We start from the raw sequence: 57,671 nt of genomic DNA, 5'->3' as shown, positions 1-57,671 counted from the left end.
TCGGCCGTTGCGGTCAAAGCAATCCGCGGGACATGGGCAAAGCGCGTCGGAAGCAAATCAAGACGGCGATATTCCGGGCGGAAATCATGCCCCCATTGTGAAACGCAGTGGGCTTCATCAATCGCAAACAGTGAAATGCTGATCCGGTCCAAAAGGTTTAAGAACCGATCGGTCGCAAACCGTTCCGGTGCGACATATAAAAGATCGATATCGCCATCAATTGCGCGGGCTTCAATTTCACGGGCTGCATCTGGCGCCAGCGTTGAGTTGATAAAGGCTGCTTTCACACCAAGCTGATTAAGCGCGTCGACCTGATCTTTCATCAATGCGATCAGTGGCGATACGACAACTGCCGTTCCTGGTCGGCACAGGGCAGGGACCTGATAACATAATGACTTACCACCACCCGTAGGCATCAGGACAAGTGCATCATTGCCTGCAATCACATGATCAATGATTTCAGCCTGTTGACCGCGAAAGCTGTCATAGCCAAACACGTCACGCAGGACGTCTATCGGCAGACGAAGTGGCGGTCGGTCGAGCAAATCGTTCATAGGGGGTGTATCGGGCAAATTAACCGTCCAGATGTGCGCGGATGTCGGCAAAGACGTTTTCAAACATCTCTGGCGTCAGGCGATAGGTCTGGGTGTTGTAGCGCGAACAGTGATAGCTATCAAACAATGTGATGCCATTTTCCATTTTATGTGACGCGCGATGGCCAAATTTAAGCGATGAAAGCTTAAGCCCATAGGTGCGCAGCATGGCTTGATGGGCAACCTGACCAAGGCACAAAATCGCCGACAGGTTTTTCATCGCATCAAATTCACTGATCAGAAACGGTCGACAGGCATTGGCTTCTGGGCCGGTTGGCTTGTTTTCCGGCGGAACACACTTGACTGCATTGGTAATGCGACAATCAAGCAGCTCCAACCCGTCATCCGGGTGTTTGGCATAGGTGCCTTTGGCAAAACCGAATTTTTTAAGCGTATCGTACAAAAGATCGCCGGCATAATCGCCGGTGAAGGGGCGGCCCGTGGCATTTGCCCCCTTTAGACCCGGTGCAAGCCCGACAATCAGCAACCGTGCATCCAGTGGTCCAAATGGACGAACCGGCCCGTTGTGAAAGTGTGGGAATTTTTCCTGATTGGCCCGCCGAAATTCGGCAAGTCGCGGGCAAAGCTGACAATCAAGATCGGGTTGCTGATAGGCGTTCATGGCATGTCTGACATTTTGCCGGTTACGGTGCGGGCCGTAACCGGTCGTGATCAGGATGGGGCGGGGGCAGTGTTCAATCAGGTGTAATCGAACTCATCAAGTTCAGGATGTTCGGGATGATCATCGATATCAGGATGGTCATCATCACGACGCTGCTGGACTTTGCGTGCGATGGTGCCTTCAAGGTCAGTAAGCTCGATAAAGTGATCGGCCTGACGACGTAATTCATCCGCAACCATCGGCGGGTTTGATTTAACGGTTGAAACCACCGTCACCCGAACGCCTTTGCGCTGGATCGCGTCTACCAGACGGCGGAAATCCCCGTCACCTGAGAAAATAACAACATGATCAAGGTGTTGCGCCATTTCCATGACGTCAATTGCCAACTCGATATCCATGTTGCCCTTGATCTTGCGACGACCGGTGGCATCGGTGAATTCCTTGGTCGGCTTTGTGACCATGGTATAGCCGTTGTAATCAAGCCAATCGACCAGCGGGCGAATAGGGGAATATTCCTGATCTTCGATGAGGGCCGTGTAGTAGAATGCGCGGATCAATTGGCCTTTTTGCGAGAACAGTTCCAAAAGGCGTTTGTAATCAATGTCAAAACCAAGTGCGCGTGCGGCCGCATACAGGTTGGAGCCGTCAATGAACAGCCCGATGCGTTCCTGCGGGTAAAAAATCATTTTAAAATTCCTCAAACATCAAATTTAATTATGCCGTTCCAAAAATACGGAACCCTCAATCTTTACCGTGGCTAGAAGGACAAAGAAAGGCGAAAATATCGTAGACAGAGTATCATGGCTTCCTTAGATATGCGCTCTTTCCTGCTGCGTGATACGTGCCACTCATCGTCAAACTGCCTGTATCCATCGAACTGAAAGTCTGCTTTGTGAGTAAACCGTCACCATCGACCACCAGTACATCGTCAAATGATGTCATTTTGATTGCGTTTGGTGCCAACCTGCCTACAGAGGAATATGGTGCGCCAGCCCAAACATTGAAGGCCGCATTGCAACGTTTGGCCAAGGATGGCGATATTTCGATTGATCTTGTGTCATCGTTTTATGAAACGGCCCCTGTGCCGATTTCCGATCAGCCTTGGTATGTCAATGGTGTCGCACGGGTTTCAACCAGCCTTTCAGCCCACGATTTGCTGGAACGGTTGCATGAGGTCGAAGCTGAATTTGGCCGTGTGCGGCGTGAACGCAATGCCGCGCGCGTCATTGATCTTGATCTGATTGCCTATGGTCGGGAATTGCTGCGTGAGGATGCTGGCATTCAGGTGCCCCATCCACGTATGACAGAGCGTGCCTTTGTCTTGTTGCCTTTGCGTGACGTCGCAGTCGGCTGGGTTCATCCCGTTTTGGGGCGCACTGTTGAAGACCTGATTTCTGATCTTCCGGCAGATCAGCAAATTCGAAAGCAGGCGGAAAGCTGAAAACAGCAGAGAAAACCTTTCGTAAAGTGAGGTTTCGCTGTTGCAACACAAATGATCCGGCGCTATAAAGCTCGGTCTGGACACCCCAAAAGTATTTCTGGAGACATTTATGGCGCGCGTTACCGTCGAAGATTGCGTTGACAAGATCCCTAACCGCTTTGAGCTGGTCATGGTTGCTGCTCAGCGTGCACGCAACATTTCGGCTGGCGCTGAACTGACCATTGATCGTGACAACGATAAAAACCCTGTCGTTGCGCTGCGTGAAATCGCTGAAGTGAAAGTCGATTTCGACGAATTGCGCAATGGTTTGGTTTCGGGTCTGCAGCGGCATGTTGAATCCGATGATCCGGAAGAATCAGAAGATGATTTCGGTCCGAAACTGGTTGCAGAAGCAGTTCAAGACGCATCAGTTGGCGTCGTTGCTCCGTCGGAAGAAGAATAAGGACAGATTGATTTTGATCTGATCCAATTTCAAAAGAAAAGCCACGGTATTATCTTCCGTGGCTTTTTTTTGTCTAAATCGTACTATCTTATGAAGGGGGTCACTCGATACCCTTGACGGAATTTGCGGAGACGCCCCTGAATGATGCGCCAATACGAACTTGTTGAACGGGTAAAGGCCTATGACCCTGATGCGTGCGAAACCACGCTGAACCGGGCATATGTTTATGCTACCCAAAAACACGGTTCGCAAAAGCGCGCATCGGGCGACCCGTATTTTTCCCATCCGATCGAAGTCGCGGGCATTTTGACCAATTACAAGCTCGACTGCGATACGATCATCACAGCTTTGCTGCACGACACCATCGAAGACACCGATGCAACGCCAGAAGAGATCACCAAGCTTTTTGGCACCAACATCATGAAGCTGGTCGATGGTGTGACCAAGCTGACCCAGATTGAACTGAAATCAGCTGATTCCAAGCAGGCCGAGAACTTCCGCAAGCTTCTTTTGGCGATGTCCGAAGACATCCGTGTTCTGTTGGTCAAGTTGGCGGATCGTCTGCACAACATGCGGACCCTGCATTATATCTCCAAGCCAGAGAAGCGCGTTCGGATCGCAGCTGAGACGTTGGAGATTTATGCACCGCTTGCCGAACGCATCGGTATGCATGACATCAAGGAAGAGCTTGAAGACCTTGCCTTCCAGCATATCAACCCCGAAGCCCGCGAATCCATTCTCGCACGTCTCGAATTCCTGCGTGAGAAGGATGACAATGTCGTAAGCCGCATTGTGAGCGAGCTTACCGATGTCATTTCGCGCCAAGGGCTTAAAATCGACATTTATGGCCGTGAAAAGCGCCCATATTCGATTTGGCAAAAAATGCAGCGCAAGAACATCACCTTTGGTGAGCTTTCGGACATTATGGCTTTTCGCGTTCTGGTCGAAGATATGCCGCAATGTTACGAAGTTCTTGGCTATATGCATGCCAATTACAAAGTCGTTCCGGGTCGGTTTAAAGATTACATCTCAACACCAAAACCAAACGGCTACCGTTCTATTCATACGACCGTGCTGGGGCCGGAAAATCATCGGATCGAAGTGCAGATCCGAACCCGGCATATGCATGAGGTTAATGAAAACGGTGTGGCGGCACACTGGGCCTACAAGGAAGACAAGCCAAGCGGGGAGCAAAAAGAAGGCGTTCAGTACCGTTGGCTGCGTGATTTGCTTGATATTCTTGAACACGCGTCCGAGCCCGAAGAATTCCTGGAACATACCAAACTGGCCATGTTCCAGGATCAGGTGTTCTGTTTTAGCCCGAAGGGCGATGTTATTGCGCTTCCAGCCCGCGCTACACCTGTCGACTTTGCCTATATGATCCACACCCATATCGGGGATACCTGTGTCGGGGCAAAGGTCAACGGGGCGATGGTGCCGTTGCGGACCGTGCTTAACAATGGCGACCAGATCGAAATTGTAACGTCCAAGGCGCAAACACCGAATCCGACGTGGGAGAGGTTTGTTGTTACGGGTAAGGCGCGTGCGGGTATCCGCCGCTTCATCCGTCAGCAGCAAGAAGATCAGTATCGGGATCTTGGCAAGGCGATCCTGCAAAAGGCGTTTCGTCAGGAAGGGTATGATTATTCCGATAAGGCAATTGATGGCGTTCTGAAAATCTTCAAACTGCCATCGGTTGATGCCGTTCTGACATCGGTTGGGGCAGGGCACCATACCGGGCGTGAAGTGGTTCACGCGGTCTTTCCCGGAACCAAGGATAAGGATGCGGGCCGCAAGATCGTGCCGATTGATAAGGCACGGGAACGCAAACATGATCATGCGATCCCGCTTAAAGGGCTTATTCCGGGCATGGCCGTGCATTATGCAGGTTGTTGCCATCCGCTGCCCGGGGACCGGATTGTCGGGATCGTGACAACGGGCAAAGGTGTGACAATCCATACGATTGATTGCGATACGCTAGAGACCTTTACCGAGCAACCTGAACGCTGGCTTGATGTTGGCTGGGATAATGATGGTGAGCCGGAGCACTTTGTCGGTCGACTTAGCTTGACCGTCGGCCATGAGCAGGGGGCATTGAGTTCAATTACCAGTGTTATTGCCAAAAACCACGGGAACATTACCAATCTGCGCTTTACCAACAGGACCGCAGACTTCTTTGAAATGCTGATTGATGTTGATGTTGTCGATGTCAAACATCTGACCAATATCATTGCCGCGTTGCGCGCGACACCTGTGGTCAATACAGTCGAACGTGCGCGCGGGTAATGATAGATCGTAACCCCATTCATCTTTTAGGTGATATCGACGTAAAAGCCTTGCCAAGTGCGCGGTCAGCACTTACGCATAAGCCTCGTGTTTTTATCGCGTTACCTGATTTTTTCCAGAACTGACTTGCATGTTTCGGCGCCGTATCAAACCATCATCATTTGAAAGAGTTCGCAGCGTGGTCTGGCCGCGCGGCGGCTGGCGTCGTTCATCTCAATATTTTGCCCATCGTGTCGCACGTTTGCCCGGAACACCCTATAGCATTGCTTCGGGTTTTGCCGTCGGGGCGGCTGTTTCATTTACGCCGTTTATCGGGTTCCATTTTGTCCTTTCAGCACTGATCGGTTTGCTGATCCGCAGCAATATGGTTGCATCGCTGCTTGGCACTGTTGTCGGTAATCCGTGGACATTCCCGTTTATCTGGTTGTGGCTCTATACCTGTGGCAACTGGATACTTGGTATTGATGATACTGCCGTGGCCGTGCATTTCGATATGGCGGTTCTGTGGGACTTTGTTGTTCTTGGCGTAAACTATATCGGTGGCGGGGTGATCTTTGGCCGCTGGGATGTTGCTGATCATACGACGCTGGTGCAACTTTGGCACAGTATGGTTGATATCATCTGGCCAATGCTTGTGGGCTGTGTGCCGACCACAATCGTGATCTGGATGTTGTTTTATTTCCCGGTTTATCGGGCGGTCGTTATTTATCGCCATAACCGTATTTTGCGCCGGATGAAGAAAACAGAACGGCACGGTCTGGGCCCGATGCTTGAAAGTGCCAAAGAAAAGATCGGCAGTGCTGCAAAGAGTGCCACCAGAAAGCAGGATGAAACCCAATGAGTTCGAAACTTCGGCTTGGGGTCAATATTGACCATGTTGCGACCATCCGTAATGCCCGCGGCGGGGATTTGCCTGATCCGGTGCGTGCGGCGGCATTGGCAAAGCTTGCTGGTGCGGATGGCATAACGGCGCATTTGCGCGAAGATCGTCGTCATATCCTTGATGCGGATATGAAAAGACTGCGCGAAGATATTGATTTGCCATTGAATTTCGAAATGGCAGCCACGGACGAGATGTTGAAGATTGCGCTTGAAACAAAGCCGCATGCCGTATGCCTTGTCCCGGAAAAACGCGAAGAACGCACGACTGAGGGCGGACTTGATGTGGTCGGTGGCCATAATCATTTACAACGCTTTGTGTCTGATCTTGGGAATGCGGGCATTCGTGTATCGCTGTTTATCGAGGCGTCCAAGGAACAGCTTGATGGTGCCAAACGCCTTGGTGCACCCGTGGTCGAAATTCATACCGGTGCTTATTGTGATGCTAAGATGCAAGAAGACCGGGACCGCGAACTTGAACGTATTCGCACGGCTGTGAAATACGGGGCAGGGATCGGACTTGAAATTCATGCCGGTCATGGTCTGAATTTTGAAACGGTCAAACCGATTGCCGCCATTCCGGAAGTTGCCGAACTGAATATCGGGCACTTTTTGATCGGCGAGGCGGTGTTTATCGGACTTGAAGCCGCAATTGTTGAAATGCGTCGTTTGATGGACGAAGCACGTACGCAAACAGATGGTGCTAAATGATCATTGGGATTGGCACGGACTTATGTGATATCCGTCGGATTGAAGCTGCTTTGGAGCGCCATGGCGAGCGTTTTATGAAGCGCGTCTTTACCGATGTCGAGATCGCGCGTGCGACCCGGAAACCGCATAGAACGGCATCGTCACTGGCGATGGCGTTTGCCGCCAAAGAAGCCTGTTCAAAGGCGCTTGGAACCGGGTTCCGGCGGGGTGTTCATCACAACACGATGGGTGTGGTACATCAAGCCAGCGGCAAACCAGATATGGTTTTGAGTGAAGGCGCGCTTAAAAGACTTGAAGAATTAACCCCGGATGGGAAAACCCCATCCGTGTATGTGACCCTGACGGACGAATACCCACTGGCAAATGCTGTCGTGGTGATTTCGGCTGATTGACAGATAAAGTGATTGGTTAAACACGGAATGGAAAAGTTTGTGCAGAAAAAGAAAGCGGGTGGTTTGCTCGACACCTTGAAAACCGTTTTCTGGGCCATTGTTATTGCACTTATGGTTCGGACATTTGCCTATGAACCGTTCAATATTCCGTCTGGATCGATGATCCCGACCTTGTTGGTGGGCGATTATCTGTTTGTTTCGAAATTTTCCTATGGCTATTCGAAGCATAGCCTGCCGTTCAGCCTGCCGATTATTCCGGGCCGGGTTTTTGAATCTGAACCGGACCGTGGCGATGTGGTTGTGTTCAAGCTGCCTGCAGATACCTCGCAAGATTACATCAAACGTGTGATTGGTCTTCCCGGGGATACTGTTCAGGTGACCGATGGCCGTCTTTACATCAATAATAAACAGATCGAACGCGAACGGATCGAAGATTACATCCTGACCGATGGAAGTGGCCGTTCAGCCGCCGTGCCGCAATATATCGAAACGCTTCCGAATGGTAAGGTTCACCGTATTCTTGAGCTGTTTGGCGATCAGGGACCAAGTGACAATACCGAAGCATTCACCGTTCCTGAAGGTCACTACTTCATGATGGGTGATAACCGCGATAATTCGGCCGATAGCCGCGCATTCCCGGCGCGCTTCCGGTTTGTTCCGATTGAAAATCTTGTCGGCCGCGCTGAATTCCTGTTCTATTCCAAGGACAGTTCGCAGCCGGTCTATGATTTTGGCAGCATCCGGTATGATCGTCTGTTTCAGGGGGTTAACTGATGAGTGACGGCATACCGGTGATCGTTGAAATTGATCACGGTTTTTCAGATCCCGATTTGCTGCGCATTGCGCTGACGCATCGAAGTGCCGCAAAAGGCAAGGATGCGTTAAGTGGCGGTAACGAGCGCCTTGAATTTCTGGGCGATCGCGTGTTGGGTCTGGTCGTTGCTGAGATGCTTTACACCCGATTTGGCCGGGAACGCGAAGGGGCAATGGCAAAACGTTTTGTCGCACTTGTCCGTCGTGAAACCCTTGCGCGGGTTGCCGTTCAGATTAATCTTGGCGATCACATTCAGATGGCCAAAGGTGAACGTGCGGCTGGTGCGGACACAAATCCGGCAATTTTATCTGATTGCATGGAAGCCGTGATTGCAGCACTCTATCTTGATGGTGGACTTGAGCCAGCGCGAAGCTTTATCGAAAAGCTGTGGACGCCGCTTCTCGATGAGGCTAACAAGCCGCCACAAGATGCAAAAACGCAATTGCAGGAATGGCTGCAAGGGCGGGGTAAACCGTTACCGAAATACGAAATGGTCGGCCGTGAAGGCCCGGCGCATGCGCCGATGTTTACCATCGAACTGACCACCAGCGATGGTGAACGCGTCAGTGCCGAAGGAAAATCTAAACGCGAGGCGGAACAACTGGCCGCCCAATTGATGTTGGATAAACTAAGTGATGAATGATGTTCCCACTCCGGTGAACGAAGAAAGATTACCTTATCAGCAACGTTGCGGCTTCGTCGCACTTGTCGGTGCCCCGAATGCGGGGAAATCGACGTTGCTGAACCAGCTTGTCGGAACGAAAGTATCGATCGTCTCGCCAAAGGTTCAGACGACGCGTACGCGTGTGCGTGGCATTGTCATGACCGAAGATGCGCAGATTGTTTTCATCGATACACCGGGTATCTTTGCGCCAAAACGCCGCCTGGATCGGGCGATGGTCAAGGCCGCATGGAACGGTGCGGATGATGCCGATCTGGTTGTGCTTGTCATTGATGCCGGCACCGGTGTTACCGAAGAAGACCAGGCAATTATCAAGCAGCTTAAAGACCAGCATCGCAAGGCGATCCTTGCGCTAAACAAGGTTGATAAGGTTGCCGATAAGGAAAAACTCCTGCGCCTGTCGCAGGACCTGTTTGCCAATGAAGTCTTTACCGACGTCTTCATGATTTCGGCCAAAAAAGGTGCCGGTACGCAGGATTTGGTCAATTTCCTTGCTGCCAAAATGCCTGATGGCCCGTGGATGTTCCCTGAAGATGATGTTTCGGATATGCCGCTTCGTCTGTTGGCCGCCGAGATTACCCGCGAAAAGCTGTATTATCAGTTGCAGCAGGAATTGCCATATTCGGCAACGGTTGAAACCGAGCTTTGGGAAGAGCGCAAAGACGGCTCGGTCAAGCTTGAGCAAACCATTTTTGTCGAACGTGAAGGCCAAAAAGCCATCATTCTTGGCAAGGGTGGCAAGCGTATCAAGTCACTTGGCAGTGATGCCCGTAAGGAACTTGAATCTATATTTGAACGTCGGGTCCATTTGTTCTTGTTCGTCAAAGTGCGCGAAAATTGGGGCGATGATCCCAATCGCTTTGCCATGTGGGGACTGGATCCCAACGCTTAAATCTATGCGTCACGCTGATGGACCATCAATAGCTGGATAAGTAATGGAAATCGGATCTGTTTGGGGTATCGTCTTGATCGTTGTTGGCGCTGCTGCCGCAATGATTGTTGCCCGTGTTGCCAGACGTCCTTTCCGTAACCGGTCTGCCCGTCCATCAGCGGAACGTGACAAGTCTTTCTTGCAAAAACCCCTTAATCTGCTTGCGCTTCTTTTTGCGCTCAGCGTCTTTTTTCTGGGTCTGTTTTGGCGGATAACGGGCGGAGGTCCCAACGGATGACCCACCATTCTACCGACCCGATTGATCATGCCATTGATGACAACGAAAAACGTTCATGGACCCGTAAGGCAGTATTTGCTATCGCGCTGATCTGTCTTGCTTCCTGCCTTCTTGGGATGTTTTTTCTTGTTACCCGTCTGATTGTGCCCAGCGGATTTTTCTAAGGGGCATGTATGGACTGGCGTGATGATGGCATTGTTCTTTCGACACGCAAGCTGGGTGAAAATTCGGTCCGCCTGTCTGTTCTGACCCGTGATTATGGCCGACATACAGGCATGGTACGCGGTGCCACCAGCAAATCCATGCGTGGCACACTGGAACCGGGCAATGAAGTGCGGGTAGGGTGGTCTGCAAGGCTTGCCGAACATCTCGGGCAATTCCGCTGTGAGTTAACCGGGGCGCATGCCGCGGATATTTTGCTGCAACCCGGCCCCTTGATGGCGATGAGTTCGGCTTGTGCCATGTTGGATGTGACCCTTCCTGAACGGGAAGCACACCCTGATTTGTATCATGGTACGATTGCATTGCTTGGCGCCCTTAAGGCTGAGCAATGGTTGCCATCCTATATCCGTTGGGAAGTCGGTCTTCTTGAAGAATTGGGATATGGATTGGCACTTGATCGGTGTGCCGCGACGAACGAAGTGACCGATCTGGCTTATGTCTCGCCCAAAAGCGGTCGGGCCGTTAGTGAACCTGCCGGCAATGCCTATCGCGACCGTCTTTTGACTTTACCGGCGTTTCTGGCATCGGGTCGAGCATCACAGGCGCGTGAAACTACCGGTTTTGGCGATCAGTTGCGTGATGGGTTGAAATTGACCGGGTTTTTCATTCACCGCGATATTTTTGAGGCAAAAGGCATCAAGCCGGTTGCCGCCCGCGACCGTCTTGTCAGTCATGTCTGGCGTTTAAACGCCGATGATGAAAAATAAATTGATCAAATTGTTCGGCATATGTTGACCGCGCCCATGCCCGGCGTAGTATGTTGCCAATAACGTAAGACATTCGGAACACGAATGGACTTGCACCTGTCCATTCTGCCAAACAACAAGAAAAATCGTTCATGAGCACAAAGACTTCCGATCCGGCCAGTGCCGGTCAAATCAGGGAAACCCGCCTTGCAGATGCGCTAAGCGAACGGTATCTCGCCTATGCGATGTCGACAATTATGTCGCGTTCTCTGCCTGATGTGCGCGATGGCTTAAAGCCAGTGCATCGTCGTCTTCTCTATGCCATGCGCCAGCTTAAACTGAACCCGGAACACGGGTTCAAGAAATGCGCGCGTGTTGTCGGTGACGTGATTGGTAAATATCACCCGCATGGTGATCAGTCGGTCTATGACGCGCTTGTGCGTTTGGCGCAGGACTTTGCCGTGCGTTATCCACTTGTCGACGGGCAGGGCAACTTCGGTAATATTGATGGCGATAATGCAGCAGCCATGCGTTACACCGAAGCCCGCATGACCGCGGTTGCCGCGGCGTTGATGGATGGTCTGGACGAAGATGCTGTTGATTTCCGCTCGACCTATGATGGCGAGGAACAGGAACCGGTTGTTATGCCGGCGGCCTTTCCGAACCTTCTGGCCAATGGGGCGTCCGGTATTGCTGTTGGTATGGCGACCAATATCCCGCCCCATAATGCAGGTGAACTTTGTGCAGGCTTGATCAAGCTTATTGATAAGCCAGATACATCAATTGCCGAACTTGTGCGCTGTGTGCCGGGACCAGATTTCCCGACCGGCGGGGTTTTGGTCGAACCACCTGAAAACATTCTTGAAGCTTATGCGACGGGGCGTGGATCTTTCCGCCTGCGGGCAAAGTGGGAAGTCGAAAAACTGAGCCATGGTCTGTATCAGATTGTTGTTACAGAGGTTCCCTATCAGGTCCAGAAGGCCAAGCTGGTTGAGCGTATCGCCGATCTGATGATGCTCAAGAAATTGCCGCTTCTGAACGATGTGCGCGATGAATCAACTGATATCATTCGCCTTGTTCTTGAACCGCGGACCCGTGCGGTCGAACCAGAACATCTGATGGAAATGCTGTTCAAAAACACCGAACTGGAAATCCGGTTCGGTTTGAACATGAACGTTCTTGATGGTGATAACACGCCACGCGTGATGAATTTGCGCGAAGTTCTGCGTGCGTTTCTGGCGCATCGTCAGGAAGTTTTGATCCGTCGTTCCAACCATCGACTGGCCAAGATCAATCATCGTCTTGAAGTGTTGGAAGGTTATCTTGTTGCCTATCTCAACCTTGATGAAGTGATCCGCATCATCCGGTTTGAGGATGAGCCGAAAAACGCCCTGATGAAGGCGTTTGACCTGACCGAAGTGCAGGCCGATGCGATCCTCAATATGCGTTTGCGCTCTTTGCGTAAGCTCGAAGAGATGGAAATCAAGAACGAGCACGCCAAACTGACCGCAGAAAAAGAAGGCCTTGAAGCCCTTCTTGGCAGCGAAACAATGCGCTGGGAAAGAATTCGCAACGAAGTTGACGTTATGCGTCAAAGCTTTGGCAAGAAAACCGCACTTGGTAAGCGCCGTACTGAAATTGGCGATGAACCTGAAGAAATCGAAGTGCCGCTTGAAGCCCTGATTGAACGCGAACCGATTACGGTTGTCTGTTCGAAAATGGGCTGGATCCGTGCACTTAAGGGCCATGTTGCCGATGTCAGTGATCTGAAATTCAAAGACGGTGATGAACATCGTTTTGCATTGAAGGCCTTTACCACCGACAAACTGCTGATCCTGTCGACGGCAGGGCGCTGCTACACCATGTCATGCGATAAACTGCCTGGTGGCCGTGGTAATGGGGAGCCGATCCGTCTGTCGATTGATCTGCCCCAGGAACATGACATTGTTTCGATGGTCATTCACAAGGATGGCCGGAACCTGTTGGTTGCAAGTTCCGGTGGTCGTGGCTTCCAGGTTGCTGAAAAAGACGTGATTGCCCAGACAAAAAACGGCAAACAGGTTCTTAACCTTGGCACGGGCGAAGTCGCCAAAATCTTTATGCCGGTTGAAAACGATCATGTGGCTGTGCTTGGTGACAATCGAAAACTTCTGATCTATCCGGTGGCCGAAGTTCCTGAAATGACCCGTGGCCGTGGTGTGATCTTGCAGAAATACCGTCAAGGTGGTCTTTCGGACTTGATCCTGTTTAGCGCCGAAGAGGGTCTAAGTTGGGCGATGGGCGGCAGCGAAGGCCGAACCCGCACCGTTACCGACCTTACTGAATGGATTGGCAAGCGTGCCGGAACTGGACGGATGCCACCAAACGGTTTCCCAAGGTCAAACAAGTTCGAATAACGGCGTCATGCATTATTCAAAGTCAAAAGCCGGATGGTATTTTACCATCCGGCTTTTTTTATCAGCATGTTTGGTCAAACTTGTCGCTCACAACATCATATGCTGCAAATTTCCGCAGAAATGGGCGAATTGCGTACCAAAAGATATAGCGTTTTTGATGGTTAAAATGTAACTTCGCAACCTGATTAGCAGGAAGCTTGCAATATTCCTGTGAGATTAATAAGGGCTTGGGAGTGAATCGTGAGATTTCTGGGAAATTTCGTCCACGCGATAGACAGTCTTAATGACTGGGTTGGTCGCGGGGTAGCCTGGCTTGTGATCCCGATGGTGGTGATCACGTTTTTGGTTGCCACATTGCGTTACGGCTTTGCGGTCGGCTGGGTTTCGATGCAGGAAAGCTATATGTGGCTTTACGGCATCATGTTCATGGTCGGCGCAGGTTATACGCTTTTGCACGGTGGGCATGTGCGCGTTGACGTGATTTATCGTCCGGCATCTGCACGCTACAAGGCATGGGTTGATCTGTTCGGATCGCTGTTTTTGCTGATGCCGGTGGTGATCATGATCTTGATGTATAGCTACCCGTATGTGGTGACCAGCTGGCACCGTCTTGAAGGGTCGCACGAGACGGGCGGTCTTCCGGGTCTGTTCCTGTATAAATCTGTGATTTTGGTGTTTTGCGTTTTGATGCTGCTGCAAGGGATGTCCCTTGCAGCGCGCAGCGTTCTGGTGCTTGCCGGTCATAAAGAATTTGAAATCCATGAAGAAGAGCACGAGGGCGTTTAATGACGGGTGAAGTTCTTAGCCTGGTAATGTTCGCCGTAGCTTGCGGCGTGCTTATTCTTGGTTTTCCGGTTGCCTTCTCGCTTGCGGGCACCGGTCTTGCATTTGCGCTTATCGGTAATGCGATGGGCGCGTTCGATATGCCGCTTTTGGGCTCTTTGCCGTCACGCTATTTCGGTGTGATGACCAACGAGCTTTATGTCGCCATTCCGCTGTTCGTCTTTATGGGCGTCATGTTGGAACGGGCACGTATCGCTGAAAAACTTCTGACCACCATGGGGATGCTGTTTGGCACTATGCGTGGCGGTCTTGGTATTTCGGTTGTGATCGTTGGCATGTTGTTGGCAGCATCTACTGGTATTGTCGGTGCGACAGTTGTCACCATGGGCCTGCTCAGCCTGCCTGCGATGCAGAAAGCTGGCTATGATCCGAAATTGTCCACGGGCATCATCTGTGCGTCGGGGACGTTGGGGCAAATCATTCCGCCATCGATCGTGCTGGTTCTACTCGGTGATATCCTGCAGGGTGCTTATGCCGAAGCACAGCGTTCGATCGGTAACTGGGCACCAGAGCCGATTTCAGTGATGGACCTGTTCGCAGGTGCCTTCATTCCGGGCATCATGCTGGTGTGTTTGTATATCGGCTGGATCATCATCAAGTCGCTCATTGACCCGGATTCTGCACCGGCCCTTGTCGTTGGCAAGCGCCCAAAAGGGCTTTGGGGTGAGGTGCTTCGTGCGCTTTTGCCACCGGCTCTTTTGATTGTTGCGGTTCTGGGGTCGATCTTGACCGGGATTGCGACACCAACGGAATCCGCAGCCTTCGGGTCGGTTGGTGCGATTGTTCTCGCAGCGTTCTACAAGCGTCTTGATATGGCGGTTCTACGCCATGTTGTCCGTCAGACCGTTCAGGTCAGCGCGATGGTGTTTGTCATCCTGCTGGGTGCTTCGGTATTCTCGCTGGTGTTCCGTGGTCTGGGTGGCGATCAGCTGGTTGAAGACCTGCTGCACAACCTTCCGGGTGGTGTGTTCAGCGCGATGCTGGTTGTGATGCTTTTGATGTTCTTCATGGGCTTCTTCCTCGACTTTATCGAGATCGTGTTTGTCGTGGTTCCGATTGTCGGTCCGATATTGCTCAAGATGGACATTGATCCGGTTTGGCTTGGCATCATGATTGCGATTAACCTGCAGACCAGCTTCTTGACACCGCCCTTTGGTTTTGCCCTGTTTTATCTACGCGGTGTAGCGCCGCCATCGATCAGAACGTTTGATATCTATCGCGGTATCATTCCGTTCGTTGCGATCCAGATGCTGGGGCTTTGCCTTGTGGCAGCTTTCCCATGGTTGGCAACCTGGCTGCCGAGTGTTCTGTTCTAGGCAGTCGGCTCAATACAAACTTCAATGAAAAAGGCACCCAATCGGGTGCCTTTTTTTTGCATTTGGTGTCGGTTAGATATGAGATCAGCGAGGCTGGAATCGGGCAGGGTAGTCTCTCACAGACTGTTTGTTGTATTGTGATGGGCACAAATAAAAAGGGCTGGCAAATGCCAGCCCTTTGTCGTTTTTCGATAAGACGGAGAACTTAGTATTTGAACGGCAGGATACGTGCCTGAGCGAAAGCGGATTCCGAGAATTTCGACCAAGCGATCGACTGGGTACGGAATGCGATAAGGCTTTCAAAGACTTCCTGTGACAGCGGGTTGGAAGCAACCAGATCACGCAGAACTTCACCCGACAGTTTACCAAGACCGGTCAGAATGTCGTCAGAGAATGGACGAACATCGACATTGTGCTTGTTACGCAGGGTATCAAGCGCTTGGTTGTTACGTGCGGTGAATTCAGACAGAACCATCTGGTTAACAGCGCGGTTAGCCTGCTCAACGATTGCCTTCAGATCATCCGGAAGTGCATTCCATGCATCAAGGTTGATGAAGTTATCGAGAACGGTCGCTGGCTCGTGCCAACCCGGATAGTAGTAGTATTTAGCTGATTTATAGAGGCCAAATGCCAGATCGTTGTAAGGGCCAACCCACTCGGTCGCATCAATCGCGCCCGACTGCAGTGCCGGTGGGATTTCGCCGCCCGGAAGGTTTACAACGTTTGCACCAGCAGCTTTGACAACTTCGCCGCCAAGACCCGGAATACGCATTTTTAGGCCTTGATAATCAGCAAGGGTGTTCATTTCCTTGTTGAACCAACCGCCCATCTGGGTGCCGGTGTTGCCTGACGGGAAGAACTTACAGTTCAGTTCGGCATACACTTTGTCTGCCAGTTCCTGACCGCCACCCCACTGGAACCAGGCATTCTGTTCCTGAGCGTTCAGACCAAACGGCATTGCTGCGATATACTGGGTCGCGTCAACTTTGCCTTTCCAGTAGTAAGGCGCGCCGTGGCCCATCTCGACGGTGCCGCTGCCGACAGCGTCAATGGCTTCGAATGCCGGAACGATTTCGCCAGCACCAAACACGGTGACTTTCAAACGTCCATCAGATGCCTTGGTGATATATTCGGCAAGAAGGTTCGCACCGGTACCAAGACCCGGGAAGTTTTTGGGCCAGGTCGTGACCAGACGCCATTCACGGACGTCCTGTGCAATCGCCGGTTTGGCGAAGGTGGATACGGCAGCAGCAGTCGCACCTGCTACGGCAGCGCCAGAAAGAAATTGGCGACGTTTCATTAGTTACAGCCTCCCAAAGATGCAAGCTCATGATTTATATGTCAAAGCCGGTTAATCGACTTTGTACCGCAGCTTATATGCGTCTGTGAAAGTAGGCAACCGGGGATCGAGTTGTTGATTTGAACTTTAGTATAATATGGTTAGCCTGAAAGTAGAGTGTGGAACTCTAGCTGCCAATATTGCTTGATGTCGTGTCAGTCGTGGCATCTTGCATTGATACCCATTGACCATTGCGGAAACCTTCGAGGGGCTGAAACCGCATTTTATAGGACATCTTGCGGCAATCGCCGATCCAGTAGCCGAGATAGATATGTGGCAGATCAAGCAGATTGGCCTCATCAACCAGATCAAGGATGACATAAGTGCCAAGTCCACGACGATGTTCGGTGGGATCGAAGAAGCTGTAGACCGCTGAAAGCCCGTCTGCCAGATTATCAACCAGCGCAACCGCGATCAGGCTGCCGTCAGAACGACGATATTCAAAGATCGATGTATCAATCGTGCTGTCTTCAATCATCGCACGGTAATCACGCGCATCCATGCGTGCCATATCACCACTACCATGTCGGGCATCCTGATAGATGCTAAACAGTTGGTATTGTTCCTGTGTGGCGACAGGTGGCAGAACTGTACGGGTAAGGTCGCTGTTTTTGCCTTGAATACGACGAAAGGAACGGCTGCTTTCAAATTCGTTGCAGCGAACACGTACAGGAATGCAGGCATTACAATCACTGCAGGCGGGCAGATAGGCAATGGAGTGACTGCGGCGAAAACCTGAACGTGACAAAAGGTCGTGGACGTTATTGGCTTCGGGACCACGAAGCTCTGTCACCAGCTTGCGCTCAAACCGGCCGGGCAAATAGGGGCACGGCATTGGTGCGGTCATAAAATAGTGCTGCGTTAGGCGCCGCTGATTAACTGTCATCTGGTATTCTCAGTCCTGATCACATCCGACCATCTCTATTCTATGAGATTAGGTGTTATTCATGACAGTTTAAAGGCCGTTGGCATAAAAGGGCATTCAATTTTATCAAATGCGAATGTGCTTAGGGCTGTGACGGGACAGAGAAGGATGGACGACGCTGCGTATTGCTTGGTGCAGCAGGTTGCTCTGGCACAGCGGCAGGCGATGCGTTTGCGGGCCCGGCTTCGCCATTTTGTGGTGCAGTCCCAAGCTCAGATCGCTCACCGGTGCCGCGCAGCAGTGTAATGCTGATGCGTCGATTGCTTTCATTTTCAGGGGCTTCTGGCAGAAGAGGGTCTGTATCGGAAAGCCCTGCGACCTTGGCAAACCGTCCGGTGTTAAGCCCCAGTTCTTCGAGCACGCGACGGGTCGCAAGTGCGCGGTCTGCAGACAATTCCCAGTTTGAATAGCCATCATTGCGGCTAAACGGTACCGCATCGGTATGGCCTTCGATTGAAATATCTTGCGGCATTTTTTCAACGACACTGGCGACTTTCTCAAGCAACAATCTGGTGTGTTCGGCCATGCCTGAACTACCGCTTGGGAACATTGCAGTGCCATCTTCGTCCAAAATCTGAATACGAAGACCGTCGTCGTTTTCTTCGACCCGGATGTTCTTTTCCAGGCCCTGAAGTTCTTCGCTGTTTTCGATGGCTTCAAGAAGCTGTTCTTTGGCTTCGTTGAATTCCTGTTCTTCCATCTGGGCGACACGAATGGCTTCGCGTTCATCGGGGGACTGGACAGGCGGGATGTCCATGCTAACCGTCGGAGAGCCAAATTCAGAACGGAGTGATCCTTCTTCGGCAAGGCTTGTGCCGCCAAGCAGTCCACCGGAACCTGAATCGTTTTGTGAAATGGTTTCAGGGGTGAAATACATCGATACCCCTTGAAGCTGTTCCTCTGTCGCGCTTGAAAGCAGCCATAGCAGCAGGAAAAACGCCATCATTGCCGTCACGAAGTCAGCATAGGCAACTTTCCATGCGCCTCCGTGGTGGCCATGCCCACCTTTTTTGATTTTCTTTATGACGATATCAGGCATACGTCGTGCTTTTCCCTAAGCCGGAAGTATTTCAGTCAAAAATCAAGCTGTTGGCGCATCTTGTAAGGCTTCATCGAGTTCCTTAAAGCTGGGTCGCAGGTCATGCGGAAGAGTTTTACGCGCAAATTCAACGGAAACTTGCGGCGCATATCCTTGCATATGTCCGATGAGCGCAGCCTTGATGCAGCTATAATATTTGGCATCGGCATCAACGGTTTTCTTGATGATGGACGCGGTCGGCGCGACAAATCCATATGCGCCGAGAATACCAAGGAATGTCCCGACCAGTGCGGCCGCGATCAGGCCACCGAGAATTTCCGGCGGTTCTGTCACGGAGCTCATGGTCACAATTACACCCAGAACAGCAGCAACAATGCCAAGTGCCGGAAGTCCGTCGCCCACGGTCTGCACAGCATCGGAAACAGCGTGCTCGTCCTCGTGATGGGCTTCAAGTTCCTGATCGATCACGGCTTCAAGTTCATATGGATTGGTGGTGCCAAGCGTCAGCAGACGAAGATAATCACACATGAATTCGACGGCATGGTGATCCTTCATCAGGACCGGAAAATTGGTAAACAGGCTGGAGCCTTCAGGGTTTTCTACGTGGCTTTCAAGGGCGAGGTCACCCTTTGACTTTGCCAGACGGAAAATAGCGTAGAGGCAAAGAAGAAGCTCAAGATAGGCTGCTTTTTTCTTTGCGCCTTTCATGGCGCGCAGGGTGTAGGAGAACGACCGTTTGACGACGCTGAGTGGGTTGGCTGTCAAAAACGCACCAAATGCAGCACCGAAAATGATCAGGACTTCAAGCGGTTGAACGAGAATGCTAAATGACCCGTGTGGTAAATAGCCGCCCAGCACCGAGCCGAGTACAATGATATAACCGATAATCAGAAACACTATTTTTCCCCGCTACGCCGATATCGATACCGGATCAAGTCACGATACGTTCAATTATGCAGAGCCATTTTTGTATTCAAATGACACGCATGCCCCATCCACATTGCTCTATTAACTTTTAATCTTATTAACATCACGTTTAAATCTGCTGCGAGATAGGTTTGACAGCGCGTGGTTTAGACGCCATTTTCCCCATGCCTTTATACGGGGGCACACTTAAATATGTTTAGTTAGTAAGAGCATTCTTCAATATGTCATTCTCTCCGCGCGATTTTCGGGACTGTCTTGGTCAGTTTACAACTGGTGTTGCTGTTGTGACGACACGTGCAAAAGACGGTTCTAAAGCGGGTATTACCATCAATAGTTTTGCCTCGGTATCGCTTGATCCTGCTCTGGTTTTGTTCTCGGTTGATGCGCGCGCGGCAACGCATGCTCTATTCGCCGGTGAATGCACAGAGTTCTGCATCAATATTTTGCATCAGGATCAAAAAAACATATCGGAACTGTTTTCTGCACCCGGGCAAACCGAATGGGATGATATCGGGTATGAAAGTGACAGTTTGGGCATGCCGCGCCTAAAGGGCAGTCTGGCGGCCTTTACCTGTAAACGGCACGCTATTCACGACGGGGGTGACCACAGCATCATTGTCGGTCATGTACAGGAACTGGTGATGGGCCAAACGGGTAAACCACTTTTGTATTACGGTGGTCGTTACCGCGCGCTCGAAGGCTGAAGCGCATTCGCGACATAGAAAATCAGCGATAAATACAAAACGGGCCACGGCGGTCATGCCAGCGGCCCGTTTTTTGTTTGTAGGGCAGGGTCAATCAAGCGATGTGTTACCCAGTAGGCGGCCGCCGAATCCTTCTTTGATCAGGCGGGCGATAACCTCTTGCCCATGAACGGTATCGCGCACCTCAAGAACCATATCAACATCGGTCTGTTTGGCCGGAACGTCATAGAAATGGCGTTGATGATAAACCTCGATGATGTTGGCTTCTTCTTCACCGATCAGTGTGCTGATGGTCGCCAATGCGCCCGGCACATCGGGAATCTCAATACGCACACGCACCAGCCGGCCCTGACGGGCCATGCCACGCATCAGGACCTGTGCCAAAAGACGCGTATCAATATTGCCACCGCTGACAATCAGACAAACTTTCTTACCCTTGAAGCGTTCCGGGTGATCAAGCAGGGCGGCAAGTGGGGCTGCACCGGCCCCTTCAACAACGCTTTTTTCGATTTCAATCAGCATCTGAATCGATCGTTCTATTGAACTTTCTTCAACCAAAAGAACGTCGTCGAGCTTTTCCTTGCAAATTTCAAGCGTCAATCCGCCGGGCTGTTTAACGGCAATACCTTCGGCAATGGTTACGCCGCCGCCGGTGAATTCATCGCCACGAATGCCTTCATACATGCTCGGGTAAAGCTTGGTTTCAACGCCGATGATTTCAATGTCGGGACGGCGTGACTTGATTGCTGTGGCCACACCAGAGGCCAGACCGCCACCGCCAATCGGCACAACAATCGTATCGATATCGACATTTTCATTAAGGATTTCGAGCCCGACAGTTCCTTGTCCGGCAATGATATGCGGGTCATCAAACGGATGAACAAAGGTAAGGCCGCGTTCTTGCTGAATGCGTCCGGCAGCCTCAAGGCTTTCGGCAAAGACATTTCCGATCAGAACAACTTCGGCACCGTGTGAGCGCGTGTGATGGACCTTGGTGTAGGGGGTGTTTTTCGGCATGACGATGGTGGCCGGAATGCCAAGGCGCTTGGCATTATATGCAACACCTTGCGCGTGGTTGCCTGCCGAAACGGCAATCACACCTTTTTCACGTTCTTGCGGCGTCAGACTTGCCAGTTTGACGTAAGCGCCACGTTCCTTAAAGGACGCCGTATATTGCTGGTTCTCAAGTTTAAGATAAACTTCAGCCTGGCAAATATTTGAAAGTGTTAACGATTTTACCAAAGGCGTCTTGGCGACAATGCCTTCTAATAAACCGGATGCGCGTACAATGTCGTGATAGGAAACAGCCATAATTTCCATGCTCCTGCGGCCATCATCTGTGTGATGTGATGGCAATAATATCATGTGTTGGTGAGAAACGGTATTTAACCGGACCTGTCATCCTCGGATGACAGGGATCACATTTGCAGGGCGGAAATCCCCATAATCATGGCCATCGCACCGGCACGAAGCGTCGGTCGGGAATGCGATGCGAGGATGTCAGTATATGCAGACATAGCCATGTACTTTCTGGATTACGGATAGGATTTCGAAAGGCAGCTTTGCGGATTAAGGCGCGAAGGTCAAGGTCCGCAAAAGAAAAACCGGGTTGCGTTTCGCGCAACCCGGTTCAAGTAACGCCTGGCTTGGGGATGCTTGGCGTTATTCCATATTCAGGATAACGGTCTTCTTGTAGGTGTAATGCTCTAACATGCTTTCAAGCGATGCTTCTTTGCCAAGGCCGGAAAGCTTGATCCCGCCATAGGACAGGTTTGGCTGAACGACAAGGTTCTGGTTGACCTGAACAAAACCTGCTTCAAGACGTTTGGTCGCCTGCAGTGCGGTTTTAAGGTCTGTCGTCCAAACCGTCGCGGCCAAGCCAAAGTCGCTGTCATTGGCCAGTTCCAGTGCCTCTTCAAAGGTTTTGAACTTGAAGACACAGGCCACCGGGCCAAAGATTTCTTCACGCGCAATCCGGGCATCGGGGTCGACATTGGTGAAGATCACCGGGCGGACAAACAGACCATCGGCCAGATTGCTGTCAGTTGGAAGGGCGCTAAGTTCGTTCTTGGTCGCACCTTCTTTTTCACCGATATCGATATAGCCACAAACCTTGTCGAACTGTTTGCGGTTGATGATGGTGCCGATGTCGGTTTCTTCATCAAGCGGGTTGCCCATCTTAAGGGCATTTACCTTATCAATCAGTTTGCTAACGAAGGCATCATGAAGTTTTTCATGAACCAGAATACGCGATGATGCCGTGCAGCTTTGTCCCTGACGGGTGAAGCGCATGCCACCAACCGCACCCGCAATTGCCTTGTCGAGATCGGCATCATCCATAACGATCATGGGGGACTTGCCACCAAGTTCGAGGGTAACCGGAATAAGCTTTTCTGCTGCTGCACGATAAACGGTACGACCGGTTTCAACGGACCCGGTGAAGGAAACCTTTTTAACATCTTTATGTTCGACCAACGGTCCACCACAAGTGGGGCCAAATCCGGAAATGATGTTAAAGACGCCAGCAGGGAGGATCTCCTGCATGATCTGACACACGCGCAAGACGGCAAGTGGGGTGTCTTCGGCCGATTTCACAACCACTGCGTTGCCGGCAACCAATGCCGGGGCAACCTTGATCGCCATCAACATCATTGGCACGTTCCAAGGAATGATCGCGCCGACAACACCAACGGCTTCGCGGGTGGTTAATGTCATCATGTTCGGATTGAACGGAACGGTTTCGCCTTTAAGCTCGGATGCAAGACCGCCAAAGAAGACAAACATATCCGCCAGAACGGATGCCTCGACCCGGCTTTCGGTACGAAGGGCTTTACCCGATTCAAGGGCAACCAACCGACCAAGTTCTTCGGTATGGGCGGTTAAGACACGACCACATTCGGCAACAAGTTTACCGCGTTCGCGGGCAGGGCGTTCGGCCCAATCCTTTTGCGCAGCCTTTGCCGCAGCAACCGCAATTCCAACATCCTCGGCATCGCCATCTGCGGCCTGGCCAATGACTTTTCCGGTGGCGGGATTAAGAACGTCAAAGGTTTTGCCGTTTTTCGGGGCGACAAGTTTTCCATTGATCAGATGAAAGCCGGAAAGTTCTGCGGCCAAGGTGGTCGGATCAAGGATCGGATCGATGGGCATTTTAGGCTCCCTGTATGTTGGTGTGCGGGTGCGCAAATGAGCGTGGGGCACATGATATTGGTTATTTGGTATTGGTTTACCAATTTATCGGGAGGAGTCCACAATATCAAGATCAATTCGCGTCAAGGGGCATGACAGGTTGGTAAAGGGCTGATACCCTGAGAAAGCTGAATGGCCAGCCCGGCGGCGGTACGTGTCTGGGCGCCTGATGTTTGAAAACGATGGAGTATTTATGCCACGTCATTTCGATACGACGTTCGATGTTGTGAAGGAACTCAAACCTTCCTATCCGGTCTATTGCCTTAGACCTAATATTCTTCGAGAAACAGCGCAGCGCTTTGTCGAAATGTTCCCCGGTGACGTCCTGTATGCGGTGAAATGCAACCCGCATCCGGAAATCATGCGATACCTTCATGAAGGCGGGGTCAGGCACTTTGATACCGCATCACCAGAAGAAATATCGTTGGTGCGTCGTCAGTTCCCGGGCATGAAAGCTTATTACATGCATCCGGTCAAAAGCCGCGATGCCATTCGCAATGCCCATCGGGTGTTTGGTATTGATCACTATGTAATTGATACCGAAGAAGAACTTGATAAAATTCGCGAAGAAACCGAAGGCGACAAGAAGCTTGTTATTCATGTCCGCCTTGCGACACCGCCAGCAGGGGCAACCTATAATCTGTCCGCAAAATTCGGTGCCCGTCCGATGGTGGCGGCTGAGTTGCTTAAAAAGGTTGAGGCGTTCGGCTATGAAGCCGGGTTGTGCTTCCATGTTGGGTCGCAATGTACGACGGCAAACGGCTATCGTATTGCGATTGAACTGATCCGCCAAGTTGTCGATTTCTCTGGTGTGAAGGTCAAACATATTGACGTTGGCGGCGGTTTTCCGGGGCAATATATGAACCAACGCGGCCCGGCACTTGAAGAAATCATGGACGAGATAAAGGACTGCATCCGTTGGCTTGATATGCCTGAGACGACCTTTATGTGCGAACCGGGCAGGGCGTTGGTATCAAGCGGTGTGTCGCTGATTACCCAGGTTCATCTGCGCAAAGAAGACACCTTGTTCATCAATGACGGTGTCTATGGCAGTCTGTCGGAAACAGTCACCGGTCAGTTGCGCTATCCCGTACGTCCGATGCGCATTGGCGGTGAATTTGATCAGAATGAAACGCTTGAATTCACAATCTATGGCCCGACTTGTGACAATATGGATGTGCTTCCGGCAACGGTTAATCTGCCGGCCGATATTCGCGAAGGCGACTGGATCGAATTTGGTCATATCGGTGCTTATAGCAACGCACTTGCAACTCATTTCAACGGGTTCTATCCGGATGTTCAGGTAACGGTTGGCGAAGCATTCCCGTTCGTCGACGGTGAATTCCCATACGTTGCATAGGGTAATATTCTTTGGCGGGCGCGGATGTGCCCGCCAAACTTTCCCAAAATTTTCATCCCGGTAAAAAGGTACTTGTTTACCGATAAGGGTTGATTGCACTATGTTGCCCGCAACACAGACCGGTGAAGAGATCAGCCGGTCAAAAGACAATTCATCGGGGAAACAGCACAGTGACCAACAGCCTTTTCATGCGTATCCGCAGCCGGTTTCCAGCAGACCTGTCTTCGGTGCTGATCGAAACGCCAACGGGAAAAACATACAGTTACGGCGATGCAGATACGTATTCTGCCAAAATCGCCGGGCTTCTGACCGAACGCGGTGCGAAAAAGGGCGACCGGGTTGCTGTTCAGGTCGATAAATCCCCCGAAGCCTTGTTCCTTTATCTTGGCTGTATCCGTGCGGGCCTTGTTTATTTGCCGCTTAACACCGCCTATCAGGCCGGTGAGCTGGCCTATTTCATGGGCAATGCATCGCCAGTCATATTTGTCTGCCAGCCCCATCGTGCAGAAGAAGTTAAAGCCATCGCAGATGCACAGGGTGTCAAACACGTTCTGACTCTTGGCATGGAGGCGGATGGAAGCCTGATCGATGATATGGCACCTCAGGCCGAAGACTTTCCCGCTGTTGAATGTGCTGACGATGATCTTGCCGCGATCCTTTATACGTCAGGGACAACAGGTAAGCCCAAAGGGGCGATGATGACCCAGATGAACCTGTGGTCTAACGCATCGACCCTTGAAAAACTGTGGGGGTTTGAGCGCAATGACACATTGCTGCACGCCTTGCCGATTTTCCATACGCATGGCCTGTTCATTGCCTGTCATTGTGTGATGCTGTCGGGTTCAAAGATGTTCTTCCTGCCGAAATTTGATCGCGATCAGGTCATGGCGTTATTGCCGCGGAGCACGGTCATGATGGGGGTTCCGACCTTTTATGTCCGCTTGCTGTCAGGCGGTGACTTTACTGCCGATGTTAGCGCTAACATGCGGTTGTTTATCTCAGGCTCAGCCCCTTTGTTGCCCGAAACATTTACCGCGTTTGTGCAGCGTACCGGCAAGACATTGCTCGAACGCTATGGCATGACCGAAATGGGTATGGCGACATCCAATCCGCTTGATGATGAGCGCATTGTTCATACCGTTGGTCCGGCCTTGCCCGATGTTGATGTGCGGGTATGTGACGAAGAGGGCAATGTTCTTGGCACGGATGAGATCGGTGTTCTGGAAGCGCGCGGACCGAACGTTTTTGCCGGATATTGGCAAATGCCCGAAAAAACCGCAGAAGAATTTCGCAGCGATGGTTTCTTCATTACCGGCGATATCGCCATGATCGATGCCAAGGGATATGTCCATATCGTTGGACGAGCCAAAGACTTGGTGATTTCTGGCGGGTTTAACATCTACCCGAAAGAAATCGAAACACTGATCGATAAGATGGATGGCGTTGTGGAAAGTGCCGTGATCGGCGTCCAGCACCCGGATTTTGGCGAGGCGGTCGTTGCCGTGATTGTGCCGGAACAGAAAGACACGCTGTCAGAAGATGAAGTGATCGGATCGATCAAATCCCAGTTGGCAAATTTCAAAGTGCCAAAGCGAGTGTTCTTTGTGAATGAACTGCCACGCAATGCCATGGGCAAGGTGCAAAAGAATATTCTGCGTGAAGACTATAAGGCGCTTTTCACCAAATAATCGCCAGCTGGTACGGGCGAGGGTATGTCGCCACCAAACTCGGAAATGTAGACAAAGAAAAACCCCGGTAAAACTGCCGGGGTTTTTCTTAAGACGCTATGGCCTTGGCTTAGCGACCGAAAGCAACACGGTGTGCTACATCGTCGATCATGTCGTAGTTCAGACCAATGTCAGCAAGTTCGCGCGGATCAAGTTTACGCAGCGCAACCTGGGTCTGGTACTGAACACGAAGAGCGCGAAGGAAAGCAAAGATTTTAGTTACGATCATTTCATCACCTATTTCAAACCGGCCGATTCATCGGCGTCTGTTCAGATAACCGGCATGTTCTCACCGAAGGTATTCCGCAAACGGAATAGTTAACTGGTTTGACGTGTCGGTTCGTTTTCAATGTATCGAATGATCATCTGCTTCTCAGCGCATTTGCCAGTCGATACGTCCCATTCATTTCGTGAGGGCAATCTACGGATGATTACTGTATTGTTCCAATGCATTTTTTGCATGGCAGCGGCTTGGAAAGCGCAGAAAGTCACCAAATTGCAACGAATTGGCTTTAATCCTGTCATGGAATATAGATTTTGCATCTTTTATTGCTATGCGCATAATGCATGGCTAATGAAGTTGCGTGACACCTTTCGGTTGATTTTCCGACTTTATTGTTCGGGGAATAAATTGGGGTGTAATTCGCACCATTATCGGTTTGAATACGCCGTAATTTGCGATGCCAAGAGCATAATCAGGAGAATCGACCATGAGCATCAATCGGCCGCGATTTAGTTTTACGCAGGCAATTGAAGCATATCTGCACTATGCACCGCGCCTGCCCAGTGTTGCCGCGGATGCTGTTCCGACGAAAACGGACTATGTCGATAATCTTCTGGCGATTGCCGATCAGTTTGATCTGATCGTGTTTGATGCATTTGGTGTGCTTAATAGTGGCCCGACCGCAATTCCCGGTGCGGTCAAGACCATTGCGACACTGCAGAATACTGGGAAAAAGATTGCGGTCGTTACCAACGATGCATCAAGTTCAGCCGATGCAATTCTGGCCCGACATCGCAAGCGCGGGTTTGATTTCGACAATGGCAATCTGATCAGCAGCCAGCAATTTGTCGCACCTTTGATGAAGGAGCATGCCGACATCACGCATTGGGGGGCAATGGCGCCAGCTGATTGGCCGTTCCATGTTCTGCCTGATCGTGTGGAGCCATTGGCGGCGGATCGCGGATTATATGATGCGGTTGGTGGTTTTCTTCTGATTGATTCGGAAAACTGGTCTGATCAGCAGCAGGAAATGCTGCAACAAAGTCTGATCGATAACCCGCGCCCGATTCTTGTCGGCAATCCCGATATTTGCGCACCAATGGGTGAATTCCTGTCTGTTGAATCAGGATATTTTGCGCATTTGGCTGCGGATGCCTGCGGGGTAATGCCGCAATGTGTCGGTAAACCGTACCATCACGTGTTTGAAGAAGTTCTGCGCCGTCACCCGGATGTCGATCGCAACCGGGTCTTGATGGTTGGCGATACGGTTCACACCGATGTGCTTGGCGGGCTGGCATCGGGGATCAAGACCCTTCTGGTGCATCAGGGTGGTTTCCTTGATGGCCAGGACATTGAAGATGTGTTTTCCCGTTCAGGTCTGCGTCCGCATTTCTGTGCGCGCGCGATTGGTCACGGCATTGCCGATGATGAACGTGCCGGGGCAGGACAAATCGCAAGCTGTGGCGCCTGAACGTTCGTTATTTCAACATAGCCATGAGAATAGCAGAAGGGTCTCATTTCGAGGTCCTTTCAGACTGCTGACACCCGGCATTGCGCCGGGATTTTTCACGTTTTGGGTAATGTGTACCGTCAGTGCGGATCACGTTGAAGCGGTAAGGTTACTTCAAATACATCTTCGTCGGGAATGAACTTACGACTAAAGCCAAGCTTTTCGCAAAGGGACAGCATCCGTCGATTATTGGGCAGGACCTGCCCAATAAAGGTTTCAGTACCTTTCTTGCGACAATATTCGATCATCTGTTCCATCAGAACCCGACCAAGGCCACGCCCCTTGATGTCGGAGCGCACCATAATGGCATATTCTGCATGTTCGTTGTTGGGATCGATCACGACTTGCACCATGCCGTGAATTTGGCCTTCTTCCGGTCCGTTTGGCACAATCGCGAGGAAGGCCATATCGCGGTCATAGTCAAGCTGCGTCTGGCGCGCCATTTCGGAATGCGGTAGTTCCCGTACAGAGCCAAAGAACCGAAAGTGAATGTCTTCCGGGGTGAGTTTAGACATGAACTCATAGTGATCTGGTTCGTCTTCGGGTTTTATCGGACGTAGCAAGTACGTCGTTCCATCATCCATCACCAATTCCTGCTTCAGATGCCTTGGATAAGGATGAATGGCAAGGCGTCGGTCATCGCTGATGACCTTTGGGGTGACCTTGATACGGGCATCTAGTGCGATCACACCGTTCTGATCGGCAAGAAGCGGGTTCATGTCAAGTTCGATGACTTCTCCAAGATGGACAACAAGTTGGGATAGGCGCACCAGTGTCATGAACAGGTCTTCAAGATTAACTGGCGGCACATCGCGGTAGCCTTTAAGCAGCTTGTATATCCGCGTGCCTTCAACCAGTTCGCGGGCAAGCTTCATATTAAGAGGGGGCAAGGCCATAGCCCGATCGCGCACGACTTCAACTTCGACACCACCGTGACCAAACAGGATGACCGGGCCAAAGATTGGATCCGTCGTCATGCCGACAATCAGTTCACGTGCGCCAGATCGTTTCACCATTTCCTGAATGGTAAAGCCCCGAAGACGTGCATCCGGGAATTTCTTTTTGATCGTGCGCAGCATTTTTACCGCCGCATTTCGGACTTCTTCGCTGCTTTCCAAATTCAGCGCGACACCGCCGACATCTGATTTATGACTGATATCATCGGACAGGATTTTAAGGGCGACCGGATATCCGATGTCGTTTGCTGTATTAACCGCTTCATCAACCGTGCTGGCGGCCAGGGTTTTAACTGTGTTGATGCCATAGCATTCCAAAACAGCCTTGGCTTCTGGTTCCGTCAGCATTTCCCGGCCCGCATGGATAGCAGCATGGATGATGCTTCGCGCCTTATCCGTTTCGGGTGTGTAATCGCGCGGAACGGATGGAGGTGTTTCCATCAACAGGTCCTGCAACTTGCGGAAATTGACCATATGTTGAAACGCAGCAACGGCATTTTCTGGTGTGCGATATGTTGGAATACCAGCGGCATAGAACATATTTCGCGCTTCGGCGACGGTGGCTTCACCGACCCAATTGGTCAAAATGTTCTTTTTGCTGTTCTTGATCTTGTCGATCACACCTTGCGCAACTTCGACCGGGTTCGTGATCGCGGTCGGGGCATGCATGACAAGCAAGCTGTCGATGTTTGGATCGGCCAGCATTTTGTCGATTGCAGCAGCGTAACGTTCACCCGTCGCGTCGCCAATGATATCGACCGGGTTCGCATGCGACCATGTTGGTGGCAGAACTTCGTTAAGGGATGAAATTGTCGCATCTTCAAGCTGGGCAAGATGGCCTTGCCGCTCAATCAAGGCGTCAACGGCCAAAACGCCAATCCCGCCGCCATTGGTTACAATGCCAAGCTTGTCACCGCGGAAGGGACGCATGCGTGAAAGCGTTTCAGCCGCAGAGAACATTTCACTGACTGTGTAAACACGCAAAACACCTGCACGCTTGATTGCGGCATCAAAGACGTCATCCGCACCGGCAAGCGCACCCGTATGTGATGCTGCCGCTGCCGCACCTTCGGCAAATCGTCCCGATTTGATGCATAGGATAGGTTTGTTGCGCGATGCTGCCCGGGCTGCTGAAATAAAGCTTCGGCGTTCATGGATTGATTCAATGTACAGCATGATCGCGCGGGTGTTGGGATCAGAACCCAAATAGTCGATCACATCGCCAAAATCGACGTCATCGCATTCACCAAGCGATATGAAATGAGAAAACCCGATCCCGCGCGCTGATGCCCAATCAATAACGGCGGTGCAAAGGGCGCCGGACTGTGAAACAAACGCGATCTTGCCGCTGCCAATACTTTGATGGCTGAAACTTGCATTCAGGCCGATGCCGGGCACCATAAGACCCAAACAATTTGGACCAAGCAGGCGCATCTTCTTGCTTGCTGCGATATCAAGCATGGCCTGTTTGATTGTGCGGCCATCGTCATGTTGTTCAGCGCCAAGCCCGGCTGTCAGAACAATTGCGGCAAGACAGCCTTTTTCAGCCAAACATTCCATGACTGGAATGACGGCCTTTGGCGGTACGCAAATTACGGCAAGTTCGGGCACCACAGGCAAACTGTTCACGTCGGGATAGGCGAAAACGCCACCAATGGATTGACTGCGCGGGTTGACCGGCATGATCGGCCCGTTAAATCCGCCCGCCAAAAGGTTTCTCATCAGGACATGCCCGATCGAATGAGGACGGTTTGATGCGCCAATCACGGCGACCGATTTTGGTTTGAACAAGTGGTCGAGGTTAATTGTGCTCATCGCCGTCTTCCCGCGTTGTCCTGTGGGCGGCAGGGGTATCTGCCGCGTAATGACCAGACACGATGATTGCCGGGATATGGGAGCATACCATGTGTAAGGCTGCGCGATATTAAGCCAAGGACAAGTATATTGATTTGCTGTGCATCAATAAAGCATTGCGGTGACAAAGTTTTGTGTCGCTGCCGCCAAAGGGCAGGAGGAGTTAGTGCAAATGACCCTGATGACCTTCGTCGTCAAACCGTTCAGATTCTTCGATCCATTCTTCGACTTCGGCGGCAGATGACATTGCCAATGCAATTTCAAGATCATTTTGCACGTGGGCCAGGCTATCAAACATTGGGCACCAGCCGAACGCCTGAATGCGTGGATCGGTCGTCGATGAAATGGTGAACAGTTCACCGTCAATCGGATGCGCCATGCCGTGAATAATGTCTTGTTCGCCAACGATAAACCAACCTTTGGTCGCGCCAGACAGGATGCCAAGTTTGACTTCGCGCAATTCAATTTTCACGGTTTTCATGACGATCTGATCCATTTTGAGACGTGCTAAAAGAAAAAGGGACCGAACGAAATGTTCGGTCCCTTTTTTAATTGGCTCCGGCAGCAGGACTCGAACCTGCGACCCAATGATTAACAGTCATTTGCTCTACCAACTGAGCTATGCCGGATCAGGTTTTGCACTCCGTCTGAAGCGCGTGGCAGGTGTATAATCAAACAGTCGGAGCGCCGCAAGACCTTTTTTGCGAAAATCGGGCCAAAAGGACGTCTTTTTCCATGTGAGAAGGTCTGGTGCGCCTTTGGGTTAATCGTGGGGTAGGGTTAGTTGGTTGTGAGGTTGAACTGATCCACAAACGATAATGTTTTTATGTTTTTAGGATTAAAATGCGGACCTTGGATTTTGCGTGGTGGAACCTCAAGCTGGACATCCGCAAACATGGGCAAGTGGCCGGGGGATGTAATGGGTCCGGGTGGTCGCTTATTTTGACGTTTCATGCCGCAGCCGAGAAAGAAGAGCAGGGGCTAAAAGCAAAAACCCCCAGAACAAAGTTCCAGGGGTTTTTGGCTCCGGCAGCAGGACTCGAACCTGCGACCCAATGATTAACAGTCATTTGCTCTACCAACTGAGCTATGCCGGATCAGTGGAGGCGCGAGCCGGAATCGAACCGGCGTGCAAGGATTTGCAGTCCTCTGCGTAACCACTCCGCCATCGCGCCTTCGCGTTGGCTGGAGCGGTGTATAGCCTCATCGAATGGGACCCGTCAAGCACCCAATTCTACATTTTTTGAACAGCGCATTGAATATCTGCCAGAAAGCAGACAAACCGTATCGTAAAGGATATCGAGCGGTTTAAAATGCGTGCTGGACCGGTTTAAGGGCACCGCTGTTGTTTGCCAACGGTGAAGTGCGGCACGAAATCAAAGTTGGATAGGGTGCCGGTTTTGATGGTCACAGTGTTATCTCTACATAATGATAGGTGGATAACGATAAAATTTATGTTTGGTGTGTTCTCGTGATAAAGCTGACAGTGCGTCATGTGCTGGTCCTGTCAATCTTTTAGCGTGGTCAATGTGTTAAAATCAGACCAATGCATTGATCTGATGTTGTCAGGTGCTTATGTGCTGACTATAAACAGGTCAATTACTGCAAGCGGCTTTGGGGACAATAAAGGCGGTTGCGGTCTCTTTCTCGCGAGAATTTTCAGGTCAGATAATCATGGATTACCAAATCGCGCGCCATAACATGGTGGAAAATCAGGTTCGGACCAACAAGGTGACCGATCCGCTGGTCATCGCTGCGATGGAGGAAGTTCCACGTGAACAGTTCCTGCCAGAAGGCAAACGCGGCATTGCATATGTCGATGAAGATATCGCGGTCGGAGGCGGACGTTTCGCCATGGAACCTATGGTGATTGCCCGCTTGATGCAATGTGCGGAAATCGCCGAGACAGATGTTGCTTTGGTAATTGGTGCTGGCTTTGGTTATGGAAGCGCATTGATTTCCCGTGTTGCAGAAACGGTTGTTTCTGTCGAAAGCGACAAGGAAATGGCTGCAGCGGCAGAAGTAACGTTCCAGAACAATAATTACGATAACGTCATTGTTGTTGAGAGCGATCTTGCTGCTGGCTATGCCAAGCAAGCGCCATACAATGTTATTGTGTTTGATGGTGCGGTTGCTGAGGTTCCGGCAGGCATTCTTGATCAGGTGGCAGAAGGCGGCCGTCTGTTGGCGGTTGTTCGTGAAGCTGGAAAAGTCGGTATTGCACGTCTTTATGAGCGCGAAAATGGTGTTATCGGTTATCGTGATCTGTTCGATGCCAATATCCCATATCTTCCGGGCTTTGAGCCGGCAGATAGTTTTGTATTTTGATTTTTCGAATTGCTCGGTTCTTCTGGGCAATTCTTTTTTATAGCGTTCAGTGGATAGGACCCGATGGTTCAAGAAATAAGTTGTCGTGAACTTGCAACCAAACTTGAACAAGATCGGGAGATTGTTTTGCTGGACGTACGTGAAGACTGGGAAGCCGAAATCTGTGTGATCAACGGTGCCCTGCATATTCCGTTATCGAATTTGCAGGGCAGGGTGGATGAACTTCCGCCCGAGAAAACTCTTGCGATCATATGTCATCATGGCGTTCGCAGTCGTCATGCTGGTATGTTCCTTGAGGATTTCGGATTTAAAGATGTTTTTAATGTTACTGGCGGTATAGATGTCTGGGCGCTTGAAGTGGAGCCTGATATGACACGCTACGATTAAATGATGTGACGATGGGGAAAGCGGGGCAAAAATACTTTTTTGCATTCCAAGCGCCTCTTTTCTTGGAAAACTTTCGTTCCATCGTTACCATACGTGAAACTGCGCCGGGGTCGGGACTTGGTGTAGGACTTTACAAGGGTAGACAAATGATAAAACGGTTCTTGCTGACCTGCAGTATTCTCGCAACCGGAGGGCTGGTTGCTGGTAGTGCATCTGCGGAAAGTCTTGAAGACGCTCTTATTAAAGCATATCAGAGCAACCCGACACTTGAAGCTGGGCGTGCATCTTTGCGCTCAAGCGACGAAGAGATTTCAACGGCACTGTCAAACTGGCGTCCGAGTGTGACGCTTTCTGGCGACGCTGGTTTCCGTGAGTTCAACACGGATGCAAACGGTACCGAGACTGACAATAGTCTTACACCATATACTCTCGGCTTGGATGTGACCCAGCCGCTTTATCGTGGTGGCCGTACGACAGCAGAAACCGAACGCGCTGAGGCACGGATTAAAGCCGCACGCGCGTCGTTGCGTTCTACGGAACAGGATGTGATGTTGCAGGTGGCAACGTCCTACTTCAACGTTTTGCGTGATACTGCGGTTGTTGAGCTTAACCAAAACAACGTTCGTGTTCTTGAACGTCAGCTTGAAGCAACTCGTGATCGGTTCGCTGTTGGTGAAGTAACGCGTACCGACGTATCGCAGGCAGAAGCGCGCCTTGCAGGTTCGAAGGCTGATCTGATTTCAGCACAGGGCGCATTGGCCAATACACGCGCACAGTACGAGCGTCTTGTAGGTAACCCACCAAGCGATCTTGAAATTCCGAACCCGCTTGCCGGTCTTCCGACCAGTGTTTCGGATGTTCTTTCGATTGCACAAGGGCAACACCCGGATGTTTTGCAGGCTCTTTACACCGAAGAAGCCGCGAAATCGGATGTTCGTCTGAACGAAGGTTCCTTGTACCCGGAAGTTAATCTTTCTGCAGGCGTTGAGCGTGCACATGAAAGTTCAACTGAAGATTTCACATCGGACAGTGCTGATATCATTGCATCGGTTTCGGTGCCGCTTTATCAGCAAGGTGCTGTTTTCTCGAGTGTTCGTTCTGCAAAGCAGATCGCTGGGCAGGCGCGCATTCAGGTTGATGAATCGCGCCGTGCGGTGATCGAAAATGCTACCAGTGCTTGGGAAACCCTTGTAACTGCACGGGCAAGCATTGAGTCGCAGCAGGCACAGGTTTCCTCGGCAGAAGTCGCCTTGGACGGTGTCCAGCGTGAAGCATCTGTCGGATCTCGTACTGTTCTTGATGTTCTTGATCAGGAACAGGAATTACTGCAGGCACGTGTAGACCTTGTTGGGTCGCGTCGTGATGCCGCGGTTGCGGAATTCCAGGTTAAGGCTGCCTTGGGTGCGCTGAATGCGCAGGTCCTTGGTCTGCCGGTCGAAGTTTACGACACTGAGTCCAACTATAATAAAGTCAAGGACCAGTGGTGGGGAACAGACTGACTTGTTGAAACTTCAGGCCAGGATGTTTGACATCCTGGCTTGAGACCAACGTTCGGATAGGTCTGGTTGAATGACACTAGTGCGGAATTGTAATTATGAGTGACGGGCAACAAGAACCTTCAATGGAGGATATCCTCCAGTCGATCCGCAAAATTCTTGCTGATGAGGGTGACGAAGAAAAACAGGAAGCCGCTCCTGAACCCGAACCAACTCCGGAGCCGGAACCAGAGCCCGAACCAGAGCCTGAGCCGGAACCCGAAGAAGAAATCGACGAACTCGTTCTCGATGAAGAACCCGAAGAACTTGAGTTTGACGAGGAACCCGAAGAACTCGACCTCGACGAGCCGGAAGAAGATCTGGAACTCGACGACATGCTCGACTTCGACGAGTCTCCGCTTGAAGACGATTTGCCGCCACTTGAAGATGAATTTGACGAGCCAGAGCCAGAACCGGCAATGCCGGCCTTGTATGATGACGAGGAAGATGATGAGCCGCTGATTTCCAATATGACGGAATCTTCAGCGACAGGAACCATTTCGGAATTGGCACAGGCTGTTGCAAAGAAACGCGCAGTTACTCTTGGACTTAACGCAGGTCACATTACCTTGGAAGACTTGGTGCGCGATATGCTGCGTCCGCTTCTTAAGGAATGGCTTGACGAAAACCTGCCCTATATGATCGAACGCCTTGTGAAAAAGGAAATCGAACGGATTGTAAGCCGTGCTGAAGACCTCTAGGCGAGCCGAAAGTTGAATTAAAGCGGCGCGCCCAAGGTGCGCCGCTTTTTCTTTGTATAAATGATTAAACCCGCAGCGGATCAAAAGACCATGTTGGAGAAGACCTACAGCCCGGCCGAAGTGGAAGGCAGACTTTACGATAAATGGGAAAAATCTGGGGCATTTGCCTGTGATACGGCTTCAAAAACCGACCCTTATGTCATTATGATGCCGCCACCCAACGTGACCGGAAGCCTCCATATGGGGCATGCGCTTACTTTTACGCTTCAGGACATTCTTGTTCGCTATAACCGTATGAACGGCAAGGACACTTTGTGGCAGCCCGGCACTGACCACGCAGGCATTGCGACCCAGATGGTTGTGGAACGTCAGCTTGGCGAGCAGAATGTTACGCGCCATGACCTTGGCCGCGAAAAGTTCGTCGAAAAAGTTTGGGAATGGAAAGAAAAGTCAGGCGGGACCATCACCAACCAGTTGCGTCGTCTTGGCGCCTCGCCAGATTGGGAACGTGAACGTTTCACCATGGACGAAGGCCTGTCTGCTGCAGTCCGGAAGGTTTTTGTTACCCTGCACAAGCAGGACCTTATTTATCGCGACAAACGTCTGGTGAACTGGGACCCGAAACTTCTAACTGCAATTTCCGATCTTGAAGTCGTTCAGAAAGAAGTCAAGGGCCATTACTGGCATTTCAAATACCCGATCGAAGGCCGTGACGGCGAATTCATTACAGTTGCAACCACGCGTCCGGAAACCATGCTGGGCGATACCGGTGTTGCCGTTCATCCTGAAGACGATCGTTACAAGGACTTGATTGGGCAGTATTGCATTCTGCCGATTGTTGGTCGCCGGATCAAAATTGTTGCTGATGAATATGCCGATCCTGAAAAAGGATCCGGTGCAGTGAAAATCACCCCGGCTCATGATTTCAATGACTTCGAAGTTGGCAAGCGGTGCGATCTGGAAAAGATCAACATCCTTGATGACCATGCCTGCATTAACGACGAAGCGCCTGAAGAATATCGCGGGCTAGACCGATTTGAAGCGCGCAAGCTTATCGTCGCAAAGATGGATGAGCTGGATCTGCTTGAGAAAATCGAAGACACCGTTCACATGGTTCCTTATGGGGACCGTTCAAACGTTGTGATCGAGCCATATCTGACCGATCAGTGGTTTGTGAATGCGGAAGTTCTTGCCAAACCGGCCACCGAGGCCGTTGAAGACGGGCGCATTCGGTTTGTGCCGAAGAACTGGGAAAATACTTATTTTGAATGGATGCGGAATATCCAGCCATGGTGTATCTCCCGGCAGCTTTGGTGGGGGCATCGTATCCCGGCGTGGTTTGGTCCGGATGGTGAAATCTTCGTAGAAGAAACCGAAGAAGAAGCCATTGCCTCGGCCAAGGCGCATTACGGTAAAGATGTTGAACTGACCCAGGAAACGGACGTTCTTGATACGTGGTTTTCTTCGGCATTGTGGCCATATTCGACGTTGGGTTGGCCTGACAAAACGCCGGAACTGGATAAATATTATCCGGGCGATGTTTTGGTTACCGGTTTTGACATCATTTTCTTCTGGGTCGCCCGGATGATCATGATGGGTATGCATTTCATGGATGGAAAAATTCCATTCAAGGAGATCTATATCCACGCGCTGGTGCGTGATGAAAACGGCCAGAAAATGTCGAAATCCAAGGGCAACGTAATCGACCCGTTGGAAATCATCGACGAATATGGCTGTGACGCACTGCGTTTCACCTTGACCGCGCTTGCGGCACAGGGGCGTGATATCAAGCTTGCTGCAAATCGGGTTGAAGGATATCGCAACTTTGCGACCAAGCTTTGGAACGCAGCGCGCTTTGCTGAAATGAATGAATGCAAACCGATTGCTGGTTTTGATCCTTCTACGGTGAAATCAACACTTGCACGTTGGATCGTCGGCAAGACGGTTGAGGCGTCCAAAGCTGTTGGGACGGGTATTGAAACGTATCGTTTCAATGATGCGGCGAGTGCGGCCTATCAGTTTGTCTGGGGTTTGTTCTGTGACTGGTATCTGGAACTGTCCAAACCCGTTTTGATGGGAAATGACGAAGAAGCCAAAGCTGAAATTCGTGCGGTTACTGCATGGGTTCTTGACCAGATTTTGCTGATCCTACATCCGGTTATGCCCTATATCACGGAAGAACTTTGGGAAAAGATCTCGGACAATCGTAACACAATGCTGATTTCCGAAAGCTATCCAACGTTCGATGAGGGTTTGATTGACCGTAACGCCGAAGCAGAAGTCGATCTTGCCATTCGTTTGATTGGTGACATTCGTGGTGTTCGTTCCGAAATGAACGTCCCGCCAGCAGCAGAAGTGCCGATCTATCTGGTTGATGCAAGTGACGCGATGAAAGCTGCAGTTACGGCACAAGAAGCACAGGTTGAACGTTTGGCCCGCGTTGCTGAGATAGCCTTCAAAGGGCAGAGCGATGTCGAAGCCATTGCCAAGGGTGCAATCCAGACAGTTGTTGACGGTGTTGCTGTTTTTGTCTCTGTTGCTGATTTCATTGATGTGGCAGCTGAAAAGTCACGCCTTGAAAAGGAAATTCAGGGCAAAAATCAGTATATCAAAGCTCAGGAAGGCAAGCTTTCGAACGAGAAATTCGTCAGTCGTGCACCTGAGCACATTGTGACTGCTGAAAAAGCCAAGCTTGAAGAGGCCCGAGATACGCTGGCCAAACTCAATGAAGCTTTTGAACGCATCGCATCGATGTAATTTGATCCTAAACTTATTTCAAAGAGGTCAGCCTTTACGGGCTGGCCTCTTTGTTTTTTTATTGTCTCGTCCTGAAATACGTTGTCACCTATAGGAGATGACAATGTCGATGTCAGGCTGAATAGCCCCTGGAATTGTAGACACCCGGTTTGATCAGATTTGTCGTCTTTCGAATTCGACGGGTGACAACATCCCGTTGGTACTATGTTTACGCTTCGGGTTGTAGAACATTTCTATGTAGTCGAAGACATCCTGACGTGCCTCATCCCGTGATTTATAAACCCTGCGGCGGATACGTTCGCGTTTGAGCAAGTTGAAGAAACTTTCGGCAACAGCATTGTCATGACAGTTCCCGCGGCAGCTCATACTATGTTCCAGATTGTGCTGACGAAGGAAAGCGGCCCAGTCGATGCTGGTATATTGGGAACCCTGATCAGAATGGATCAGCACCCTGTTCTTTGGCTTTCGCCGCCACACGGCCATCAGCAAGGCTTGCAGAACAACCTCTGTATCTTGTCGCTGCTTGAATGCCCAACCAACCACCATGCGGGAATAAAGGTCAATTACGACGGCAAGATACGCAAATCCTTCCTGTGTCTTGATATAGGTGATATCGGTCACCCAAACAGCATTTGGTCTAGGGGTATCAAACTGCCGATCCAGTTTGTTGTTAGCGACGACAGCTGGTTTGCCGCCATATTTTCCGGGACGCTTCTTGTAACCGATCCGGGCGCGTATGCCTGCATTGCGGGCCAGTCGAGCCACACGGTTCGGACTGCAACGCTCTCCCATATCCAGCAGATCATCATGGATTTTGCGGTAGCCATATACCTGACCGCTGTCTTCCCATATCTGGCGAACAAGAGCGGTCTGCCTTTGGTCTTCCAGAAACCGGGCGCTGTGTGGTTTCTTCTGCCAAGCATAAAAGCCACTGGGATGAACCTGCAAACACCGGCACATGGTGCGCACCGAATGGACCCGGCGATGCTGGTCAATAAACGCGTACCTCATTTTGCATCCCTGGCGAAGTACGCGGTTGCCTTTTTTAGAATATCGCGCTCCTCGGTGATCCGAGCGAGTTCTTGCTTCAGGCGGCGTATCTCGGATGATTGTTGATCAGCTTCAGTAATCGCATCAGGGGATTTGCTGAACTTCTTCTTCCACACATACAGGGAATGTGTGCTGACACCGAGACGAGCAGAAACTTCCGCTACTGAGTAGCCTCGTTCTGTAATCTGGCGAACGGCATCAATCTTGAACTCATCGGTAAAATGACTCTTGGGCATCGTAAACTCCTTGCCTCACTTTATAAGTGATGGGGTGTCTACAATTCCAGAGGCTATTCAGTCTCTTCGGTCAGAGTTAAAATTACTTCTCCGCTTTGAACACCGCGGGAACCTTTCGCGTAACGAACAGGGAGAAAGCGAATAAAATCCTGTTTATCTGTGCAAAAATGACCGATAGATAGCTCGCAGAAGAAGTTCAAGAGTAGCTTTATGGTATGTACATTAATTTCTGCAGGACTATCACACCACGAACCATCCCAATGGAGTTTCCATTCCTCAATCGGCATATCTATTGCCTTGAGAAACCAAGTCTCAGATTGACTCTGTTTGATTGTTAAGAGCGCTCCAAAACATCTTGCTGCATATCCTGTGGCATTGCGACCAAGTAACCAGAACATGAAATGTTTCAACAAGTAACGTACGTCCAAATCTTCGAATTTGGAGAAATTTATGTTCACTCTGGTGGTATCAAAATTTAGCAGCCAGACGTCACTTTGATATGGGCTTTCGATTGTTCGCCAGTCTTCGTCGTATTCGTCGACATAGCGAATATGCGACGGAAGTTTGGGGAGTTTTCGAATGTGTTCGCGAACCGAAGTATCCCAATCAAATCCAAAGCTCATTTGGCTAGTCATGAACATGCTTCCGATAGTCAGTACGATGTGACCGAAGATAACTGACGGAGCATTGTCACGCGCTCGTCAAACTGTGAGTTCCAAACCGAATTCAACCGATCTTCAAAAAACGCTCTCGCGTAATGGCGAGGCATGTCTGAATTTTTTGACCACCCAAAAAATACTCTTAGGTTTTGCAGGGCAACTTCCATCTCCACCCCATAATCGACAAACTGGCGAAGTCGGAAAACCGCGCACGTATGTCGGCAATCGTGCGGCGTCACTTTTTCTACGCCTTGGCGGGAATACAAATCGCGTTTAGCCGTTTTCGCCAAAGCAGACGAAAACCGGTCAAAAATCACATTTATACTTGGAACTGATAGAGGTTGCGTCCGGTTCGATGCAAACATGAAGCTATGGGGTTGGCGCCCTCTATAATTGTCCAAGTAGAATTGGATGAGCTGGGAGAGCGAACGAGATAGCGGTATTTGGCGATGTGAGAGGTCAGTTTTAATTCCGGGGGTTAAGAATTCTTGGATCCTCAATCTCGTATTCATTTTCAGTAACATTAATCCAGTATCTGTGACTGGCAATTGTCTGGTCCCATTCCTGCTTAATCGCATCAACAGGGAGCACGAGTGCTTCTGAGCGACGAATACCCTGATGTAGATACAAAAGGAACAGAGAATAATTGCGCCAACGATGAGATTCAGATCGAAATGGATTTCGCTTAGATAGCGGGTCCGCAATTTCATACAGATCCTCGATGACACTAGCGGGTAGGGCGCGCACAGGTCGCCTGCGAGGGCGTCGTTTTACATTCAGGCTCGCATAAAGGCGTTCAATTCGTTTAATTTTCCGATTGAGGTAGTTAAAGGAAATGTCAGAGTTCTGATTTTGAACTTGATTTCGAATTAAAATCTCGCGGACAAATTCGAAAGCTGTTTTCCAGTTCCGATTATAGTTGGATTTGTTTCCACGACTGGCTTCATTACGAAGCGATATGAAATATGCTTCGAGACAGCTCTCAATTTCCGAGTACTTGCTTTCGAAAAGCAAGCTATCTAGGCAGTCTTCATCCATTAAATCCGCGACAAAGCGATAAAGTCGATCGATCGCTGAAAGCTTGCCTGAGAGGGTGCTTTTCCGCAGTGCGTTTCCATGCAATGCCTCCCACACGGTTGGCCAGTAACGCGGGAGACCGCGCGTATCCGTGACGACGATAGAATTGAAATCGGCAGGTAAGTTTGGAGAACGAATGTGTTGAACTGTCATAACGATTTGTAAATACGACAGAAAGTTTATCGCAACCAATAAAAACGCCATTTAGACGCGCTCAACGCAACACACCTGAAATTAGACTGACGTTCTATAATATATATTATGACAAATAAATAATACCGAGACTACAGATACCTAGAAAAATTCAACTTAGTTTAAGCCCGACTATTTATCGGCACACACAATCACCCCGATAAAATCGTTGGGCAGCATAAGGTCCTCAGACTGCAATAAAGGTTGGTGATCTACGTTGTCGATCCCTGTGGCCTTGAAGGTCGCTTCATAGCAACACCAACGCTGATAGAACGCGATGACGTCACAGTCATCAGGCCACCCCATTGACTGACTAATGCCTGATAAATCACGATCTTTGTTCAACTGTTCAACATCAATCCCGATTGAGATGGATGGAACCTTACTTATCGCGGCACATACCAATCCCTTGCTGTGGCTAAGGCTTGCACTGAATATCGTGCCGTTTACGCGAATGAAGGGTCTTCCGCTGCTTTCCCGTAATGTTTCGATCGTTACCGACGGCCCAAATATGTCCACCGACAACTTCTCAAGCAACATCCAGCCATATAACGAGGATGAATGACGTTGCGCTTTCCGGGATTGGTGTGATTGCCATTCCAGCAATGAGTATGTCCAGACAACATTTCCTCCAAACACTGCTTTGGCGGCGGTTTCGGGTGAAACAACGTGGATGGGACAAGTTTTGGTTGAATGGGGCATCATACTTTCATTACATCATTGGAGCGTTCCGTGAACGACGTACGCTGATCCTTATATGGATCCATCAAATAATATCAGTAAATGGTAGGTTGGATATGCGTAGTTTCAAATTTGCAGTTGTCGGGTGTTTGGTACTTCTTGTTGCAGCGTGCCGAACAGTCCCCATCGAAAATGTAACCAAACAGGCTTTTCCCGCTGATGCTGCCAAACTTAGTCTGACGCAGGTCGAAGAAGCCATCATCTCAGCCGCAACGAACCGTGAATGGATCGTCACCCGCCGTGCCGAAGGTCAGCTGTTTGCCACCTACTCACCGCGTAACCATATGGCAAAAGTAGAGATTGATTTCGATAACACCGAATTTTCAATCACCTATGCCGACAGCACGAACTTGAACCACAGTGGGGATTCTATTCACTACAACTATAATCGTTGGGTTAATAACCTGCGTGTCGATATCTTGCGCGATGTGTCGGCCAAAGCGGCCCTCGCCAACTAAGGCTGTATGAACGTGTTTGATGCCTGTATTTCACGCTGGGCGTTCTGGGACTCACATAAGGATCACGCGGTTCTTGAGTGCGGAACGTCTGGCGAATTTTCCCAAACTATTCACGATATGGATAGCGCTGCTCTGGCAAAGGGCATCAAACCCGCACTGCGAAGACGCCTTGATCTCTATGGGCGTGCTGCTGCTGAAATGCTTTCAAGAACCCTTAAAGGCGATGACAATCCACATATTGTATTTGCATCGCGCCATGGGAATTTGGACCGGACACTTAAACTCATACATCAAGTTGCGACCGACGAACTATTGTCTCCAGCCGATTTCGGTATGTCGGTTCATAATGCACTTGTCGGTATTGCTTCGATCAACTGGTCAATTACCGAAAGCCACACAGCGATTTCAGCTGGAAATGACACGCTCATCAGTGCGCTGACAGAAACATTGTGTCAGTTGGGCGATACGGGCGGCCCAGTGATACTGGTTTATATTGATCTTGTTCTTCCAGAAATCTATCAGGATGTGGAACTTGCGAACATCCATGGTATGGCGCTTGGCCTGAGGTTTGAACCAACAACTGATGATACAGTGGTTGCGGATACCTTTTCGTTCAGCACAATGCCCGCACGAGACGCCGCCGTCTCGCCACGCGATCAAGCCCGGTCACTTGCACACTACTTACAGGCTGAAGATACGGATGAATTTAGTTTGATCGGAAAGTCTGGTGCATGGAATTTGATCCGGCATGACTAGAGCGAAACAAGCGCAAAGCAATCCCCCCAAAGGATTAAAGTGGTATTGGCGCCTGTTTGCCACCGGGTTTGCATTTACCAGTTTTGGCTTGGGTGGTCTTTTCATGGCCGTAACGATCTTTCCTGTCATGATCGTGGTGCTGCGCGATCGACAAAAACGCCGCCATTCCGCACAATTTGTCATCTGTCGTGGCTTTAGATTGTTTACTTGGCTGCTGGATGTTACCGGCGTTGCCGCGGCCCAGACTGAAAACATCACAACGCTAAGGCAGGCAAAAGGCGCAATCATTATTGCCAACCACCCTACTCTGCTTGATGTTGTGATGATTCTGGCCCAGCTGGATCGCTGTCAGTGCGTGGTTAAACACGAACTGTTTCATAATCCGTTCCTTGCCGGTGTGGTCCGGGCTGCTGGTTTCATACGTAATGATGACAATCCGGAAAACCTGCTGAATCAGGTGCGGGATCATTTGAATGCTGGTGCATGTATCCTGATTTTCCCGGAAGGAACCCGAACACCAAGCCGAAAAAAACTGGGAAGACTACAGCGCGGTGTTGCAAACATTGCGATAGAAACAGAAGTCGACTTGATTCCGGTGGTTGTGCACTGTAATCACGATACTCTGAAAAAAGGGGTGCCGTGGTATCGTATTCCGCCATCAAAAATACTGTATCGGATTGTGGTTGATCAGCCACTTTCACTTGGCGACATATGTGAACCGGATTTGAGCCGTGCAAAACGTGCGCGCGCCATCTCCCGGCTCATCAAAGACTATTTTGTGGACAGACTAACGCATGACTTCGCTCGAAAACGAACTTAAATCCTTTATTATCGAGACACTTAATCTCGAAGACTTGAATGTTGAAGATATCGATAGTGACGAAGCCCTTTTCGTCGACGGGCTGGGGCTCGACTCAATTGATGCGCTGGAACTTGGCGTCGCTATTCAGAAGGAATATGACGTACGGATCGATGCGAAAAACGAGGAAGTAAAAACCCACTTCGCTTCGGTTCGCAATCTGGCGAAATTCATCCAAATCAGTAAATCGGAGGGATAATCATGCATAGCCGTGAAGACGTATATCAGCAGCTTCATGATTATCTGGTCGATTTGTTCGAGGTTCCAGCCGAAGACATCACGCCTGAGGCACGCCTGTTCGAAGACCTTGACCTTGACAGTATTGATGCCGTTGACCTGATCGTCAAATTCCAGGAAATTACGGGCAAGAAGATTCCGGCGATGGAGTTCCGGTCAGTTCGGACCGTTGATGACGTGGTAGAGAAAATCCATGACCTGGTCAGTTCCTAACCGGATAATCACCATTGTTCTTGCCCTGTTGGGCATCGCCTACCCGGTTGTTGTGTATTTCGGTCTGGGCGTGGTTTCTCCGCGTGTCATTCTAATTGCTGCGATCACTGCCGTCTTACTGCGCGCGATCATGTTTTTCAGGGCCCATAAACATGGTGCTGGCGCCATTGCTTGTATCATAGCCCTCATTCTCGTGCTCGCCGGGTATGCCAGTGATATACTGGCTTTGCGTTTTTACCCGGTCATCGTCAGTGCCGCCTTGGCTTTGGTCTTCACACTATCACTGTTTTCGGCAATGCCATTGATTGAACGGTTTGCTCGCATTCAAACACCCGATCTTGACGATTATGGCGTTGCATATACTCGCATTTTAACCAAGGTCTGGATTGGTTTTTTTGTCATCAATGGCCTGATTGCATTCTGGACTGCGCTTTATGCATCGATTGAAGCATGGACCCTTTATAATGGTCTGATTTCATACGTTTTGGTTGCAGTTTTATTCGTCGGGGAATGGCCGGTTCGGCGTATTCTCAAAGCCCGTCACCAACGTCACATTACTGATCACGCATGACCGGATTTTTCAACGCTATCAACCACCCAGGCCACCAAGATGCAGCGCAATGCATAGACGGTGACCGGCTGGTAACACGCAAAGAGCTGTGCAGCGATGGCGCCCTTCTTGCGGCAAATCTGCCATCCCATCAACGGATCGCTGTTCATTGCCAGTCAGCACGTCTTTTTACCATCGCGCTTATTGCGATTTGGCAACGTGGATCTCAGGTCGTCCTGCCGGCAACACCCAAACCAGCCTATCTTGAAGATATCAAAGAACAGTTCGATTTATTCCTTGATGACGCGGAAATCGAAAAGCGCCTCCGAGAAAACAAGCCGTCCAATCTTGATATGCATATTGAATATCCTGCTGCAATCAATTGTATTGCCGTGTTTTTCACATCGGGAAGTACAGGAACGCCCAAGCCAATCATCAAGACACTTGCCCAGATCGAGGCTGAGATATCCGTTCAGGACCCATTGTGGTCTCCCCATATCCCTGACGGTGCACGGATCATTGGACTGGTATCGCACCAGCACATCTATGGTCTGATCTTTCGCGTGATATGGCCCATCATGTCCGGGCGGGTATTTACGGCGGATCCAGCACCATTTTGGGAACTGATGCAGGGCAATCTTAAGGCCGGTGACGTCCTGATCACAAGCCCAGCCCATCTTAAAAACCTGCATCCGGGTTTGGCTGATGCGCCGCAACCGTCATTGGTTTTCTCATCTGGCGGGCCACTTGATTACGATACTGCACAAGTCACCAATCAGATTCTTGGTACCTATCCTGTCGAAGTTTACGGCAGCACTGAGACCGGTGGTATTGCCTATCGCCAGCAAACATCCAATCCATCGGACTGGATCCCCCTTCCCGGTGTCGAAACGCACCTAAATGATCAAGGCTGCCTGGCAGTAAAGGCCCCACATATTGTCGGAGTTGAGTGGTATCAAATAGAAGACCGGGCATCTATTGATCAACAGACCGGACAGTTTCGTTTATTGGGCCGTGCAGACCGTGTCGTAAAAGTCGAAGGAAAACGGGTCTCGTTAAATTCTGTCGAACGCCGTTTGACTGCGTCGGAACTGGTTGCGGACGCTATTGTTATGATCCCCGACGAAGATGACCATCGGCTTGGTGCGATTGTTGTCCTTACCCAAGCTGGTAAAGAGCAACATCGCGAAATCGGTGCTTTTCGTTTGGGGCGCTTACTACGTCGGGAAATTTCGAAGTTTGAGGATGATGCGGCCTTACCACAACGCTGGCGCTTCGTTGATGACATCCCAACCGACACTCAGGGCAAACGCCCGTTGCATATGTTAAGCGCTGTTTTTGCTAAAAAATCGACAGAACCGGAAGTCCTTGAGACAGTCAAAACAGACGATTGCGCGCAGCTAAAATTAAAACTGAACGACGATCTGATCTATTTCGCTGGGCACTTTCCCACCATGCCGATATTACCAGGCGTCACGCAGCTACATTGGGCCGTTTCGTATGCGTCGTCCATTTTCGGCATGCCTGAAACTACACGAGAAATTACGCAGCTTAAATTCCGCAAACCCATGCGACCCAGAAATATCATCACACTGGACATGCAGCTTAATGCGTCCGGCCAACTGGTGAAATTCCGATACCGCTCCGATAATGAGGGCGATTTAAGTTCTGGTGTTCTAAAATATGATGGTGACGCTGCATGAAAATGTGCGCCGTCATCCCAACACACAATCATTGCACCATGCTCGAAAGCGTCGTGAAACGCGTTCGTGCGTATGATATTCCGGTTTTCATCGTCGATGATGGATCGGACGAGCAAACACAAGCGGTTGTGGGCAACCTACACGCTCCGAGTAACGGTATTTTTTGTCAACGGCTTGATGAAAATGCCGGAAAAGGTGTTGCCGTAATGACGGGTATGGCCAGTGCTGCACGGCATGGCTTTACCCATGCATTTCAGATTGATGCAGATGGTCAGCATGACCTTGATCGCATTAGTGACATGATTGAAATTGCGACACAATCACCCGCAGCCTTGATCACTGGGCTGCCTGTATACGATGACAGCATTCCAACCGGCCGCAAAATCGGTCGATGGATTACCCACGTGTGGGTATGGATTGAAACACTATCTCTTCAGATCCGCGACAGCATGTGCGGTTTTCGTGTCTATCCGATTGGTCCCAGTCTGGAAGTCTGGCGACGCCACGGCATTGGTCATAGGATGGATTTTGATACCGAGATCATGGTCCGCCTTTTCTGGCAAGGGGGTCCGGTCATTCATGTTCCAACCAAAGTCACCTATCCTCTCGGCAACACATCAAACTTTCGGATGTGGCGCGATAACGCCTTGATCAGTTGGATGCATACCAGACTGGTCTGTGGAATGCTGGTGCGGCTTCCACGATACATTGCCCAAGGAGGACGATTTGGGCCGCCAGCGGACCGAACCAGCAACCATCATTGGTCGGAAATTGACGAACGCGGCATTTATTGGGGGATGCGATTTCTTGGGCAGGTCTATCGTTTTGGCGGGCGCAAACTTTGCCTTGCTGCGATGACACCCATCATCGCCTATTTTTTCCTGACCGGACGTACGGCACGCGCTGCATCCAAAGATTTCCTTGAACGGGTGGCAAAGCATAATGACAAGCCCAGCCCTAATTGGCGTGATAGCTTTGCCCACTTCATGCGATTTGGAGAATCAGCACTCGATAAAATAGCGGCCTGGTGTGGAGAGATGAAGCTCGATGACCTCGACCTGCCGGATGATACCGATAGCCTGTTTTCCTACATTCCATGTGATCAGGCAGTAATCCTATTTGTATCGCACTTTGGCAATATTGAGCTGGTCCGTGCCATTGCCAGTCGTGACCGGAATTTTCGGGTGAATGTCCTGTTGCATCAAAAAAATGCCGCCCGGTTTGGCCGCGTTTTGCAACAACTTGCGCCCGAAAGCCAAGTTGATTTGATTGAGGTTAGCGATATCGGCCCGGATACTGCGATTTTGCTGCGTGAAAAGGCCGAACGCGGCGAATGGATCGTGATTGCCGCAGACCGGGTGGCCATCGGTGCCCGAGATAAGTCGGTTTCAGTCCCGTTCATTAGCCAAAACGCATCATTTCCGCAGGGACCATTTATTCTGGCACATCTTCTTCAGTGTCCGGTTTACATGGTTGCCGCATGGCGTGAAGGACGGCGTTTTAATATTTCGTGGGAAAAGCTGTCGGAACGCATAGACTTGCCGCGCAATGATCGCACAGCCAAGATCACGCAACATGCAAGAACATATGCGGGCTGGCTGGAAAAGCTTGTTGTTCAACAACCATTGCAGTGGTTCAATTTCTACGATTTCTGGGCGGATAAGAAGGACAACAATGAATAACAACCAGAAACATATCGTCTTTGGCGAGGCGAACCTGTCGATCGAGGACGTCGTGGCACTTGCCGAACGGCGTGCCCTGCCCCTGCTGAGCACATCCGATGTCTTTAATAATCGGATACAGGCCGGTGCCGATTTCCTGGATCGGGAGCTTCGCGATCATGGCCACATCTATGGCGTCACCACGGGCTATGGTGATTCAGTATCCCGTCGTGTTCCACCTGATTTGGTTGACGAACTCCCACTGCATCTCAGCCGGTTTCACGGCTGTGGCCTTGGCAATATCCTTAAACCCGATCAGGCGCGCGCGGTTCTGGCCGTACGTCTGGCGTCGCTGTGTACCGGTTATTCCGGCGTTGGCACAGGCCTTCTTAAGCAGCTATCTGCCCTTCTTGAATTTGACATCACACCAAGGATTCCCGAAGAAGGTTCTGTTGGTGCCAGTGGCGACCTGACCCCGCTTTCTTACGTCGCAGCCGCACTTATCGGGGAACGCGATGTCGTGTTTAACAACACGGAAATGCCCGCAATAGATGCCTTGTCAGAAGTCGGCCTGCGCCCCTTACAGCTTCGTCCCAAGGAAGCTTTGGCGATCATGAATGGCACATCCGTCATGACCGCCCTGATGTGTCAGGCTTTTGTCCGCGCCCAATATCTGTGCCAGCTCAGCGCACGTATCACGTCTCTGGCAACTATTGGCTTGCTTGGCAATCCGGCCCATTTTGATGCAAGACTGTTCGCGGCCAAACCGCATCCAAAGCAAGCAGTCGTAGCCAAACGCATTTCACATGATCTGTCGGCTCTTGGCCCGCATTACAAACCGGCTCGATTGCAAGATCGCTATTCGCTTCGTTGCGCCCCGCATGTCATCGGGGTGTTGGCCGATATGATGCCAACCTTCCGCACCACGCTTGAGCTCGAACTCAACAGTGCCAATGACAATCCCCTGATTGATGTCGATGCCGAAGAAATTCTGCATGGCGGGCATTTCTATGGCGGACATGTCGCATTCGTTGCTGATGGTATGAAAACGTTGATCGCCAATCTCGCTGATTTGATGGACCGTCAAATGGCACTTCTGGTCGACACCAAATTCAATCACGGTTTGCCGTCAAACCTGTCTGGCGCGTCACAGGACCGTGCATCCATCAACCATGGTTTGAAAGCAGTGCAGATCGGCGTATCGGCCTGGACGGCGGAGGCGCTTAAAAACACCATGCCCGCAAGCGTATTCTCACGCTCGACCGAATGTCATAATCAGGACAAGGTCAGCATGGGTACCATTGCGGCACGTGATTGTTTGCGGATATTGGACCTTACCGAACAAGTTGCTGCTGCGTTGCTCATCACTGTAAGACAGGCGATTTCGCTGCGCCTGAAATCTGGGGAGCTTGAGGCCAATCAGCTTGGCCATGACGTCTCGGCATTTCTCACGGCGCTGGAAGCTGACATTCCGTTCATTGACGAAGACCAACCACTTGATGCCACTTTGCGCAAACTGATCGCACGCATTCAGGACCGGCATTGGGCACTTTACGGCGATGAGGAAACCTCATGATCAGTGCGTCTGTAAACGAAACTGTACAGTTTTATCATCTCGACCCGATGAATGTGGTCTGGCATGGAAATTATGTGCAGTTCTTTGAGAATGCCCGCTGTGCCCTGCTTGATGAGATTGGTTACAATTACCCGCAAATGGATGAGTCCGGCTTTGTATGGCCGATTGTCGATATGCGGGTGAAATACGTTGCACCTTGCCGCTTTGGTCAGAGAATCAACATCGCAGCGACGCTGCGCGAGTTTGAAAACCGACTGAAAATTGACTATCTCGTCACGGATGCGCAAACGGGGCAGAAGCTAACCAAAGGTTTCACCATTCAGGTCGCCGTCGATAAAAGCACAGGCGAAATGCTTTATCGCAGCCCCGAGTTTTTCATCGAAAAGATGGACGCGCTCATATGATCCGCAAGTTACTTGTTCTGATCACGGTGTGTATTGCCTTTGCGTCCTTCCTTGCGATGCCAAAAACGCTGCAGGCAGAGGCTGCCCGACCCATACCGATTACCAAGAATGAGTATCTGCGCGGTACATTTGAACTCAGTCGTCATCTGGACGGGTTTGAAAAGCCATTGCTCTCTCGTGGTGAGTTCGTTTTATCACCGCAGCATGGTCTGATCTGGAAAACGACCATCCCGTTTCCGGCAATAACTGTATTCGACGAAGGCGGGATTTTCACCATCGATCAAAATGGCAACCGCAATGCAATGGCAAAAGGTACGGAAACACGACAGTTCGTCACGATGATTTCGTCCGTATTATCCGGGAACTGGGACTCATTAGAAAGCGATTTTGATGCCACTAAAAAAGACCGGGAAACAACAGGATGGCACATAACCCTAACCCCCAGCGCGAACAGTATTGTTGGCAATCAGATCGAATTGATTACGGCACAGGGCAACCCGTTTGTGCAAGAAGTGGTGATCACAAAACCATCTTCTGATCACGATGTCATTACGTTCGACGGGCAACTTATTGAGACAGTTCCATTGCCCTCTGAGTTCAATGATCTTTTCACAAATGGAACAGCCGAATGATCCGATCAGCGTTCATTTGGACAGTATGCATTCTCGTGATGGCAGGCTTTGCTATCTGGCAACTCACGACCGAACGCACCGAACTGGATGCAGATTTCCTGTCATTGATTGGTCAGGAACAAGATCAGCAACAAGACGAAACGAGCGATATAGACGCTGTGCGCACGCTATTGGCTGATAGTGGCAAACAAGCAATCATTATGCTTTCCCACCCTGATTATGACCACCTCAGCGATATCGCAAGGCAACTTGCGGACACGATCGGTAGGCTTGATGGCACAGCAAGTGTGATGCTCCCCGGCGACAATGCAGATCGTCTTGATGACTTGCGTGCGCTCTATGGCCCATATGCGAACGGACTTTTGTCTGATGGTGACCGTGATGTTCTAAAGAACGGCGGCGGGGAAGCACTTTATCAGCGCACCCTGCAAACTCTGTATTCGCCAGCTTCTGCCTTTACTAGCGCAACTCTGAAACAGGATCCTTTCCTCTTAATGCCAGAATTTCTTTCGGCTCTGGCCGCTAAGTTGGGCGTCAGAAATGACATTGTCACAATCAACGACCGAAGCTACCTGCCCATGATTGTTACGCTGGACGCCAACAAACACTCTGACACGGTTGCAAAAATCTGGGTAGATGGCGTCAATAACGCTCTCGAAGAAGTACTAAAGAGCGATCCAGCCCTCCAGACCGCCAAAACAGGCCAGATATTCTTTGCGGTTAACGAGGCCGCGAACGCCAAAAACGATGTTCAAACCATCGCCGTGGTTGCCGCACTAAGCATCGCCATCATGATCTGCTTGACGTTCTTTTCGCCTTTTCCGCTGATTGGTGCAGTTATCGTTGTTGGAAGTGGGCTTATTGTCGGTGCTGCGGCCCTGACCGTATTTTTCGACACAATCCATGCGATTGCACTGGTGTTTGGCGCGACAATGATCGGTATTTCAATCGATTACGCCCTGCACTATCTGGTGATACCAGCCAATGGCACCCCGACTTCATCACGCTTTGGAAAAATACGCAAAGGCCTCGGTCTTGGGCTTTTGACATCTATCATTGGCTTTTCCGCCCTTGCGCTTAGTCCGACAAACTTGCTTGTGCAAATTGCCGTGTATTCAATCGCAGGACTGATTGCAGCCTATTGTTCGGTCAAATTTTTACTGCCTCTCATCCCAGTCAGACCAATACGCGAAAACTCACCAATCCGAGTTGCGCATCATTGGCTTATGCGTCTGATGATGGTTCTTCTGCTACCTCGCAAGATACAGCTGTTTGTTGCCATACTTTTGATTGTTGCCCTGCCGATTTCGGCCTTTCTTATTCCCGGTCATGATGACGTGCGTACCTTGGGTCAAAGTGATGCGGAACTTCTATCCGATGCACGTATGATATCAGAAACACTTGGCCTTGGCGGAAGCCCTGTCTTCATTCGGATTGATGGTAAAACAGCCCAACAGCGCCTTGAAACGTCTGAGTCTGTTCGTAAAGCAACTATGCCCTTAATCTCCGCAGGCAAAATTGGGAGCGTCGTTGCACTATCGGATTTTGTACCATCGATTGCACTTCAAAAAGACAACCGACGCCTTGTCGGAGACGAACTTTACCAACCGTTTTCAGCGTCCCTTTCTGATGTCTTGCAGACACCACTACAGATCCCGGACTTGGACGCGCTCTACCTCATTCCAGATCAAGCAATAAACAGTCTTCCTGAGATCGCGCATTTTCAGATAACCACATCCGATATCATGCGGTTACGTGATGTTTCAGATGTTGATGCTCTTAACGCCGCCCTCGTCTCATTTGAGAATGCCAGACTGATTTCTCCGACAGCTATCATCAGCAATCAATTCGCTGAATACCGATATTGGACGTATATAGCACTCGGCGTAGTGCTTGCGATTGCGCTGATCCTGGCAATCCTACGTTATGGTCTAGATCGGGGTGTTCGGGTGTTTTCTGCCCCCGCAGGCGCGATCTTGTTCGCACTGATTGGCGGTTACATTCTGGGGGTACCAATCAGTTTCTTTACAACGATGGCAATGTTTTTAGTCTTTGCAATTGGCGCTGACTATGTCCTGTTTTTGAGCGAAGGCAACGACACCGAACATCGCGAACACACCCGTCTGGCGGTGTTTTTGTCGTTGATAAGCAGTGTTCTGGCATTTGGATTACTCGTCACCAGTTCCGTCCCACTGGTAAGCGATATCGGCACAATCATTGCTATAGGCTTGGTTGGCGCATGGTTCCTTGCTTTTTGGATGACAGAAACAACCACTATTACGACGGATACGGGAAACACGAATTGAAACAGGATTGCGACATCGCCGTTATCGGTGCGGGCCCGGCCGGAAGTACCGTGGCCAAGCTTCTGAACGATGCTGGCCTTCGTGTAACATTGCTCGAAGCACAGAAATTCCCGCGATTTGTTATTGGCGAAAGCTTACTTCCCAACTGTATGAACGTACTTGAACGTGCTGGATTTCTGCCCGCACTGAAAAAAGCAGGTTTTCAGCATAAAAACGGCGCGGTCTTTGAATGTGGTGAACAGTATCGCTCCATCGACTTTCGTCAGAACTTCGAAACCATCGGCTGGGGAACAACCTATCAGGTCAAACGCGCCGAATTCGATCATATCCTTGCCAAGGAAGCCGAACGTTCCGGTGTCGACATCCGGTTTGAACACATGGTAACTGCAGGACACGCCGCCGACAATGACTGCCAAATCACGTATGAGGACGCAGCGGGCGAAGAATCTACACTACGTGCCAGTTTCATTGTTGATGCCAGCGGATACGGTCGGGTATTGCCAAAGCTTTTGGAGCTTTCCCGGCCGCCGCAAACTATTTCCCGACGTGCGGTCTTTACCCATGTTAAGGATCGAATTGATGATCCGGACTATGACCGCACCAAAATCCTGATCACGGTCCATCCTGATCGCCATGACATCTGGTATTGGTTGATCCCGTTTTCGGATGGCACAGCATCGGTTGGTGCGATTTACCCCGACGGCGACACGACTTTCACCGGCATGAGTGAACAGGATGTCTTTGATCGGCTGATTTCCGAAACACGCCTTGGGCATCTGCTTGCCAATGCGGAACAAACCCGCCCACTACAATCAATTGCCGGATACGGGGCTGAGTCAGAACAGCTTTGCGGGGATGGCTATGTCTTGCTTGGAAATTCTGCAGGTTTTCTGGATCCCGTATTTTCATCTGGCGTTACAATTGCGCTGCATTCGGCAGAACTGGCTGCAAATATGCTGATTGCGCGCCACCGGGGGGAAACGGATATAGATTGGGAAACAGGTTTCATCAAACCGCTATCTAGTGGGGTCGAAACGTTCCGCTCCTATGTTGATGCTTGGTATGCCGGACGCCTGCAAACAATTATTTTTGGGCAGCCCAATGATGATTCCCAACTGAAACGTATGGTCGTTTCCATTCTGGCAGGGTATGCATGGAATATGGAAAATCCGCTGGTTGCCAAAACCGACCGTTATCTAGAGATGTTGCACGACTTATGCGCTCCCTCATCCTGAAATCAGCTATTGTCATAGCCTGCGCCATCGGGCTCTCTGCGTGTGAGACGATGAACCTTCCGCAACTGCCGTTATCTGGTGTGCTCGACAAAGCCGGACATAAGATCGTTTTAGCTGACGGGATAGAATTCACTCTCCCGGCTGAGCCTTGGGGTGAGAACGAAACCATTGATGTTGTTCAACAGGTCAAGGCAAGCTGGAACACGGACAATCAATCGGGTGATGTAAGCTTTCAGGGGCGTATGAACATCACATCGGAACGGGCCCAAATCGTCCTCATTGACGAACTTGGCCGCCGGGCGATTGAGATCGACTGGACCGAGCAGGAAATATCAATCCAGAAGGCGAATTGGCTCCCGCAAGACTTTGATGCCAAAAGGCTTGTTGCTGACATTGTCATGACTTATTGGCCGCTTGGTATTGTCGAAGATGCCCTACCCGATAACATGTCAGTACATGATGGCTTTGGGGAACGGACAGTTCGCCTGAACGACAGTGGGCGGAAATACGTAACCATAGAACGCCCGATAAAGGACGTCTGGCACGGTCAGGCAACGCTTGTGAACTTGCAGTTCAACTATCGCATTAATATCAATTCGATACGAACCGGGTCCTAACGTATGGTCAGGCACCCGCTTTACCTGTCATCGCTTGGCATCGTCTCGTCATTGGGAACCGGTATCACCGAAACCAAGGCAACACTTGCCGGTAAGAAAAATGCCGACATGATCAAGCGCAGTGGTTTTCTCCCCGATCGGGAAACCATTCTGGGTACAGTTACAGGTAACCTTGAAAAATTGCCCGATCTTTTGTCCGAATTTGACACCCGCAATAACCGCTTCCTTTGGGCTACGGCCAGCCAAATCGCAGACGACATTGACGAGCTGATTACCAAGTTTGGCAAGGATCGGATTGGTGTCCTGATTGGAACCAGCACGGCAGGGATTGAGGAAGGTACAGCGCACTATCAGCAACGCGTTGAAAACGGCAAATTCCCTGAAAGTTTCCGTTATGGGCATCAGGAAATTGGCTCGCCTTCAGAATTTCTGAAAACCGCTTTTGACTTGCGGGGCTCGGCCTACTCTATTTCCACGGCCTGCTCATCAAGTGCCAAGGCATTTGCATCTGGCGTACGGCTGTTAAAGGCCGATATGTGTGATGCGGTTCTTGTCGGTGGTGTTGATAGTTTGTGTCGTCTTACGGTTGGCGGCTTTGACGCATTGCAATCCTTGTCTGCCGATATTTGCAATCCCATGAGCAAAAACCGCAATGGTATCAATATCGGCGAAGGTGCAGCTCTTTTCATCCTACGGAAGGATGCGGGCGAAATCGAACTGCTTGGTGTTGGTGAAAGCTCCGATGCTCATCATCCCAATGCACCTCATCCCGATGGCTTGGGTGCCGTGCGGGCCATGCAAACCGCACTTGCACGTTCCGGGATCACGCCTGCTGACATTGACTACATCAATCTGCATGGCACGGCGACACCACTCAATGACATTATGGAAGCCAAAGCCGTACACGCGGTTCTGGGGCCCGATGTCCCGGCAAGTTCAACCAAGCCCCTAACCGGGCATAGTCTGGGCGCAGCGGGTGCGATCGAGGCCGCGATCCTCTGGTTAACACTGTCTGACAGCGATACCGGCGCACCACTTCCTGTTCATCACTGGGACGGTGAAATTGATGCCGAACTTCCCCCGATCAATCTGGTCACGTCAAATCAATCATTGGTGCCGCGTAACCGACTTGCCATGATGAGCAACTCGTTTGCATTTGGCGGCAGCAATGTCTCCGTCATCCTTGGCAAAGGATGGACAACTCGGTGACCAGTATGAACAATCCTCAACCAAATGAACTCCCGCCGATCAAAGAACTTGTCATACATGGCTCGCCCATGTTGCTGATTGATCGCGCAGTATCGGCCAATGAAACCACCATGACCGCGGAACTCGACATTACCGCAAACAGTATGTTCTGCGTTCCGGGCAAAGGTGTTCCGAGCTATGTCGGGATCGAATATATCGCTCAGACCGTTGCGGCCTATAGCGGATGGCGGGCAAGACAGGCCACCCAGGATACACAGCCTCGAATTGGCTATCTTTTGGGTTCTCGCAAAGTAACCATGTTGCGGGACTTTTTTCCGATTGGCAGCAGACTTACAGTGCATATCA

General features: G+C 50.6%; 56 protein-coding genes and 3 tRNA genes (2 of these 59 only partly in view). 39 read left to right on the top strand and 20 right to left on the bottom strand.

Going from position 1 to position 57,671, the window contains the following annotated elements:
• From recQ to ACQ0MK_RS07710, 3 genes are all read right to left on the bottom strand, one after another.
• Positions 1–554, bottom strand: partial view of a DNA helicase RecQ gene (gene recQ / locus ACQ0MK_RS07720; RefSeq protein WP_430475522.1) — the beginning only. Its footprint begins 1,279 nt before the window's first position; the window shows 554 of its 1,833 coding nt (coding positions 1–554); its start codon is at positions 552–554; its stop codon lies off the left edge, out of view.
• A gap of 19 nt (positions 555–573) precedes the next feature.
• Complete coding sequence (locus tag ACQ0MK_RS07715) at positions 574–1,215, bottom strand: uracil-DNA glycosylase (protein WP_350045943.1); 642 nt, start codon at positions 1,213–1,215, stop codon at positions 574–576.
• A 77-nt stretch (positions 1,216–1,292) separates the two neighbouring features.
• Positions 1,293–1,901 carry an NYN domain-containing protein gene (locus ACQ0MK_RS07710; protein ID WP_350041935.1) on the bottom strand — a complete coding sequence of 203 codons (609 nt, stop codon included), beginning with the start codon at positions 1,899–1,901 and terminating at the stop codon, positions 1,293–1,295.
• Positions 1,902–2,107: 206 nt separating this feature from the next.
• On the opposite strand from ACQ0MK_RS07710, the gene folK reads away from it, so the two are divergent.
• From folK to ACQ0MK_RS07640, 14 genes are all read left to right on the top strand, one after another.
• Complete coding sequence (gene folK, locus ACQ0MK_RS07705; protein ID WP_430475521.1) at positions 2,108–2,656, top strand: 2-amino-4-hydroxy-6-hydroxymethyldihydropteridine diphosphokinase; 549 nt, start codon at positions 2,108–2,110, stop codon at positions 2,654–2,656.
• Positions 2,657–2,765: 109 nt separating this feature from the next.
• A complete protein-coding gene (rpoZ, locus tag ACQ0MK_RS07700; RefSeq protein ID WP_350041933.1) occupies positions 2,766–3,098 on the top strand; it encodes a DNA-directed RNA polymerase subunit omega in 333 nt (110 codons plus the stop codon).
• Positions 3,099–3,239: 141 nt separating this feature from the next.
• Positions 3,240–5,384, top strand: a complete 2,145-nt coding sequence (locus ACQ0MK_RS07695) for a RelA/SpoT family protein (RefSeq protein WP_350045941.1) — start codon at positions 3,240–3,242, stop codon at positions 5,382–5,384.
• A 178-nt stretch (positions 5,385–5,562) separates the two neighbouring features.
• Entirely contained in the window at positions 5,563–6,225 is a 663-nt protein-coding gene (locus tag ACQ0MK_RS07690; RefSeq protein WP_430475520.1) for a DUF2062 domain-containing protein, read from the top strand.
• A complete protein-coding gene (locus ACQ0MK_RS07685) occupies positions 6,222–6,974 on the top strand; it encodes a pyridoxine 5'-phosphate synthase (RefSeq protein ID WP_430475519.1) in 753 nt (250 codons plus the stop codon). Before ACQ0MK_RS07690 ends, ACQ0MK_RS07685 begins: the two co-directional genes overlap by 4 nt.
• A complete protein-coding gene (gene acpS, locus ACQ0MK_RS07680; protein WP_430475518.1) occupies positions 6,971–7,366 on the top strand; it encodes a holo-ACP synthase in 396 nt (131 codons plus the stop codon). Before ACQ0MK_RS07685 ends, acpS begins: the two co-directional genes overlap by 4 nt.
• 27 nt (positions 7,367–7,393) lie before the next feature.
• A complete protein-coding gene (gene lepB / locus ACQ0MK_RS07675) occupies positions 7,394–8,140 on the top strand; it encodes a signal peptidase I (RefSeq protein ID WP_430475517.1) in 747 nt (248 codons plus the stop codon).
• Complete coding sequence (gene rnc, locus ACQ0MK_RS07670; protein ID WP_350045938.1) at positions 8,140–8,823, top strand: ribonuclease III; 684 nt, start codon at positions 8,140–8,142, stop codon at positions 8,821–8,823. Before lepB ends, rnc begins: the two co-directional genes overlap by 1 nt.
• Positions 8,816–9,754, top strand: coding sequence for a GTPase Era (era, locus tag ACQ0MK_RS07665; protein WP_350045937.1), 939 nt, complete (start codon positions 8,816–8,818; stop codon positions 9,752–9,754). The genes rnc and era overlap by 8 nt, the downstream gene beginning before the upstream one ends.
• A gap of 273 nt (positions 9,755–10,027) precedes the next feature.
• The gene (locus tag ACQ0MK_RS07660; RefSeq protein ID WP_430475516.1) at positions 10,028–10,195 is read left to right on the top strand and encodes a hypothetical protein; all 168 of its coding nucleotides are present in this window, start codon (positions 10,028–10,030) and stop codon (positions 10,193–10,195) included.
• 9 nt (positions 10,196–10,204) lie between these two features.
• Positions 10,205–10,960, top strand: coding sequence for a DNA repair protein RecO (gene recO / locus ACQ0MK_RS07655; RefSeq protein ID WP_430475515.1), 756 nt, complete (start codon positions 10,205–10,207; stop codon positions 10,958–10,960).
• A 131-nt stretch (positions 10,961–11,091) separates the two neighbouring features.
• Positions 11,092–13,335, top strand: coding sequence for a DNA topoisomerase IV subunit A (gene parC, locus ACQ0MK_RS07650; protein WP_430475514.1), 2,244 nt, complete (start codon positions 11,092–11,094; stop codon positions 13,333–13,335).
• 240 nt (positions 13,336–13,575) lie between these two features.
• Positions 13,576–14,121, top strand: a complete 546-nt coding sequence (locus ACQ0MK_RS07645) for a TRAP transporter small permease subunit (RefSeq protein ID WP_430475513.1) — start codon at positions 13,576–13,578, stop codon at positions 14,119–14,121.
• Positions 14,121–15,494, top strand: a complete 1,374-nt coding sequence (locus ACQ0MK_RS07640; RefSeq protein WP_430475512.1) for a TRAP transporter large permease — start codon at positions 14,121–14,123, stop codon at positions 15,492–15,494. Before ACQ0MK_RS07645 ends, ACQ0MK_RS07640 begins: the two co-directional genes overlap by 1 nt.
• A 205-nt stretch (positions 15,495–15,699) precedes the next feature.
• On the opposite strand, the gene ACQ0MK_RS07635 is transcribed toward ACQ0MK_RS07640, so the two are convergent.
• From ACQ0MK_RS07635 to motA, 4 genes are all read right to left on the bottom strand, one after another.
• On the bottom strand, positions 15,700–16,794 hold the full coding sequence (locus tag ACQ0MK_RS07635; RefSeq protein WP_430475511.1) for a TRAP transporter substrate-binding protein: 1,095 nt from the start codon (positions 16,792–16,794) through the stop codon (positions 15,700–15,702).
• A gap of 166 nt (positions 16,795–16,960) precedes the next feature.
• Positions 16,961–17,719 carry an arginyltransferase gene (locus tag ACQ0MK_RS07630; protein ID WP_430475510.1) on the bottom strand — a complete coding sequence of 253 codons (759 nt, stop codon included), beginning with the start codon at positions 17,717–17,719 and terminating at the stop codon, positions 16,961–16,963.
• A gap of 121 nt (positions 17,720–17,840) precedes the next feature.
• Entirely contained in the window at positions 17,841–18,797 is a 957-nt protein-coding gene (locus ACQ0MK_RS07625; protein WP_430475509.1) for a flagellar motor protein MotB, read from the bottom strand.
• A 42-nt stretch (positions 18,798–18,839) separates the two neighbouring features.
• Complete coding sequence (gene motA, locus ACQ0MK_RS07620) at positions 18,840–19,694, bottom strand: flagellar motor stator protein MotA (protein WP_350162683.1); 855 nt, start codon at positions 19,692–19,694, stop codon at positions 18,840–18,842.
• A 251-nt stretch (positions 19,695–19,945) separates the two neighbouring features.
• Between motA and ACQ0MK_RS07615 the strand changes: the two genes are divergently transcribed.
• Complete coding sequence (locus ACQ0MK_RS07615; protein WP_430475508.1) at positions 19,946–20,428, top strand: flavin reductase family protein; 483 nt, start codon at positions 19,946–19,948, stop codon at positions 20,426–20,428.
• A 90-nt stretch (positions 20,429–20,518) separates the two neighbouring features.
• On the opposite strand, the gene ACQ0MK_RS07610 is transcribed toward ACQ0MK_RS07615, so the two are convergent.
• Both ACQ0MK_RS07610 and ACQ0MK_RS07605 read right to left on the bottom strand, forming a co-directional pair.
• The gene (locus ACQ0MK_RS07610; RefSeq protein WP_430475507.1) at positions 20,519–21,739 is read right to left on the bottom strand and encodes a threonine ammonia-lyase; all 1,221 of its coding nucleotides are present in this window, start codon (positions 21,737–21,739) and stop codon (positions 20,519–20,521) included.
• 351 nt (positions 21,740–22,090) lie between these two features.
• Complete coding sequence (locus ACQ0MK_RS07605; protein ID WP_430475506.1) at positions 22,091–23,578, bottom strand: aldehyde dehydrogenase family protein; 1,488 nt, start codon at positions 23,576–23,578, stop codon at positions 22,091–22,093.
• A gap of 232 nt (positions 23,579–23,810) precedes the next feature.
• Between ACQ0MK_RS07605 and ACQ0MK_RS07600 the strand changes: the two genes are divergently transcribed.
• A complete protein-coding gene (locus tag ACQ0MK_RS07600) occupies positions 23,811–24,977 on the top strand; it encodes a type III PLP-dependent enzyme (RefSeq protein WP_430475505.1) in 1,167 nt (388 codons plus the stop codon).
• A 170-nt stretch (positions 24,978–25,147) separates the two neighbouring features.
• Positions 25,148–26,665 (top strand): malonate--CoA ligase, encoded by a 1,518-nt coding sequence (locus tag ACQ0MK_RS07595; RefSeq protein ID WP_430475504.1) that lies wholly within the window; start codon positions 25,148–25,150, stop codon positions 26,663–26,665.
• Positions 26,666–26,774: 109 nt separating this feature from the next.
• Here ACQ0MK_RS07595 and ACQ0MK_RS07590 read toward each other — a convergent pair whose 3' ends face one another.
• Entirely contained in the window at positions 26,775–26,933 is a 159-nt protein-coding gene (locus ACQ0MK_RS07590; RefSeq protein WP_350041910.1) for a DUF1127 domain-containing protein, read from the bottom strand.
• Between the two features lie 481 nt (positions 26,934–27,414).
• Between ACQ0MK_RS07590 and ACQ0MK_RS07585 the strand changes: the two genes are divergently transcribed.
• Complete coding sequence (locus ACQ0MK_RS07585) at positions 27,415–28,398, top strand: HAD-IIA family hydrolase (protein WP_430475503.1); 984 nt, start codon at positions 27,415–27,417, stop codon at positions 28,396–28,398.
• Between the two features lie 119 nt (positions 28,399–28,517).
• Here the strand turns inward: ACQ0MK_RS07585 and ACQ0MK_RS07580 are convergent, their stop codons facing one another.
• The 5 genes from ACQ0MK_RS07580 to ACQ0MK_RS07560 form a co-directional block, all read right to left on the bottom strand.
• Positions 28,518–31,208, bottom strand: coding sequence for a bifunctional acetate--CoA ligase family protein/GNAT family N-acetyltransferase (locus ACQ0MK_RS07580; protein WP_430475502.1), 2,691 nt, complete (start codon positions 31,206–31,208; stop codon positions 28,518–28,520).
• Positions 31,209–31,410: 202 nt separating this feature from the next.
• Positions 31,411–31,728 carry a hypothetical protein gene (locus tag ACQ0MK_RS07575; RefSeq protein WP_430475501.1) on the bottom strand — a complete coding sequence of 106 codons (318 nt, stop codon included), beginning with the start codon at positions 31,726–31,728 and terminating at the stop codon, positions 31,411–31,413.
• A gap of 72 nt (positions 31,729–31,800) precedes the next feature.
• A tRNA-Asn gene (locus ACQ0MK_RS07570) sits at positions 31,801–31,876 on the bottom strand.
• A 392-nt stretch (positions 31,877–32,268) separates the two neighbouring features.
• Positions 32,269–32,344: transfer RNA gene (locus ACQ0MK_RS07565), tRNA-Asn, on the bottom strand.
• Between the two features lie 4 nt (positions 32,345–32,348).
• Positions 32,349–32,422 (bottom strand) — tRNA-Cys (locus ACQ0MK_RS07560).
• 499 nt (positions 32,423–32,921) lie between these two features.
• On the opposite strand from ACQ0MK_RS07560, the gene ACQ0MK_RS07555 reads away from it, so the two are divergent.
• The 5 genes from ACQ0MK_RS07555 to ACQ0MK_RS07535 all read left to right on the top strand — a co-directional run bounded on the left by ACQ0MK_RS07555 (position 32,922) and on the right by ACQ0MK_RS07535 (position 38,955).
• Positions 32,922–33,575 (top strand): protein-L-isoaspartate O-methyltransferase family protein, encoded by a 654-nt coding sequence (locus ACQ0MK_RS07555; RefSeq protein WP_430475500.1) that lies wholly within the window; start codon positions 32,922–32,924, stop codon positions 33,573–33,575.
• 63 nt (positions 33,576–33,638) lie between these two features.
• Entirely contained in the window at positions 33,639–33,962 is a 324-nt protein-coding gene (locus ACQ0MK_RS07550; protein WP_430475499.1) for a rhodanese-like domain-containing protein, read from the top strand.
• A 146-nt stretch (positions 33,963–34,108) separates the two neighbouring features.
• Positions 34,109–35,461, top strand: a complete 1,353-nt coding sequence (locus ACQ0MK_RS07545) for a TolC family outer membrane protein (protein ID WP_430475498.1) — start codon at positions 34,109–34,111, stop codon at positions 35,459–35,461.
• Between the two features lie 122 nt (positions 35,462–35,583).
• Positions 35,584–36,198 (top strand): DUF2497 domain-containing protein, encoded by a 615-nt coding sequence (locus ACQ0MK_RS07540; protein WP_430475497.1) that lies wholly within the window; start codon positions 35,584–35,586, stop codon positions 36,196–36,198.
• Positions 36,199–36,288: 90 nt separating this feature from the next.
• Entirely contained in the window at positions 36,289–38,955 is a 2,667-nt protein-coding gene (locus ACQ0MK_RS07535) for a valine--tRNA ligase (protein ID WP_430475496.1), read from the top strand.
• Positions 38,956–39,108: 153 nt separating this feature from the next.
• On the opposite strand, the gene ACQ0MK_RS07530 is transcribed toward ACQ0MK_RS07535, so the two are convergent.
• The 5 genes from ACQ0MK_RS07530 to ACQ0MK_RS07510 form a co-directional block, all read right to left on the bottom strand.
• A protein-coding gene (locus tag ACQ0MK_RS07530) for an IS3 family transposase (RefSeq protein ID WP_430475495.1) occupies positions 39,109–40,241 on the bottom strand; the annotation gives its coding sequence in 2 pieces (ribosomal slippage) (positions 39,109–39,998 and positions 39,998–40,241; 1,134 coding nt in all).
• A gap of 53 nt (positions 40,242–40,294) precedes the next feature.
• Positions 40,295–40,876 carry a hypothetical protein gene (locus tag ACQ0MK_RS07525; protein ID WP_430475494.1) on the bottom strand — a complete coding sequence of 194 codons (582 nt, stop codon included), beginning with the start codon at positions 40,874–40,876 and terminating at the stop codon, positions 40,295–40,297.
• Between the two features lie 17 nt (positions 40,877–40,893).
• Positions 40,894–41,412: a tyrosine-type recombinase/integrase gene (locus ACQ0MK_RS07520; RefSeq protein WP_430475493.1), complete on the bottom strand. Its 519-nt coding sequence runs from the start codon at positions 41,410–41,412 to the stop codon at positions 40,894–40,896.
• Positions 41,366–42,181 (bottom strand): hypothetical protein, encoded by an 816-nt coding sequence (locus ACQ0MK_RS07515; protein ID WP_430475492.1) that lies wholly within the window; start codon positions 42,179–42,181, stop codon positions 41,366–41,368. The genes ACQ0MK_RS07520 and ACQ0MK_RS07515 overlap by 47 nt, the downstream gene beginning before the upstream one ends.
• A 120-nt stretch (positions 42,182–42,301) precedes the next feature.
• Entirely contained in the window at positions 42,302–42,871 is a 570-nt protein-coding gene (locus ACQ0MK_RS07510; protein WP_430475491.1) for a 4'-phosphopantetheinyl transferase family protein, read from the bottom strand.
• A 95-nt stretch (positions 42,872–42,966) separates the two neighbouring features.
• Here ACQ0MK_RS07510 and ACQ0MK_RS07505 point away from each other — a divergent pair, with 95 nt between their 5' ends.
• The 16 genes in view from ACQ0MK_RS07505 to ACQ0MK_RS07430 are tightly spaced (at most 56 nt apart) and all read left to right on the top strand, a layout consistent with a single transcriptional unit that may run on beyond the window.
• Entirely contained in the window at positions 42,967–43,368 is a 402-nt protein-coding gene (locus ACQ0MK_RS07505; protein WP_350040700.1) for a hypothetical protein, read from the top strand.
• Between the two features lie 6 nt (positions 43,369–43,374).
• Positions 43,375–44,124, top strand: a complete 750-nt coding sequence (locus ACQ0MK_RS07500; protein ID WP_430475490.1) for a beta-ketoacyl synthase chain length factor — start codon at positions 43,375–43,377, stop codon at positions 44,122–44,124.
• Complete coding sequence (locus tag ACQ0MK_RS07495) at positions 44,117–44,944, top strand: lysophospholipid acyltransferase family protein (protein ID WP_430475489.1); 828 nt, start codon at positions 44,117–44,119, stop codon at positions 44,942–44,944. Before ACQ0MK_RS07500 ends, ACQ0MK_RS07495 begins: the two co-directional genes overlap by 8 nt.
• Entirely contained in the window at positions 44,919–45,182 is a 264-nt protein-coding gene (locus tag ACQ0MK_RS07490; RefSeq protein WP_430475488.1) for a phosphopantetheine-binding protein, read from the top strand. The genes ACQ0MK_RS07495 and ACQ0MK_RS07490 overlap by 26 nt, the downstream gene beginning before the upstream one ends.
• Positions 45,183–45,184: 2 nt before the next feature.
• Complete coding sequence (locus tag ACQ0MK_RS07485; protein ID WP_350040704.1) at positions 45,185–45,433, top strand: acyl carrier protein; 249 nt, start codon at positions 45,185–45,187, stop codon at positions 45,431–45,433.
• Positions 45,414–46,004: a hypothetical protein gene (locus ACQ0MK_RS07480; protein WP_430475487.1), complete on the top strand. Its 591-nt coding sequence runs from the start codon at positions 45,414–45,416 to the stop codon at positions 46,002–46,004. The genes ACQ0MK_RS07485 and ACQ0MK_RS07480 overlap by 20 nt, the downstream gene beginning before the upstream one ends.
• Positions 46,001–47,686 (top strand): AMP-binding protein, encoded by a 1,686-nt coding sequence (locus ACQ0MK_RS07475; RefSeq protein ID WP_430475486.1) that lies wholly within the window; start codon positions 46,001–46,003, stop codon positions 47,684–47,686. Before ACQ0MK_RS07480 ends, ACQ0MK_RS07475 begins: the two co-directional genes overlap by 4 nt.
• A complete protein-coding gene (locus tag ACQ0MK_RS07470) occupies positions 47,683–49,368 on the top strand; it encodes a glycosyltransferase family 2 protein (protein ID WP_430475485.1) in 1,686 nt (561 codons plus the stop codon). Before ACQ0MK_RS07475 ends, ACQ0MK_RS07470 begins: the two co-directional genes overlap by 4 nt.
• On the top strand, positions 49,361–50,923 hold the full coding sequence (locus tag ACQ0MK_RS07465; protein ID WP_430475484.1) for an HAL/PAL/TAL family ammonia-lyase: 1,563 nt from the start codon (positions 49,361–49,363) through the stop codon (positions 50,921–50,923). Before ACQ0MK_RS07470 ends, ACQ0MK_RS07465 begins: the two co-directional genes overlap by 8 nt.
• Entirely contained in the window at positions 50,920–51,327 is a 408-nt protein-coding gene (locus ACQ0MK_RS07460) for an acyl-CoA thioesterase (RefSeq protein ID WP_430475483.1), read from the top strand. The genes ACQ0MK_RS07465 and ACQ0MK_RS07460 overlap by 4 nt, the downstream gene beginning before the upstream one ends.
• 56 nt (positions 51,328–51,383) lie before the next feature.
• Positions 51,384–51,959 (top strand): outer membrane lipoprotein carrier protein LolA, encoded by a 576-nt coding sequence (locus ACQ0MK_RS07455; protein WP_430475482.1) that lies wholly within the window; start codon positions 51,384–51,386, stop codon positions 51,957–51,959.
• Complete coding sequence (locus tag ACQ0MK_RS07450; protein WP_430475481.1) at positions 51,956–54,265, top strand: MMPL family transporter; 2,310 nt, start codon at positions 51,956–51,958, stop codon at positions 54,263–54,265. Before ACQ0MK_RS07455 ends, ACQ0MK_RS07450 begins: the two co-directional genes overlap by 4 nt.
• Positions 54,262–55,500 (top strand): NAD(P)/FAD-dependent oxidoreductase, encoded by a 1,239-nt coding sequence (locus ACQ0MK_RS07445; protein ID WP_430475480.1) that lies wholly within the window; start codon positions 54,262–54,264, stop codon positions 55,498–55,500. Before ACQ0MK_RS07450 ends, ACQ0MK_RS07445 begins: the two co-directional genes overlap by 4 nt.
• Positions 55,501–55,550: 50 nt before the next feature.
• Entirely contained in the window at positions 55,551–56,117 is a 567-nt protein-coding gene (locus tag ACQ0MK_RS07440; RefSeq protein WP_430475479.1) for a DUF3261 domain-containing protein, read from the top strand.
• A gap of 3 nt (positions 56,118–56,120) precedes the next feature.
• The gene (locus tag ACQ0MK_RS07435; protein WP_430475478.1) at positions 56,121–57,326 is read left to right on the top strand and encodes a beta-ketoacyl-[acyl-carrier-protein] synthase family protein; all 1,206 of its coding nucleotides are present in this window, start codon (positions 56,121–56,123) and stop codon (positions 57,324–57,326) included.
• A 5-nt stretch (positions 57,327–57,331) separates the two neighbouring features.
• Positions 57,332–57,671: the 5' portion of a hypothetical protein gene (locus ACQ0MK_RS07430; RefSeq protein WP_430475477.1), read on the top strand. 161 nt of this gene lie beyond the right edge of the window; 340 of the gene's 501 nt are visible here — the first part of the coding sequence; the start codon lies at positions 57,332–57,334; the stop codon falls past the right edge of the window.

The sequence above is a fragment of the Thalassospira lucentensis genome, assembly GCF_050516545.1.
Classification (GTDB): domain Bacteria; phylum Pseudomonadota; class Alphaproteobacteria; order Rhodospirillales; family Thalassospiraceae; genus Thalassospira; species Thalassospira lucentensis_C.
Note: the sequence above shows the minus strand (reverse complement) of the source record. Positions and strands in the feature narration are given on the sequence as shown.

What these genes read in the sequence shown, in the direction of transcription:
- ACQ0MK_RS07715 (WP_350045943.1), bottom strand. Translation starts at nt 1,215, where the DNA reads ATGAACGCCTATCAGCAACCCGATCTTGATTGTCAGCTTTGCCCGCGA.
- ACQ0MK_RS07710 (WP_350041935.1), bottom strand. Translation starts at nt 1,901, where the DNA reads ATGATTTTTTACCCGCAGGAACGCATCGGGCTGTTCATTGACGGCTCC.
- rpoZ (WP_350041933.1), top strand. Translation starts at nt 2,766, where the DNA reads ATGGCGCGCGTTACCGTCGAAGATTGCGTTGACAAGATCCCTAACCGC.
- ACQ0MK_RS07695 (WP_350045941.1), top strand. Translation starts at nt 3,240, where the DNA reads ATGATGCGCCAATACGAACTTGTTGAACGGGTAAAGGCCTATGACCCT.
- ACQ0MK_RS07685 (WP_430475519.1), top strand. Translation starts at nt 6,222, where the DNA reads ATGAGTTCGAAACTTCGGCTTGGGGTCAATATTGACCATGTTGCGACC.
- acpS (WP_430475518.1), top strand. Translation starts at nt 6,971, where the DNA reads ATGATCATTGGGATTGGCACGGACTTATGTGATATCCGTCGGATTGAA.
- lepB (WP_430475517.1), top strand. Translation starts at nt 7,394, where the DNA reads ATGGAAAAGTTTGTGCAGAAAAAGAAAGCGGGTGGTTTGCTCGACACC.
- rnc (WP_350045938.1), top strand. Translation starts at nt 8,140, where the DNA reads ATGAGTGACGGCATACCGGTGATCGTTGAAATTGATCACGGTTTTTCA.
- era (WP_350045937.1), top strand. Translation starts at nt 8,816, where the DNA reads ATGAATGATGTTCCCACTCCGGTGAACGAAGAAAGATTACCTTATCAG.
- ACQ0MK_RS07660 (WP_430475516.1), top strand. Translation starts at nt 10,028, where the DNA reads ATGACCCACCATTCTACCGACCCGATTGATCATGCCATTGATGACAAC.
- recO (WP_430475515.1), top strand. Translation starts at nt 10,205, where the DNA reads ATGGACTGGCGTGATGATGGCATTGTTCTTTCGACACGCAAGCTGGGT.
- parC (WP_430475514.1), top strand. Translation starts at nt 11,092, where the DNA reads ATGAGCACAAAGACTTCCGATCCGGCCAGTGCCGGTCAAATCAGGGAA.
- ACQ0MK_RS07640 (WP_430475512.1), top strand. Translation starts at nt 14,121, where the DNA reads ATGACGGGTGAAGTTCTTAGCCTGGTAATGTTCGCCGTAGCTTGCGGC.
- ACQ0MK_RS07635 (WP_430475511.1), bottom strand. Translation starts at nt 16,794, where the DNA reads ATGAAACGTCGCCAATTTCTTTCTGGCGCTGCCGTAGCAGGTGCGACT.
- ACQ0MK_RS07630 (WP_430475510.1), bottom strand. Translation starts at nt 17,719, where the DNA reads ATGACAGTTAATCAGCGGCGCCTAACGCAGCACTATTTTATGACCGCA.
- ACQ0MK_RS07625 (WP_430475509.1), bottom strand. Translation starts at nt 18,797, where the DNA reads ATGCCTGATATCGTCATAAAGAAAATCAAAAAAGGTGGGCATGGCCAC.
- ACQ0MK_RS07615 (WP_430475508.1), top strand. Translation starts at nt 19,946, where the DNA reads ATGTCATTCTCTCCGCGCGATTTTCGGGACTGTCTTGGTCAGTTTACA.
- ACQ0MK_RS07610 (WP_430475507.1), bottom strand. Translation starts at nt 21,739, where the DNA reads ATGGCTGTTTCCTATCACGACATTGTACGCGCATCCGGTTTATTAGAA.
- ACQ0MK_RS07605 (WP_430475506.1), bottom strand. Translation starts at nt 23,578, where the DNA reads ATGCCCATCGATCCGATCCTTGATCCGACCACCTTGGCCGCAGAACTT.
- ACQ0MK_RS07600 (WP_430475505.1), top strand. Translation starts at nt 23,811, where the DNA reads ATGCCACGTCATTTCGATACGACGTTCGATGTTGTGAAGGAACTCAAA.
- ACQ0MK_RS07590 (WP_350041910.1), bottom strand. Translation starts at nt 26,933, where the DNA reads ATGATCGTAACTAAAATCTTTGCTTTCCTTCGCGCTCTTCGTGTTCAG.
- ACQ0MK_RS07585 (WP_430475503.1), top strand. Translation starts at nt 27,415, where the DNA reads ATGAGCATCAATCGGCCGCGATTTAGTTTTACGCAGGCAATTGAAGCA.
- ACQ0MK_RS07580 (WP_430475502.1), bottom strand. Translation starts at nt 31,208, where the DNA reads ATGAGCACAATTAACCTCGACCACTTGTTCAAACCAAAATCGGTCGCC.
- ACQ0MK_RS07575 (WP_430475501.1), bottom strand. Translation starts at nt 31,728, where the DNA reads ATGAAAACCGTGAAAATTGAATTGCGCGAAGTCAAACTTGGCATCCTG.
- ACQ0MK_RS07555 (WP_430475500.1), top strand. Translation starts at nt 32,922, where the DNA reads ATGGATTACCAAATCGCGCGCCATAACATGGTGGAAAATCAGGTTCGG.
- ACQ0MK_RS07550 (WP_430475499.1), top strand. Translation starts at nt 33,639, where the DNA reads ATGGTTCAAGAAATAAGTTGTCGTGAACTTGCAACCAAACTTGAACAA.
- ACQ0MK_RS07545 (WP_430475498.1), top strand. Translation starts at nt 34,109, where the DNA reads ATGATAAAACGGTTCTTGCTGACCTGCAGTATTCTCGCAACCGGAGGG.
- ACQ0MK_RS07540 (WP_430475497.1), top strand. Translation starts at nt 35,584, where the DNA reads ATGGAGGATATCCTCCAGTCGATCCGCAAAATTCTTGCTGATGAGGGT.
- ACQ0MK_RS07535 (WP_430475496.1), top strand. Translation starts at nt 36,289, where the DNA reads ATGTTGGAGAAGACCTACAGCCCGGCCGAAGTGGAAGGCAGACTTTAC.
- ACQ0MK_RS07525 (WP_430475494.1), bottom strand. Translation starts at nt 40,876, where the DNA reads ATGACTAGCCAAATGAGCTTTGGATTTGATTGGGATACTTCGGTTCGC.
- ACQ0MK_RS07520 (WP_430475493.1), bottom strand. Translation starts at nt 41,412, where the DNA reads ATGAATACGAGATTGAGGATCCAAGAATTCTTAACCCCCGGAATTAAA.
- ACQ0MK_RS07515 (WP_430475492.1), bottom strand. Translation starts at nt 42,181, where the DNA reads ATGGCGTTTTTATTGGTTGCGATAAACTTTCTGTCGTATTTACAAATC.
- ACQ0MK_RS07510 (WP_430475491.1), bottom strand. Translation starts at nt 42,871, where the DNA reads ATGCCCCATTCAACCAAAACTTGTCCCATCCACGTTGTTTCACCCGAA.
- ACQ0MK_RS07505 (WP_350040700.1), top strand. Translation starts at nt 42,967, where the DNA reads ATGCGTAGTTTCAAATTTGCAGTTGTCGGGTGTTTGGTACTTCTTGTT.
- ACQ0MK_RS07500 (WP_430475490.1), top strand. Translation starts at nt 43,375, where the DNA reads ATGAACGTGTTTGATGCCTGTATTTCACGCTGGGCGTTCTGGGACTCA.
- ACQ0MK_RS07495 (WP_430475489.1), top strand. Translation starts at nt 44,117, where the DNA reads ATGACTAGAGCGAAACAAGCGCAAAGCAATCCCCCCAAAGGATTAAAG.
- ACQ0MK_RS07490 (WP_430475488.1), top strand. Translation starts at nt 44,919, where the DNA reads ATGACTTCGCTCGAAAACGAACTTAAATCCTTTATTATCGAGACACTT.
- ACQ0MK_RS07485 (WP_350040704.1), top strand. Translation starts at nt 45,185, where the DNA reads ATGCATAGCCGTGAAGACGTATATCAGCAGCTTCATGATTATCTGGTC.
- ACQ0MK_RS07480 (WP_430475487.1), top strand. Translation starts at nt 45,414, where the DNA reads ATGACCTGGTCAGTTCCTAACCGGATAATCACCATTGTTCTTGCCCTG.
- ACQ0MK_RS07475 (WP_430475486.1), top strand. Translation starts at nt 46,001, where the DNA reads ATGACCGGATTTTTCAACGCTATCAACCACCCAGGCCACCAAGATGCA.
- ACQ0MK_RS07470 (WP_430475485.1), top strand. Translation starts at nt 47,683, where the DNA reads ATGAAAATGTGCGCCGTCATCCCAACACACAATCATTGCACCATGCTC.
- ACQ0MK_RS07465 (WP_430475484.1), top strand. Translation starts at nt 49,361, where the DNA reads ATGAATAACAACCAGAAACATATCGTCTTTGGCGAGGCGAACCTGTCG.
- ACQ0MK_RS07460 (WP_430475483.1), top strand. Translation starts at nt 50,920, where the DNA reads ATGATCAGTGCGTCTGTAAACGAAACTGTACAGTTTTATCATCTCGAC.
- ACQ0MK_RS07455 (WP_430475482.1), top strand. Translation starts at nt 51,384, where the DNA reads ATGCCAAAAACGCTGCAGGCAGAGGCTGCCCGACCCATACCGATTACC.
- ACQ0MK_RS07450 (WP_430475481.1), top strand. Translation starts at nt 51,956, where the DNA reads ATGATCCGATCAGCGTTCATTTGGACAGTATGCATTCTCGTGATGGCA.
- ACQ0MK_RS07440 (WP_430475479.1), top strand. Translation starts at nt 55,551, where the DNA reads ATGAACCTTCCGCAACTGCCGTTATCTGGTGTGCTCGACAAAGCCGGA.
- ACQ0MK_RS07435 (WP_430475478.1), top strand. Translation starts at nt 56,121, where the DNA reads ATGGTCAGGCACCCGCTTTACCTGTCATCGCTTGGCATCGTCTCGTCA.